This is a genomic window from Bacteroides galacturonicus (genome assembly GCF_003096855.1).
GTDB lineage: Bacteria > Bacillota > Clostridia > Lachnospirales > Lachnospiraceae > Lachnospira > Lachnospira rogosae.
In genome coordinates, this window is record NZ_QEOA01000003.1 from 288,356 (window position 1) to 346,026 (window position 57,671).

The 57,671-nt window shown below is 35.3% G+C and carries 55 protein-coding genes and 1 tRNA gene (2 of these 56 running past the window's edge); 48 read left to right on the forward strand and 8 right to left on the reverse strand.

Translation table 11 applies throughout. The features are described from left to right. From C7390_RS04130 to C7390_RS04165, 8 genes are all read left to right on the forward strand, one after another. Positions 1-1,037, forward strand: partial view of a sulfate adenylyltransferase subunit 1 gene (locus C7390_RS04130; protein WP_318295553.1) — the 3' portion only. 730 nt of this gene lie to the left of the window's left edge; only the last 1,037 of its 1,767 coding nucleotides appear in the window; its start codon lies beyond the left edge, outside the window; its stop codon occupies positions 1,035-1,037. A 428-nt stretch (positions 1,038-1,465) separates the two neighbouring features. Beyond that, a complete protein-coding gene (locus C7390_RS04135; protein ID WP_055306448.1) occupies positions 1,466-2,188 on the forward strand; it encodes a LytR/AlgR family response regulator transcription factor in 723 nt (240 codons plus the stop codon). A 120-nt stretch (positions 2,189-2,308) separates the two neighbouring features. After that, positions 2,309-3,631 (forward strand): sensor histidine kinase, encoded by a 1,323-nt coding sequence (locus C7390_RS04140; RefSeq protein ID WP_055175486.1) that lies wholly within the window; start codon positions 2,309-2,311, stop codon positions 3,629-3,631. 192 nt (positions 3,632-3,823) lie between these two features. Beyond that, positions 3,824-3,967: a cyclic lactone autoinducer peptide gene (locus C7390_RS04145; protein WP_116443655.1), complete on the forward strand. Its 144-nt coding sequence runs from the start codon at positions 3,824-3,826 to the stop codon at positions 3,965-3,967. Between the two features lie 37 nt (positions 3,968-4,004). Continuing rightward, positions 4,005-4,610, forward strand: a complete 606-nt coding sequence (locus C7390_RS04150) for an accessory gene regulator ArgB-like protein (protein ID WP_055175483.1) — start codon at positions 4,005-4,007, stop codon at positions 4,608-4,610. Between the two features lie 199 nt (positions 4,611-4,809). Beyond that, on the forward strand, positions 4,810-5,829 hold the full coding sequence (locus tag C7390_RS04155) for a hypothetical protein (protein WP_116443656.1): 1,020 nt from the start codon (positions 4,810-4,812) through the stop codon (positions 5,827-5,829). Positions 5,830-5,930: 101 nt separating this feature from the next. Then, positions 5,931-6,464: an HD domain-containing protein gene (locus C7390_RS04160; protein ID WP_318255707.1), complete on the forward strand. Its 534-nt coding sequence runs from the start codon at positions 5,931-5,933 to the stop codon at positions 6,462-6,464. 174 nt (positions 6,465-6,638) lie between these two features. Then, positions 6,639-7,097: a ferritin-like domain-containing protein gene (locus C7390_RS04165; RefSeq protein ID WP_022502843.1), complete on the forward strand. Its 459-nt coding sequence runs from the start codon at positions 6,639-6,641 to the stop codon at positions 7,095-7,097. A 120-nt stretch (positions 7,098-7,217) separates the two neighbouring features. On the opposite strand, the gene C7390_RS13590 is transcribed toward C7390_RS04165, so the two are convergent. From C7390_RS13590 to C7390_RS04170, 3 genes are all read right to left on the reverse strand, one after another. Next, complete coding sequence (locus C7390_RS13590) at positions 7,218-7,343, reverse strand: hypothetical protein (protein ID WP_022502842.1); 126 nt, start codon at positions 7,341-7,343, stop codon at positions 7,218-7,220. A 125-nt stretch (positions 7,344-7,468) separates the two neighbouring features. Then, positions 7,469-7,612, reverse strand: a complete 144-nt coding sequence (locus C7390_RS13595) for a hypothetical protein (RefSeq protein WP_318255708.1) — start codon at positions 7,610-7,612, stop codon at positions 7,469-7,471. Positions 7,613-7,737: 125 nt separating this feature from the next. After that, the gene (locus C7390_RS04170) at positions 7,738-8,145 is read right to left on the reverse strand and encodes a hypothetical protein (protein WP_116443657.1); all 408 of its coding nucleotides are present in this window, start codon (positions 8,143-8,145) and stop codon (positions 7,738-7,740) included. A 224-nt stretch (positions 8,146-8,369) separates the two neighbouring features. Between C7390_RS04170 and C7390_RS04175 the strand changes: the two genes are divergently transcribed. Together C7390_RS04175 and C7390_RS04180 are read left to right on the forward strand one after the other, a co-directional pair. Continuing rightward, positions 8,370-8,454 (forward strand) — tRNA-Leu (locus C7390_RS04175). A 515-nt stretch (positions 8,455-8,969) separates the two neighbouring features. Further along, on the forward strand, positions 8,970-10,391 hold the full coding sequence (locus C7390_RS04180) for an InlB B-repeat-containing protein (protein WP_318295554.1): 1,422 nt from the start codon (positions 8,970-8,972) through the stop codon (positions 10,389-10,391). On the opposite strand, the gene C7390_RS04185 is transcribed toward C7390_RS04180, so the two are convergent. Then, a complete protein-coding gene (locus C7390_RS04185) occupies positions 10,392-11,150 on the reverse strand; it encodes an ABC transporter ATP-binding protein (RefSeq protein ID WP_022502838.1) in 759 nt (252 codons plus the stop codon). Beyond that, positions 11,143-12,171, reverse strand: a complete 1,029-nt coding sequence (locus tag C7390_RS04190) for a FecCD family ABC transporter permease (RefSeq protein ID WP_022502837.1) — start codon at positions 12,169-12,171, stop codon at positions 11,143-11,145. Before C7390_RS04190 ends, C7390_RS04185 begins: the two co-directional genes overlap by 8 nt. A gap of 183 nt (positions 12,172-12,354) precedes the next feature. On the opposite strand from C7390_RS04190, the gene C7390_RS04195 reads away from it, so the two are divergent. The 8 genes from C7390_RS04195 to C7390_RS04230 all read left to right on the forward strand — a co-directional run bounded on the left by C7390_RS04195 (position 12,355) and on the right by C7390_RS04230 (position 17,952). Continuing rightward, on the forward strand, positions 12,355-13,587 hold the full coding sequence (locus C7390_RS04195) for an O-acetylhomoserine aminocarboxypropyltransferase/cysteine synthase family protein (protein WP_116443659.1): 1,233 nt from the start codon (positions 12,355-12,357) through the stop codon (positions 13,585-13,587). A 44-nt stretch (positions 13,588-13,631) separates the two neighbouring features. Further along, a complete protein-coding gene (locus tag C7390_RS04200) occupies positions 13,632-14,498 on the forward strand; it encodes a 4Fe-4S binding protein (protein WP_116443660.1) in 867 nt (288 codons plus the stop codon). 89 nt (positions 14,499-14,587) lie between these two features. Beyond that, the gene (locus tag C7390_RS04205; RefSeq protein WP_022502834.1) at positions 14,588-14,839 is read left to right on the forward strand and encodes a sulfurtransferase TusA family protein; all 252 of its coding nucleotides are present in this window, start codon (positions 14,588-14,590) and stop codon (positions 14,837-14,839) included. Between the two features lie 11 nt (positions 14,840-14,850). Next, positions 14,851-15,168: a thioredoxin family protein gene (locus tag C7390_RS04210; RefSeq protein ID WP_022502833.1), complete on the forward strand. Its 318-nt coding sequence runs from the start codon at positions 14,851-14,853 to the stop codon at positions 15,166-15,168. 51 nt (positions 15,169-15,219) lie between these two features. Then, positions 15,220-15,435 (forward strand): sulfur carrier protein ThiS, encoded by a 216-nt coding sequence (gene thiS / locus C7390_RS04215; protein WP_022502832.1) that lies wholly within the window; start codon positions 15,220-15,222, stop codon positions 15,433-15,435. Between the two features lie 100 nt (positions 15,436-15,535). Then, positions 15,536-16,342, forward strand: a complete 807-nt coding sequence (gene thiF / locus C7390_RS04220; protein WP_022502831.1) for a thiazole biosynthesis adenylyltransferase ThiF — start codon at positions 15,536-15,538, stop codon at positions 16,340-16,342. A 43-nt stretch (positions 16,343-16,385) separates the two neighbouring features. After that, positions 16,386-16,796 carry a M67 family metallopeptidase gene (locus C7390_RS04225; protein WP_022502830.1) on the forward strand — a complete coding sequence of 137 codons (411 nt, stop codon included), beginning with the start codon at positions 16,386-16,388 and terminating at the stop codon, positions 16,794-16,796. Positions 16,797-17,040: 244 nt separating this feature from the next. Beyond that, entirely contained in the window at positions 17,041-17,952 is a 912-nt protein-coding gene (locus C7390_RS04230; RefSeq protein ID WP_116443661.1) for an NAD(P)/FAD-dependent oxidoreductase, read from the forward strand. 229 nt (positions 17,953-18,181) lie between these two features. Here C7390_RS04230 and C7390_RS04235 read toward each other — a convergent pair whose 3' ends face one another. Next, on the reverse strand, positions 18,182-19,090 hold the full coding sequence (locus C7390_RS04235; RefSeq protein ID WP_090139515.1) for an alpha/beta fold hydrolase: 909 nt from the start codon (positions 19,088-19,090) through the stop codon (positions 18,182-18,184). Positions 19,091-19,252: 162 nt separating this feature from the next. Here C7390_RS04235 and C7390_RS04240 point away from each other — a divergent pair, with 162 nt between their 5' ends. Both C7390_RS04240 and C7390_RS04245 read left to right on the forward strand, forming a co-directional pair. Beyond that, positions 19,253-20,647, forward strand: coding sequence for an MATE family efflux transporter (locus C7390_RS04240; protein WP_318295555.1), 1,395 nt, complete (start codon positions 19,253-19,255; stop codon positions 20,645-20,647). Between the two features lie 131 nt (positions 20,648-20,778). Continuing rightward, a complete protein-coding gene (locus tag C7390_RS04245; RefSeq protein WP_116443662.1) occupies positions 20,779-22,854 on the forward strand; it encodes a hypothetical protein in 2,076 nt (691 codons plus the stop codon). Between the two features lie 85 nt (positions 22,855-22,939). Here C7390_RS04245 and C7390_RS04250 read toward each other — a convergent pair whose 3' ends face one another. Both C7390_RS04250 and C7390_RS04255 read right to left on the reverse strand, forming a co-directional pair. Further along, entirely contained in the window at positions 22,940-24,103 is a 1,164-nt protein-coding gene (locus C7390_RS04250; RefSeq protein ID WP_055175433.1) for an FprA family A-type flavoprotein, read from the reverse strand. A gap of 43 nt (positions 24,104-24,146) precedes the next feature. Then, complete coding sequence (locus C7390_RS04255; RefSeq protein ID WP_116443663.1) at positions 24,147-25,022, reverse strand: diguanylate cyclase domain-containing protein; 876 nt, start codon at positions 25,020-25,022, stop codon at positions 24,147-24,149. A 407-nt stretch (positions 25,023-25,429) separates the two neighbouring features. On the opposite strand from C7390_RS04255, the gene C7390_RS04260 reads away from it, so the two are divergent. The 28 genes from C7390_RS04260 to C7390_RS04390 all read left to right on the forward strand — a co-directional run. After that, positions 25,430-27,106 carry a bifunctional diguanylate cyclase/phosphodiesterase gene (locus C7390_RS04260; protein ID WP_090139523.1) on the forward strand — a complete coding sequence of 559 codons (1,677 nt, stop codon included), beginning with the start codon at positions 25,430-25,432 and terminating at the stop codon, positions 27,104-27,106. A 166-nt stretch (positions 27,107-27,272) separates the two neighbouring features. Further along, positions 27,273-28,553 carry a methyl-accepting chemotaxis protein gene (locus C7390_RS04265; RefSeq protein WP_116443664.1) on the forward strand — a complete coding sequence of 427 codons (1,281 nt, stop codon included), beginning with the start codon at positions 27,273-27,275 and terminating at the stop codon, positions 28,551-28,553. A gap of 182 nt (positions 28,554-28,735) precedes the next feature. Then, entirely contained in the window at positions 28,736-29,185 is a 450-nt protein-coding gene (gene nifU / locus C7390_RS04270; RefSeq protein WP_022502820.1) for a Fe-S cluster assembly scaffold protein NifU, read from the forward strand. Continuing rightward, positions 29,175-29,744: a DUF3877 family protein gene (locus C7390_RS04275; protein WP_055175417.1), complete on the forward strand. Its 570-nt coding sequence runs from the start codon at positions 29,175-29,177 to the stop codon at positions 29,742-29,744. The genes nifU and C7390_RS04275 overlap by 11 nt, the downstream gene beginning before the upstream one ends. A 330-nt stretch (positions 29,745-30,074) precedes the next feature. Next, a complete protein-coding gene (locus tag C7390_RS04280) occupies positions 30,075-30,293 on the forward strand; it encodes a cation transporter (protein ID WP_055306460.1) in 219 nt (72 codons plus the stop codon). Positions 30,294-30,347: 54 nt separating this feature from the next. Beyond that, positions 30,348-32,240 carry a heavy metal translocating P-type ATPase gene (locus C7390_RS04285; RefSeq protein ID WP_116443665.1) on the forward strand — a complete coding sequence of 631 codons (1,893 nt, stop codon included), beginning with the start codon at positions 30,348-30,350 and terminating at the stop codon, positions 32,238-32,240. Positions 32,241-32,291: 51 nt separating this feature from the next. After that, on the forward strand, positions 32,292-32,654 hold the full coding sequence (locus tag C7390_RS04290; RefSeq protein ID WP_022502816.1) for an ArsR/SmtB family transcription factor: 363 nt from the start codon (positions 32,292-32,294) through the stop codon (positions 32,652-32,654). A 481-nt stretch (positions 32,655-33,135) separates the two neighbouring features. Next, on the forward strand, positions 33,136-34,449 hold the full coding sequence (locus tag C7390_RS04295; protein WP_116443666.1) for an O-acetylhomoserine aminocarboxypropyltransferase/cysteine synthase family protein: 1,314 nt from the start codon (positions 33,136-33,138) through the stop codon (positions 34,447-34,449). A 206-nt stretch (positions 34,450-34,655) separates the two neighbouring features. Then, positions 34,656-35,120: a YhcH/YjgK/YiaL family protein gene (locus tag C7390_RS04300; protein ID WP_116443667.1), complete on the forward strand. Its 465-nt coding sequence runs from the start codon at positions 34,656-34,658 to the stop codon at positions 35,118-35,120. Between the two features lie 167 nt (positions 35,121-35,287). Beyond that, the gene (locus C7390_RS04305; RefSeq protein ID WP_082421590.1) at positions 35,288-36,589 is read left to right on the forward strand and encodes a response regulator; all 1,302 of its coding nucleotides are present in this window, start codon (positions 35,288-35,290) and stop codon (positions 36,587-36,589) included. Positions 36,590-36,720: 131 nt separating this feature from the next. Then, complete coding sequence (locus C7390_RS04310; RefSeq protein WP_022502812.1) at positions 36,721-38,118, forward strand: NCS2 family permease; 1,398 nt, start codon at positions 36,721-36,723, stop codon at positions 38,116-38,118. A 258-nt stretch (positions 38,119-38,376) separates the two neighbouring features. Continuing rightward, a complete protein-coding gene (locus tag C7390_RS04315) occupies positions 38,377-39,570 on the forward strand; it encodes a homocysteine S-methyltransferase family protein (protein ID WP_116443668.1) in 1,194 nt (397 codons plus the stop codon). Between the two features lie 29 nt (positions 39,571-39,599). Then, the gene (locus C7390_RS13600; RefSeq protein WP_156331052.1) at positions 39,600-39,767 is read left to right on the forward strand and encodes a hypothetical protein; all 168 of its coding nucleotides are present in this window, start codon (positions 39,600-39,602) and stop codon (positions 39,765-39,767) included. Positions 39,768-39,848: 81 nt separating this feature from the next. Further along, positions 39,849-40,259 (forward strand): hypothetical protein, encoded by a 411-nt coding sequence (locus tag C7390_RS04320; protein WP_090139536.1) that lies wholly within the window; start codon positions 39,849-39,851, stop codon positions 40,257-40,259. Positions 40,260-40,332: 73 nt separating this feature from the next. Next, complete coding sequence (locus tag C7390_RS04325; RefSeq protein WP_022502795.1) at positions 40,333-41,886, forward strand: ABC-F family ATP-binding cassette domain-containing protein; 1,554 nt, start codon at positions 40,333-40,335, stop codon at positions 41,884-41,886. A gap of 24 nt (positions 41,887-41,910) precedes the next feature. Beyond that, complete coding sequence (gene murI, locus C7390_RS04330) at positions 41,911-42,699, forward strand: glutamate racemase (RefSeq protein WP_022502794.1); 789 nt, start codon at positions 41,911-41,913, stop codon at positions 42,697-42,699. 16 nt (positions 42,700-42,715) lie between these two features. Continuing rightward, positions 42,716-44,242: a Y-family DNA polymerase gene (locus C7390_RS04335; protein ID WP_116443669.1), complete on the forward strand. Its 1,527-nt coding sequence runs from the start codon at positions 42,716-42,718 to the stop codon at positions 44,240-44,242. Positions 44,243-44,270: 28 nt separating this feature from the next. Further along, positions 44,271-44,690, forward strand: coding sequence for a YolD-like family protein (locus C7390_RS04340; RefSeq protein WP_242854129.1), 420 nt, complete (start codon positions 44,271-44,273; stop codon positions 44,688-44,690). Positions 44,691-44,712: 22 nt separating this feature from the next. Continuing rightward, positions 44,713-45,900, forward strand: coding sequence for a flagellin lysine-N-methylase (fliB, locus tag C7390_RS04345; RefSeq protein WP_022502791.1), 1,188 nt, complete (start codon positions 44,713-44,715; stop codon positions 45,898-45,900). A 43-nt stretch (positions 45,901-45,943) separates the two neighbouring features. Further along, positions 45,944-46,951, forward strand: a complete 1,008-nt coding sequence (trpD, locus tag C7390_RS04350) for an anthranilate phosphoribosyltransferase (protein WP_022502790.1) — start codon at positions 45,944-45,946, stop codon at positions 46,949-46,951. A 241-nt stretch (positions 46,952-47,192) separates the two neighbouring features. Beyond that, positions 47,193-48,728, forward strand: a complete 1,536-nt coding sequence (locus C7390_RS04355; protein WP_055175392.1) for a response regulator transcription factor — start codon at positions 47,193-47,195, stop codon at positions 48,726-48,728. Further along, positions 48,725-50,464, forward strand: coding sequence for a sensor histidine kinase (locus tag C7390_RS04360; RefSeq protein ID WP_116443670.1), 1,740 nt, complete (start codon positions 48,725-48,727; stop codon positions 50,462-50,464). The genes C7390_RS04355 and C7390_RS04360 overlap by 4 nt, the downstream gene beginning before the upstream one ends. Positions 50,465-50,819: 355 nt before the next feature. Beyond that, entirely contained in the window at positions 50,820-52,070 is a 1,251-nt protein-coding gene (locus C7390_RS04365) for an extracellular solute-binding protein (RefSeq protein WP_116443671.1), read from the forward strand. Between the two features lie 86 nt (positions 52,071-52,156). Then, positions 52,157-53,497 (forward strand): carbohydrate ABC transporter permease, encoded by a 1,341-nt coding sequence (locus C7390_RS04370; protein WP_055175386.1) that lies wholly within the window; start codon positions 52,157-52,159, stop codon positions 53,495-53,497. Further along, positions 53,494-54,342 (forward strand): sugar ABC transporter permease, encoded by an 849-nt coding sequence (locus C7390_RS04375; RefSeq protein ID WP_022502785.1) that lies wholly within the window; start codon positions 53,494-53,496, stop codon positions 54,340-54,342. Before C7390_RS04370 ends, C7390_RS04375 begins: the two co-directional genes overlap by 4 nt. Before the next feature lie 22 nt (positions 54,343-54,364). Beyond that, on the forward strand, positions 54,365-56,188 hold the full coding sequence (locus tag C7390_RS04380; RefSeq protein ID WP_242854128.1) for a type 2 periplasmic-binding domain-containing protein: 1,824 nt from the start codon (positions 54,365-54,367) through the stop codon (positions 56,186-56,188). Positions 56,189-56,300: 112 nt separating this feature from the next. After that, a complete protein-coding gene (locus C7390_RS04385) occupies positions 56,301-57,440 on the forward strand; it encodes an aldo/keto reductase (protein ID WP_116443672.1) in 1,140 nt (379 codons plus the stop codon). 146 nt (positions 57,441-57,586) lie between these two features. Further along, a protein-coding gene (locus C7390_RS04390; RefSeq protein WP_116443673.1) for a tyrosine-type recombinase/integrase crosses the window boundary here: on the forward strand, positions 57,587-57,671 show its 5' portion. 995 nt of this gene lie beyond the right edge of the window; only the first 85 of its 1,080 coding nucleotides appear in the window; it begins with the start codon at positions 57,587-57,589; the stop codon falls past the right edge of the window.

The window sequence follows — 57,671 nt, forward strand, 5'->3', positions numbered from 1 at the left end:
GAGTATGCCGTCCAGACCATACTTTCAGAGGATTTCAGGGTCAGATTGAATCAGGCGTTGTATCAGTTGGTGATGATATAATCACACTTCCTAGTGGTGAGTCAGCTAAGGTTAAGAGTATTCTTATTGGTGATAAGGATAGTCAGTCAGCACAGGAAGGACAGCCAGTTACAATCCAGCTTGACAAAGAAGTTGACGTATCAAGAGGATGTGTACTTTCAAGCGGAACAACACTTCCAGTAAGCAAGTCACTTACAGCAACAATACTCTGGATGGACGATGCAGAACTTACAGTTGGTAAGGATTACATTGTTAAGATTGGCACTAAGCAGGTTCTTGGTGTATTAAAGAACATTCAGTACAAGATAGACGTCAATACAGGAAATTTCCTTCCAGCTAATGGACTTAGCAAGAATGAGATAGCAGTGTGCGATATTGGACTTCAGGAAGCAGTTGTTATTGATGAATTTGCAAAACATAAGACGCTTGGCGAACTTATTCTTATAGATAGAATAAGCAATATGACATCTGCCTGCGGTGTTGTCACAGATTCGAGTGCATATGATAACAAAGAAGTAAAATGTGCATTTGTAAATGGAAGCCTTAAAGGAAATGCAGATATATTTGAAGAATATTATTATAACCTTGAAAGTGCCACAGTTACAAAGGTAAGCCCATCAGGCAAGACATACAAGGTCGGAGATGTAATTAACGTAAGCGGTGAGACATACAGCTATCCAGATAACATTGATGTAATCGTTCTTCGTGATAAAGTAGCAGTTACAGTAAGAGATAAGAAGATAGAAGCAATCACAAAGTTAGAAGAATATACATACACAGGAACACCAGTAATCAACAGCCGTGGCTTTGAAATCAGGCTCAATGGTGAGGATGACTACAACAACCTTATAAATGACTTAAATGCCATCGAAACGGCTAACAAACCACTCAATGATGAATTCTTCAACAAGTGGACAAAATTCGATACTTACAGAAAAATCATCTTCAAGGATGAAGTATGGGAATATGTAATATAATGAGCCGTGCCTGACTTAACAGCAAAGTGATGCTTGTGCTTGCACAAAGCAGCACTTTGAAGCTAAGTCAGATAGGGCGAAGCCCGACAGTTCCAGAAGCCAGAGGCTTCTGGAACTTGCACGGTGTAAGCATCTTCTCCCACCCACCAGCCTATGAACAGTGCGTTAGCACGCCTTCATAGGAACAAATATTAAATATAAACATATATACTAACAATATCCTCTCGTCCAGAGAGAAAAAACTACCATATATGCCACGGTAAGTCATTATCAGACTATCATTGCAATTATTACAATATTCTTCACCCCACATTATTGCGAACCAACCTAAGATTATGTATAATATTATCTATTATGATATGCATGCAGAAAGTAATTTTGCTACTCACATCATTATATTATTAATGTACGAAAGCAGGCGGATAATTATGGAGTTTGTTATATGTGATGATGATAGATTGTACGCATCCCAGTTTATTGAACAGCTTAAAGTGTTGGAAAGCCAATACGATGAGCTGTTCAATTGCGTTTATTATGACCATTATGAGAACTTTATGGAGAGCCTTAGAAATAAGGAATGTGATAAAGCCGATATATATTTTTTAGACATAGAATTTGGCGAAGTGTATGGTATGGACGTGGCAAAGATTATAACAAGAATGAACAGGAATGCCGGTATTGTGTACATTACGAATTATGAAGAATATGCAATCAAGGCATTTGTGTGCAGACCATTAGGATTTATAAGAAAAAAGCACGATGCAGAGGATATAAAAGTTACAATGGATAAGATAATATCATATATGAATGATAAAAATGTGTTGTATACCTTTAAGAATAACAGGAATACGCTTGTGTTAAATCTTTCGACAGTATTATACATAGAAATGTCCAATCATGATATGAACATATATATGACAGATGACTGCCGGGTTGTAAGGGATAAGATTTCAAGAGTAGAGAAGGAATTGGCGGCTAAAGGCTTCGTTAAGATTAACAGGTCAAGTCTTGTTAATATGGAGCATATTGTAAATATTAAAGATGATGAGGTAATAATTGATAATGGTACAAAGCTGTATATAACTGGCAATAAGCAGGAAATGATTATACGTGACTGGCAGGCGTATATTATGGGATATAGTGAGCAGTAAGAGTAAGTGATAGAAAAAGCTGAAAGAATATGCAGATATAGTAAGCGTTACGGGTATATACAGTTTAGCGAATGCTGGATAGAATATACATAGTAAATGATAAAAAAGATTGGAGAAAATATGGATAAAGTTTCGTTTATAGTTGAAACACTTGCAAATATTAATCAGAGCATTTTGCTTATATATTTTTTATGCGGTACATTGAACGTTAATAAAAAGATTAATTCCAAGATTGCAGTAATATCAGGTGTTTCGATAATATTTGCATATCTGGAAATCCAGTATATGGTTGTTCCGTTTGAGGGACTTGGTGTTGGCATATTGTGGGCAATGCTTGTCATATATGCGTGCCTTTTTATGGATGGCAATATATTTCAGAAAATGTATGCTTCAATGTTTATTATAGCAACTATAATATTTGTTACGGTACTTTTGGGCAGTATAATGGGAGCATTGTATAATGTGCATTTTATAGAATTCACAGGAACAGCTTCTATGGAAAAGTGCCTGCTGGTTATTCTTATACAGATAACAATATGGATTGTTGCGGTAATACTTGTAAGAATATTAAGAAGATACAGCTATGGAGTGAATATTAAGGACACGGTAATAATTATGGCGGCTATGATAATGTCAGTTATTATCACCAATGAAGTGCAGATGATGTCAACAGATAGTGATGCTGAGAAAATGATAGTGCGCTCAATTATAATAATGATATGTGTAACAATAATGTTTATCCTGTGTGTGGCATTGTATGAGATTATACAACGCAGTACATACGCTCTTATGGAGCAGACAATAATGGAACAGGCATATAAAAGCAGATTAGAAAATGTCGAGGATATAGAAACGAATGTCGAGCGTATATCAAGAATAAAACACGAACTTAATAAGACACTGATTGCTGCTAATCTTATGCTTAAGGATGGACGTACTGAGGAGGCAAGAGAATTCTTAAGCCAGTTTGATGGAGATCTGGATAAAATAATTGTTGAGAAAATGTATACTAATAATATAATTATCAACGAGTTCCTTACAAAGAAATCTAAAGATTGCAGACAGAAAAACATAGATTTTGTGGCTGTTGTCAACGGAGAGTTAAAGCTCATTAAAAATGTAGATATATTCTGTGTGCTTTCTAATCTGCTTGATAATGCAATTGAGGCTCAGACATTTGTTGATAATAAGAGAGTTGAGGTATTTATAGATGAGAATGAGGATGTATGTTCCTTAAAAATATATAACAGCATATCAGATGATATGGTAAAAGCCTTCAAAGAAGATACTTTATTTAAGACACACAAAAAGGATAAATTAATGCATGGATATGGTCTTAAAAATGTAAATGATGTTGTAAAGAAATATAATGGCAGAATTAATTATTCAATAATAGGTACTTGTGTTCTTTGCTGTAGTGTAATTCTTTACAGGGAAAAATAAATTCACGACATATAAGATATAATTCACGACACGCTTATTGAAATGATGGAAATAAATGTTAATATTAAATCAGCTTTTGTGCTAACTCGAATAAGGGATGAGAGTTGAGGATAGAATGAGAGCTGATTTATCAGCATCAGATATATTAATACTTGTAACGTCAGACGTCAGGTAGGAAAGGAGTTGGAAGATATGAAGAAGAGCAATGTATTATTAAATTGTGTTGCTAAGGCGGCACAGCATTCTGCTAAGAAGGCTGTAAACAGTGCTTCAATATGGAGCTGCTATCAGCCAAAAGAACCACAGGCAGCAGATAAGTTAAAGAAGAACAGATAATACCAATGTATTACTGAGAGGTAAGGGGATAGGGATAATGCTAGGAAGAATAGCAGATAGTATTGCAGTTCTTTTTTTGAAGAAGAACATAATTAATGAAGATGAGCTCCCTGTATACCAATATGGTATGCAGGTGCTTATCTGCAATATAGCAGGAATGTTGACAGTCCTTATTGTCGGCATATTAATATCAAGACTGGTTGAAAGCATAATATTTATTACAATCTATGCTACATTAAGAATATATACAGGAGGGTATCATGCAAGAACTCCATTAGTATGTAATATAGTATTTCTTGGGACATATTTAGTTACAGTTATGCTTGAAGCTTTAAAAGTCAATAATTCGGTTGTATGGATAATGTATTTATTATCCTGCCTTATAATATTAAGATTTTCACCAATAGAGAATGTTAATAAAGAATTAGATGAGAAAGACAAAGAAATATATCGTAATAAAAGTTTGATAATTAGTACATTATTATTGATGATATTATTAGCGGGTGACATTACAGACAGATATAGTAATGGTGCAGTTAATAATATTATGATGAATATGTATAGTGATATAAGCCTTTATATGAAGCTTGTTATAATAAGCATAGCAGTGCTTATGTTATATGCACTTTTTAAAGATAAATAGTTAATATAATAATATCTATATATAATTCCCATAGGTTATATGCTTAAAAGAGTACAAACCTATGGGATTTTTGCGTGTATAATAGATATGTGAAATTTAAGCAGAAAATGTGAGCGGAAAAGTGGTATAATATTGACAATAAATGGCTGATGATACAGAATAAATTGTCTTGTTAATAATCAGGGAGAAGCATATTAATATGAATATTGAAAGCGATTTTAATAATAATATAGATAAGACTGATAGATGGATAGTACATTATCACCTTCCCGGTCTGTTTGAATTCTATGAGTTTTATAAAGTATTCTTGTCATTGTTTTATGAGCACAGGGAGTATTTTTATGACTGGTGTGATATAGGTTCTATATATGGTGCACCAGCGGATTGCATATGGGGCGGCGGGCGTGCCGGCTTTGGAGATAGTGAGGCAGAAAAAGTATTTTCACTTATGGCACAATATGGAATATCGGCAAGACTTACATTCAGCAATTCGCTTATCAGGAAGGAACATCTGGCAGATGTGAAATGTAATAAGTTGTGTGAATTATTAAAGGCGGCTTCGAAATTGCATAGTGATTATAAGGTTACATCTGAATATGCGTCTAAAGATTATTCTATAGATAATTCGATAAGAGATACTGCATTTAAAAATGGAATTATAGTTCACTCAGATATTCTGCTTGACTATTTAAAAAATAAATATCCAGAGTTTTGTTTCGTTTCATCTACAACCAAGGTACTAACAGATTATAATGATTTGCTGAACGAGGTAAACAGAGATGATTTTAGTTATGTTGTGCCAGATTTCAGGTTGAATAAATGCTTTGATAAGCTGGGGACGATGACACAGGAACAGAAAGATAAGATTGAATTTTTATGTAACGAGTGCTGCTGGATTGACTGTTATGACCGTAAAGCCTGTTATGAGACTGTAAGCCGTATGAATCTGGGCGAAAATTGCAACGGGCATATATGTGTGTCGCCTGAGGCAGGCGAGGGATATAGATTTTCCAAGGCAATGCACAACCCGGCATTTATAAGTGTAGATGATATCAGGAATATATATATGCCTATGGGATTTACCAATTTTAAAATAGAGGGCAGAAGCCTTGGAAGTGCACTGGTGCTGGAATTTCTTCTTTATTATATGACTAAGCCGGAATACCAGATAAATGTAAGAGAAGAGATATATCTTGATAATATGCTTGATATATTTTAATACGAATATTGCGAGTATAATTTTAATAATATTTAGGATATTAAAAATATTGAAAATAAATAATAATATACAATATTTATCAAAAAAAGGAGAATAATACTATGAAAAACTCAGCTGTTCAAAGTGCTGTTACACAGAATATTAATATGTTAAATAAGTTACATATGGCTATGATTGAATTATATAAGGGGGATTCCAGGAGAATACAGCATTTCTGTAAAGTTCACAGTTATGCCAGGTTGATTGCCCAGATGGAAAATGTAGATTACAAGACTTTGTTTATTATTGAAACAGCGGCACTGACACACGACATAGGGATTCATACATGTGAAGAAAAATATGGAGAGTGTGGCGGCAGATTGCAGGAAAAGGAAGGACCTGCACTTGCTAAAGAGCTTCTTGAAAGACTTGGATTTGAAACAGACATTTCAGAAAGAGTGCAGTATCTGATTGCACATCATCATACATATAGTAATATTGACGGGATTGATTACCAGATACTTGTTGAGGCTGATTTTCTTGTAAATATGTATGAAGATGGTGTATCAAAAGATGCAGTGTTAAAAGCTTACAATAATATTTTTAAGACAAAATATGGGAAATATATATGTAAGGATATGTTCTTAATTGATTGAAAAAATATTGATAAAAATATAAGTATGTAAGGTATATGATTATGAGAATCAACACATAATACATATGTATAAGAGATTGCAATGTAAATTAACAATCCTAATTCATAGTGGTGGCAGAATTGATTTCTGATATGCACATCGCAAAATAACCAGATTAAGAAAAGAGGCATATGTATGTTGTTGACTGAAAAAGAAATGTCGGTATTAAAGGATCTTCAGACACAGGAAAAGAATTGTATTGATAAGTACGAGAAGTATGCAGGACTTGCAAAGGACGATGAGTTAAAACAGCTTTTTGAAGAGCTTAAGAAAAAGGAGCAGGAACATTATAAGACGATAGGTCAGATTTTAAATGGTGAAGTGCCATCCTGCGATTGTAATGATACAGCAGGAAAGGACTATCAGCCAAAGGGCAGTTATTCAAAGAGTGAAGAGTCAGAGGATAAAAAGAATGACTGTTTTCTTGCAACAGACAGCATAGGAACAGAAAAGCTTGTATCAGGTGAATATAATTCCAATGTATTTGCGTGTACTTTAACATCTATAAGAAAAGTGCTTGCAGATATAGAGATAGAAGAACAAAATCACGCTGAAATGCTTTATAAGTATAAAATGGCGAATGGTATGCAGTAGATAGTTTGATAACTACATTAAAAACAAAGAAAATAAGTAAATACTCAGAAAAAAATAATCAAAATATAAAACGCTATGTTATCATTGTGTGATTTCATAGCGTTTTATTAAATACCACGGTTATTTAACGGCTGAATTATTTTTCTCATCAGCTTCTTTAGTAGCCTGATGGTCTATTCGGCATCCGAATATAATACCGCCAACAATTAATAAAACAACAATTCCTACAGTTATATTTCCAACCATATAATACTCCTTTTCTGATTTAATTAAGTTAATATTTCAATTCGTTAAATTTAATGTTTAGCCAAATTATATTGTACTGTCAGCTAACTGTATATTTAGCTGACTGCACAGTTAGTCTGTTCAGATTAGTCAAATAAAGAGATTTTATATTTAACTGCTCTGAATATTTTATAGATTATGGTTACTACAATGCCTAAAGTTATGCCTAAAGTAGAACCAACAGCTATAAGACCGCCTATAGCTATGCCTATATATGTTAAAATGTTCATAATATCTCCACTTCTTATAAAATGTATTAAATTGTTGTAATATACATTGAGGCTGGTTTATTACAAATATATACATTTTATACATAATTATTTATTGCATATTATATGAATTCACTTTGAGATAATTATTTTGAACCGTCCTTTTTATGGATATAATCAACAATAATCGTTGAATAAGATGGATTGATATCCAAAGAATAATTAAATGAATATATGTGATAGAAATTGTCAATATTAAAGTTATTATGTAAAATAACAGCGACAATTGAGCGTATTAATAGACGTGTTCCCGTTCTTGGCAACACATTTTCTGAAGTAATAGCTGTCTGATTACCAAGCATCTCTGATGTACATGGTCTGTAATCATTTATAGAAGATTTTGGCGTAGTAATAAGCTGGAAATCGTGGAAATCAGCTTCTGTTTCATACGATATCTCAGTGAGAGCAGTCTGCACATTGTAGAAACACAGTCCGCCAAAGAACATTGCTATTATAAATATGCAGCTTAATAAGCGTAAACATCGTTTCTTCATAACAATACCGCCAATCCTTTCTATAGTCTGTTAATATGAAGATAATAGCATATTAAGAAAATTTTGTTAATAGTCAATTAGCAGGATAATAGATTAATTGCTGTTAGTTTATATCAAAAAATATGTCATACAATACGGTATATAAAATATAGTAAAAAAATGCTGGACAAATGTCATACAATAATGTAATATTAATCAAGTCGGGTGACCGATATAACAAATAAGCAGTCGTGGCGGAATTGGCATACGCGCTAGACTAAGGATCTAGTCCATATTGCTTGGGTGCGGGTTCAAGTCCCGCCGACTGCACTTGATTAAGGAACTCAGCGAGAGTTCCTTTTTTGTTGCATAATAGTATATGTTCCATATTGGATAAAGCTATGAATAAAACATTTAAAGTAGTATTCTTTTAATATATTAATTATAAAAACACTTGCATATTATAAATTTATATGATATTCTTTATATAAAGTATACTTAATGAATTGATTCTATACACCAATACAATATATGTCCCAGTTAATCCCAATATTTAATAATAATAATCCCGATATATTAATTATATAATAAATATTATAACAATGTGAAAATTGAGAAGAAACACTGTTATCCTAATAATATAAGAAATAACATAGTTATAATGTAAGAATAATAAAAAATAGCGTAACAGCCATAATTAATTACAGTAATGATATTTGCTGTTACAATAAATGTTTAACTATAGTTTAGTGAATGATGCGGAAAGGAAATAGAATTTGCAAAAAAGAACGAAAAGATATAATTATAGGATTTTTTTACTTAATACATATATGAATAATAATAAATTGCGTTTAATAATATTAAAATGTAAGCCGTTAAAGACTGCATTTATAAGAATTACAGCAATACTGCTGTTTATTATATGCGGCGTAACAGAGTGTATGGCGGACGTTAATACATCAGCATTTTTACATAAAAAAGATGTTATTGATTTGAATAATAATAGTATTGAATTTACATACTGGGACGGCTACGATCACAAGATTAAGACAAAGAATTATACAATATCATCAGACTGGCGCAATGCTATGCTTATATGGAGTGAGGATTTAACAGGGACAATAGGCACTAATACGACAATATATGGACCATATACATGGCTTCCGGCGGGAGATTACAGAGTAAGCTTTAAGCTTACTGCATATGGGTGGAATACTTTGAAATATTGGGATATAGGAGTTAATTTTGGACAGCAGAATACGGGATACCGCAACAAGTATGACAGGTCAAATTGTCAGATTAATGCTGACACAACAGTGAGCGACATAGTGTGTGGAGGTAATGATACAGGAGGTAATTTAGATTATACTATTCATACTAATGGTGACAGTGCAGATTATGAGTTAAGGACATATTTTAACAGGGATGTTGATTTTGGGATTGGTGCACCTGAACACGAACTTGGTAAGATAGGACAATTTATAAGAGAGATTACGATATGTTCTCTGGATAGTAATACCATATATTATGATGCAGATGGTGGATTGCTTGATAAGGAGGAAGCAGGGACACTTACTGATACGAACTGGGGAGCTGACAGAGGAGATGTATCAATTCCGGCTAAGGAAGGATATATATTTGAGGGGTGGTATGGTTATAGTAAAGCATCTAATATAACTTCTAACAGGGACGAGCTTACATTTGATACAGATAGTGAATATGTTATGCTGTGGGATAGCAAGGGCAAGGCTTGCAGTAATGTATTAAAAGAAGCCAGCTACAGTGATTATACGGTATATGCCAGGTGGAAGCCGAAGGATAAAGTTATAAAATATATATCTAATACATCGTCAGTGGTAAGCAATATGCCACAGGATATTAATACGGTGTACGGTTCGGAGGTTTCATTATCGGGGCAGAGTCCGTCAAGAAAGCTGTTTAAGTTTGATGGGTGGAATACTGAGGCTGATGGGAGTGGTGATATGTATTATCCTCTGGAAGCTGTAACTGAACTTACAAAGCTTTCAGAGGACACAGTTAATCTATATGCACAGTGGCAGCAGCAAAGATTTATGTATATTAAAGCTTCATCAACGACCTATTGTGATACTCTTATTAAGAGGACACCTAATGATGAACTCTGGTATACAGGCATAGGCAGTAATACAATCCGCAGTCTGCCAGATAGTATGAATAGCTGGCAGGTGCAGAAATGGTACATTGATAAGAATGGCAGTATATATAAGGATAATTATATAAATGTATAATTACATAAAAATATAATAGTCACCCTCATCATCAGAGAATTTTTTATAGGTTGTGTGGAATACATCTTCAATAATATGTGTTTTAAGGCAGTTGGCGGGTGTGTCACTTATTGCAATCTTACGGTCGTTCATTATAACAAGATTATCAGATATTCTTATTGCATCAGATAAATCGTGTAGTACAAGAATGATTGTTTTGCCTGATTTTTTAAGTTTATTAACCATAGAGAAGAAAGTCCTCTTGCCCTCAAGGTCAAGATAAGTGACAGGTTCGTCCATAATTATAATCCGGCTGTCCTGTGCGAGTATCATAGAGAAGAATACACGCTGCCTTATTCCGCCAGAAAGTGTGTCGGTATTATCTTCAGAATAAGGCATTACATTAGTGAATTCCATTGAATTATTGACTATTTCATTATCTTTATCTGTTTTACGTCTTGTAAAGCCAAGATAAGGAAATCTGCCGTGTTCTACTAATGTTCTTACAGGAAGTACAGGGATAACGGTTCTTATTTGCGGAAGAAATGCTATTCTTTTGGCTCTTTCTTTTAATGGCAGTGACAGGATATTTTCATTATCTACTGTAATAGTGCCTGCTGTAACTTTAGAACAGCCATTAAGGCACTGAAGAAGGGTTGTTTTGCCGCATCCATTAGGACCGATTATCGTTGTTATCTGTCCTTTTGGAAATGTTATATTAATATCATTTAATATATTGGTTCTGGATACGGCTACATTAACGTGTTCATATTTAAGCATTTATTCGTCTGCCTCCTTTTTTCTTTAATAAAAGGTACATAAAGAATGGACCTCCGATAAAAGCCATAATTATTCCAGCAGGAAGTTCATATGGAGCAGCTATAAGACGACCAATGATATCACATATAAGTACAAATGAAGCACCAAGCAAAGCACTTGTTGGCAGGAGGTATCTTGCATCACTTCCGAATAAAGTCCTGCATATATGAGGAACAATAAGACCTATGAAGCTTAATAGGCCAGCAAAGCTTACAACAAGACCTGCCATTATGCTTGATAATACAAGAAGAAAGAATCTTGTAAGTGGAACATTCAATCCTAAAGAGCGGGCATAGTCATCACCTAATGAAAGTATATTAAGCGGCTTGGCCAGAATGAAGGATACAAGTACAGCAGCTATAATTCCAATTGCTGGCAGTGCTATTTTGTTAAATGTAAGTCCGGATAAAGTACCCATAAGAAAAGAAGTGATATTAAGGGTTATATCTGTATTTATTAATTTGATAGTGTTAATACCTGCATTAAGAAAGGAAGATACAGTTATTCCGGCAAGTATAATGGTTGTTCGTGAGCTGTCAGCCATATATGCAAGTGCATATATGGCAAGTGTTGTTAAAAGTGCACCTACAAATGAAGCTATAGATGTGGCATATCCTGAATGAGGGAATAACATCATAGCAAGCATTACAAAGAAGCCTGCACCGGAATTGACACCTATTGTATTAGGACTTGCAAGTGCATTATTCATAACGCCCTGAAGGATAACACCAGCAACAGAAAGTCCCATACCGGCAATAATGGCACCAAGCATACGAGGAAGACGTATGTTCATTATTAATATGTAAGTCACAGAAGTCTTGTCGGGGGTAAAGAAGCATTTTAGTATATCTGCTGGATTGATATATACGCTTCCTAGCATAACGCTTAGAAAAGAAGCTGTTATTAAAAGTCCAAAGAGCAATATATATATGTATATATGTCTTGAACGGCTGTTTGATTTTGAGTTGGTTTTATTGGTCATAGTTGTTATTTTCCTTATAATAAATATATGTGAATAGAGTATCATAAACCGCTAATTTATTCAATTCATATTTACATACCGAATTTATATGAAATAACTATTGACAAATATTAACATAAGGGTTAAAATTCAATTCATATTAAACAAGTAGGTTTGTAGTTTATACGAAATGGAGATAATGATATGAGATTTAATACAGCTTTACTTCATGGCGATTTCAGAGGAGATAAGAATACTGGTGCGACACAGACACCTATATATCAGTCAAGTGCATTTGAGCATGCGAGTGCTGAGACACTCGAGAAGATATTTAATAATATGGCACCTGGATTTTCATACAGTAGAATTAGCAATCCAACAATAGAAGCATTTGAGAAAAGAATGACAGTTCTTGAGGGCGGTGTTGCGAGTGTTGCCTGTTCATCAGGTATGGCAGCAATAACGAATGCCTTTACTAATATATTACAAAGTGGTGACGAGATTGTATGCAGTGCAAGCTTATATGGCGGAAGCATTGATTTATTCAGGGATTTAGAAAGCTTTGGAATTAAGACACATTATGTTAATAATAATGATGTGGAACAGTTCAGAGCAGCTACGAATGAGAATACTAGGCTTTATTTTGCAGAGACAATTGGTAACCCAAGACTTGATGTAACAGATATCAGATTAATAGCTGATGAAGCTCATAGGGCAGGCGTTCCATTTATCGTTGATAACACAGTTGCTACAGCATATCTTATTAAGCCAATAGAGTATGGTGCGGATATAGTTGTTAATTCAACATCGAAGTATGTTAATGGCAATAGTAATTCAATCAGTGGTGTCATAACTGATTCTGGTAATTTTAAATGGGATATTATAAAATATCCTGGTATGAAAGATTTTAAGAAATATGGTCCATATGCGTATACAGCCAAGTTAAGAAATGGAATATACCGTAACACAGGAGCTTGTTTATCACCACAGAATGCATTTTATAACATTCTTGGAATTGAGACACTTGGAATAAGAATGGAGCGTGTCTGTAGCAATGCAATGATATTAGCTAAGTATCTTAATGATAATTATGGTAATCTTAGTGTTAATTATCCAGGGCTTGAGAATAGCGAATTCTATGATATTGCTAAGAAAGAACTTAACAACGGATTTGGTGGCATAATAACAATCCGTACAGGAAGCAAAGAGAAAGCATTTAAGTTTATTAACGCATTAAAGATTCCGCTTAATGTATCTAACATAGGTGATACTAAGACATTGGTTATACATCCAAGCTCAACAATCAGTGCTCACAGCACAGAGGAAGAGAAGAAGATTGCTGGTGTATATGATGATCTGGTGAGAATAAGCGTAGGAATAGAAGATGTGCAGGACCTTATAGAAGATTTCACACAGGCGTTAAAAGCAGCTAATTAAATATCAAAAAACGACTAAGAAAAGAATAGAAATGAGGTAGAATTATGGCTAAGATTGATTATGCAGCACTTAAAAAGGGCGGATTTATGAGACAGAAGCAGAAAGGATATTTTTCATTAAGAATACAGGTAGTTGGTGGTAATCTTACATCTGAGAATATCAGAGCTGTAGCTGACGTAGCTGATAAATATGGAAAAGGTTATGTACATATGACATCAAGACAGGGTGTTGAAATTCCATTTATTAATTTTGAAAATATTGAAGAAGTTAGAGCAGCTTTAGCAGATGGTGGTGTTAAGCCGGGTGTATGTGGACCAAGAGTTCGTACAGTTACTGCTTGTCAGGGTAATGAAGTCTGTCCAAGCGGCTGTATTAATACATATGAACTTGCTAAGAAGCTTGATGAACATTACTTCGGAAGAGAACTTCCACATAAGTTCAAGTTTGGCGTAACAGGTTGTCAGAATAACTGTCTTAAGGCAGAGGAGAACGATATCGGTGTTAAAGGTGGTATGGACGTAACCTGGGTAGAAGATAAATGTATCAATTGTGGCGTGTGTGAGAAAGCTTGTAGAATGGGTGCTATAAGCTGTGCTAATAATACAGTTACTATTGATAGAACTAAGTGTAATAACTGTGGACGTTGTGTAAAGGCTTGTCCTACAGAAGCTTGGGAAGGCCAGAACGGTTATATTGTATCATTTGGTGGATTATTTGGTAACCAGATATACAAAGGCGAACAGCTTCTTCCACTTATTAAAGATGAAGAGACACTTTTCAGAGTAACAGATGCAGCAATCGGCTTCTTTGAAAAGAATGCTAACCCAGGAGAGAGATTCAGACTTACATTACAAAGAGTAGGTGAGGATGAATTTAGAAAAGCTATTAAAGCTGCTTACGAGGGTAAATAATAAAATTTATAGTCAAAAATTATAAATTCATATATGTTTACACTATAAGGTTTTTGAACTTATACGGTTTAAGAAAAAGGAGGACTAATATGGAGATTGAAGGAATTAAGATTGACGATACAGTAGATATTACAGATAAGGTTTGCCCACTTACATTTGTAAAGGCAAAGGTTGCTATCGATGAATTAGATGATGGTGAAGTTATTGCAATCCGTATGAATGACGGAGAGCCGGTAGCTAATGTTCCAAGAAGTATTAAAGATGAGGGACATCAAATCCTTAAACTTGTTAATAATAATGATGAGACATATACACTCATTGTTAAAAAAGTTGAAGAATAAGGAGAAGATTTATGGCTGAGAGAATAAAGTTATCAGATTTTGAAGAGAAGGTATTAAATAGTTCAGTTCCAGTTCTTATTGATTTTTATTCAGACAGTTGTGTTCCTTGCAAAAGGCTTGCACCTGTTGTAGGAACAGTGGAAGATGAGAGAGCAGGAAGCCTTTTGGTATACAAGGTTAATATTAACTTTGATGCAGATGCAGCTTCTGAATATGAAGTAACAGCAGCACCTACACTTGTTCTTTTTAAAGATGGAAAGGAAACTGCAAGACATACAGGCGTATTCAGAAAAGATGAACTTACAAGCTGGATAGATGCTAATATTTAATTAATTCTAATAAATAATATTTATGCCTAAGAGGCAGGAAAGAGGTTTAATATGCAGTTAACAGTATCAGGAGTAAAGAAAGAATATGAAGAGGGAATTACACTTCCAAAGCTTTTTGAAATTGAAAATGTAGAAACACCAGAATATGTTACGGTTTCAATTAACGAAGAATTCATTCCAGGAGACCAGAAAGAAACATACCAGTTAAAAGATGGTGATAATGTTGAATTCTTATACTTTATGGGTGGCGGACAGAGACAATTATAATAGTGTAATTAACTATAATGTCACAAGATAGTATTAAAATATCAGATTCAAGTAAGAATTACTTTAAAAGGAGTAAGATCTACTTTAAAAGGAGGTATATATGGCTTTAACAGATGAGCAGATAGAACGTTATTCACGTCATATCATTTTAAAAGAAGTTGGTGCTAAGGGACAGAAGAAGCTTCTTAATGCCAAAGTGCTTATAATAGGTGCAGGTGGACTTGGAGCACCAGCAGCTATGTATTTAGCAGCAGCAGGTGTTGGAACAATAGGAATTGCAGATGCGGATGAGGTAGATCTTAGTAATCTTCAGAGACAGATAATACATCAGACAGCAGATGTAGGCAAAGCAAAGGTTCAGTCAGCTAAAGAGACAATTAATGCTATGAATCCAGATGTAACAGTTAACACATATAGAGAATTCATTACAAGTGATAACATAATGGATATTATCAAGGACTATGATTTCGTAATCGATGGAACAGATAATTTCCCAGCTAAGTTCCTTATTAATGATGCCTGTGTAATGGCTAAGAAGCCATTCTCTCACGCAGGAATAATCAGATTTAAGGGTCAGCTTATGACTTATGTTCCGGGAGAAGGACCTTGCTACAGATGTGTATTTAAAAATCCACCACCAAAGGATGCAGTACCTACATGCAAGCAGGCTGGTGTTATCGGAGCTATGGGTGGTGTTATCGGAAGCCTTCAGGCTATGGAAGCAATCAAGTATATACTTGGTGTAGGGGATTTACTTACAGGTCATCTCCTTACATATGATGCTATAACACAGGAATTCCATAAGATTAAGTTACCATCTGATACTGATGGCTGTGCTGTATGTGGAAAGCATCCAACTATCACAGAACTTATTGATTATGAGCAGGTAGTTTGTGAAGACCACTAATAATTATATCCAATCATAAGGACAATTAAGGAGGCGTCACAAAGTGATTACATTTAATAAGAGTGATTTTGATACAATACTTGAATATGCTAAGAAGAATCTTCCAGAGGAGGCTTGTGGTCTTATTGGAGGAACAATAGAAAATGGAGATAAGCACATAAAAAAGATATATCTTCTTACTAATATTGACCATTCCAATGAGCATTTTTCAATGGATCCTAAGGAACAGTTAGCGGCAGTTAAAGATATGAGAGCTAATGGTTTAGTTCCTCTTGGCAACTGGCATTCACATCCAGAGTCACCATCAAGACCATCTGATGAGGATAAGAGACTTGCATATGACAGCAAAGCAAGTTATATGATACTTTCACTTATGAATATAGATGAACCAGTGCTTAATTCATTCCATATTGAAGGCAATGTATCAAATAAAGAAGATCTGAGAATAATATGATAAAGCATTGAGCCGTGCCGTAATAAACTATTAACCATTGCTGTGCTTGCACAAAGCGATGGTTAATAGTTTATTACGATAGGGCGAAAGCCCGGCAGTTCCATAAAGCTTTGCTTTATGGAACGTGCACGGCGAAAAAGGCGTTGTGCACGGCGAAAAGCCGGCGTGCATGGCGAAGAAGGCATTGTGCACGGCGAAGAAGCGAATAAATAGTAGTTCAGTGCGATAGGAATGGAGATTTATTATGAGTAATCTAACGGATATTTCAGATGTTATCATTATAGGAAGTGGTCCGGCAGGACTATCTGCTGCTATATATGTTGTCAGGGCTGGATTATCAGTTACTGTTATAGAGAAAGAATTTATGGGAACAGGACAGATAGCTGACAGCAGTAAAGTAGACAATTATCTTGGTATTCCAGCAATAAGCGGTTATGACCTGGGCGAAAGTTTCAGGGAACACGCACTTTCGCTTGGAGTAACAATAGAAGATAATAATGTTACCAGACTTACCCCTGTTGATGACATATGGGAATTAGAGTTATCAGACGGAAGCACTAAGAAAGCCCGATGCGTAATATATGCGGCTGGCTGTAGCCATAAAAAGTTACAGGCAGAGAATGAAGAACAGTATACAGGCAAAGGAATATCATATTGTGCCGTATGTGACGGAGCATTTTATAAGGATAAAGATGTCGCAGTAGTAGGTGGCGGTGACACAGCACTTTCTGATGCACTTTATCTTTCAGATATATGTGCCAACGTATATATTATACACAGAAGGGAAGAATTCCGTGGAGCGGCTTCACTTCTTGCAAAGTTAAAGGAACGTACGAATGTGCACATATGCACTAACAGAACAGTAAAGAAAGTGGAAGGCAGTAATAATCTTGAGAGGATAATACTTGATAATGATACAGGCATTGACGTTAATGGATTATTTGTTGCCGTTGGAATGAGCCCACAGACAGAGCTTCTTAAGGGTATTGCAGAACTTGATAATTCAGGATATGTAATAGCAGGTGAAGATTGTGTTACATCAGCCAGAGGTTTATTCGTGGCAGGTGATGTCAGAACGAAAATATTAAGACAAGTAATAACAGCCGCAGCAGATGGTGCTATGGCAGCAACACAGGCAGTACAGTACCTTAGATAAAAGGTATGTACTGCCTGCTGGCATTTATATATGTATAGCCTGGCTGTGTATATTTATATAATATGTATTTATTGTATACTTATTATGTGTTTGCTATAAATATTACTAAATATATTTAACACAATATACATTTATTATATATCTAATATATTGCTATAGATATTACTGCGTATATTTATACAATATGTATTTATTATATATATTTATTGTATCTATTATATCTAGTTATTTAGTGCGTTATAGCTTCATATATATAATCAAGAACCTTGATGTTATCTTTTTCGTGTAAAATATCGTGGCGCATATTATTAAATATCACGATATCTTTTATATTAAATCCCTGTTTAGTCATTAAATTTACGGTAGTTTTAATATTTTTTCCATATTCACTTACAGCATCATCACTGCCGCTAAGAATATATACAGGTGCCAAGCTTGCTGTCTTAGCCTTTTTAGATACACAGTTAATCATTCCTGATAATAGTTCATACATAAGGCTTGCTGTAATCTGTGCTGGAATATGAGGGTCGTTAAGATATTTATCACGTTCTTCTTCATTATAGAGAAGCCAGTCTGCACGCGATGTAGCATTTTTAATCTTATTATTGTACATTCCAAATGCAATGAACTGTATAAGCGGACTGCAATTCTGTCCGTTAGCCTGCATACAGGCGTGGTCGATATAACTTCTTATTGCTTTGAGAATAAAACGTGGCTGAGAACCAGTTCCGATAAGGAAACATCCGTCAATCTTAGTCCTTAAGTGAGGAGATAAAAGCATATCCCTTACGATGAATGAGCCCATAGAGAAACCAACAATATAATAAGGAAGTTTAGGGTAGCGTTTCTTCATTTCGGTGTAGCAGGTATGAACGTCTTTAACCACATATTCCCAGCTTCCTTTCTTGCCAAGATATGCTTTCCTGCTGCCATTCTGTAGTGAGTGGCCGTGTCCTATAATGTCAATACCGCATACAACGTATCCTTTGCTTGTAAAATACTGGGCAACTTTGTCATATCTTCCCATATATTCTGTTATTCCGTGTACAAGCTGTATTACGCCGATTGGTTTGCTTTCAGCTTTCCATACAGCTGCCTGTATTGTTGTCTTATTATCAGATGATTTAAAATTAAACATATATAACCTCAATTCTTAGCCAGTAGGCCTTTGGTACTAAAAAGCATTATACGACAAAATATTTAATAAAACTACATAAAAATTACTAATTAAAGCATATAATTATTTATTGAAAAAGAATTATAAATGTGTTATAGTCAGTATCCGTCTGAAGGGCTTGATTTGCTTAATAAAATAAAGAATATCGAGGTATATATGGGTAACGATAATACAAAAGCACTAAGCGGTATGGATATGACTACAGGTTCGATACCGGTTAAAATACTAAAGTTCAGTATTCCACTTATGCTGGCACAGATTTTGGAAGTTCTGTTTAATATGTCAGATGTGGCAGTTGTTGGTAAATTTTCAAGTTACGAGGCACTTGGAGCAGTTGGCTCTACATCATTGCTTGTAACATTATTTACAGGATTTCTTATAGGTATGGGCTGTGGTGTGAATGTAAGAGTTGCACAGCAGCTTGGTGCAGGTCAGAAAGAAAATGTACGAAAGACTATTCATACATCATTTCTTCTCTGTCTTATTGTAGGACTTACAGCGCTGGTTCTTTGTATATTGGGTGCTGAATTCTTCCTGTCACTTATGAATACTAAGACAGAGCTTATAGATGGGGCGGTACTTTATTTTAGAATATACGCACTTGGTATGCCGGCGATGGCTATATATAACTTTGGTAATGCGGTTATGAGTGCGAGCGGAGATACTAAGAAGCCTCTTATATATCTTACGTTTGCAGGCGTTGTGAATGTATGCCTTAACCTTATACTTGTTATAGGGATAGGTATGGCTGAGGATGGTGTCGCATTTGCTAGTATAACAGCCCAGTACATATCAGCAATATTTGTAGTGGTTAATCTGTTAAGAAGAAGTGACACAGACAGATGCCGGTTAAGAGTAAGAGAATTAAAGCTTTATCCAGGTGTGTCAAAGGTAATACTTATGCTTGGAATTCCAGCAGGTATCCAGAATGCTATATTTGCTATGGCTAATCTATTTATCCAGACAGGTGTTAATTCATTCAGTGCGGTTATGGTGTCAGGAAATGCCGCCGCCGCTAATGCAGATATGCTTATATATAATGTTATGATGGCTTTTTATACTGCATGCTCAAGCTTTATGGGACAGAATATGGGAGCGTGTAACAAGAAACGAATGTTAAAAAGCTACCTTATAAGTATGGCTTATGCTTTCTTAGCGGCGGCGATACTTGGAGGACTTCTTATAATATTTGGAAGACAGTTCCTGTCATTATTTACAAGTGAGCCAGAAGTTATAGATGCAGGTATGCAGAGGATTATGATTATGGGCTTATCGTATGCTGTATCCTCATTTATGGATTGTACGATAGCGGCATCAAGAGGACTTGGCAAGACTATAGTTCCAACAATAGTGGTTATTATAGGTTCGTGTGTGTTCAGAGTAGCATGGGTGTATACAATATTTGCACATTTCCACACTATACCATCATTGTTCTTGTTATATCCATGTTCGTGGATAATTACAGCTGCCGCAGAGATAACATATTTCGTGCATATATTTAAGAAAGTGACATTTTAAGGATAGTTACATTATGATTGCCACATAATATGTGTTAATAATATCTATATTCAGGTTCATCATCTGTAAGTTATAGCAATAACAATGCAGGACAGATTCGTTTCTTTGTTGCTGACAGCAAGGATTCGTTAATGGATACTGAAAAAGTAACTAACAAGTATGGCAGCTATACAGATTATGACTGCTATAATGTATTCAATGATGATGTAGTAAATGGTATTATTTCAAATAATAATGGTTATACATATTATAGCAGTGCATACTATGCAGGTGATAAGATTAGCTTATCAAAAGAAGCAGCAGAAAAGCTTATATCAGCAAGACGTAGAATTTCTGTGACAGCTTTTGATAAAGCTAGTAAGATATCTGGAATGACTGTTGAATTCGATGGCTATTTCCTTAATAATGAAGCTGTTTCTGTAGATATACCTAAGATTACATTAAGTAAAGATGCAAGCACATTATCAACTACATTTGCAGGCGGAACACCTGAATATGTATATAAGGTAGGAACTATACCATCAATTAAGGGCGTAAGCTTTAGAAGCACATTTTACAATTCAGGTGATGGAAGATTTAACGTATATGCTGTAGATGATGGAAGCTGTATTCCAGTGGTACAGAGAACATACGGATATACAAAGAGCTTTACAGAAAGTGATTCTAATAGTGAATACTTCACAATATCTTTAGATAATGATAACTTTATAAAGACTGCAACAGTATCAGGTGGAGATTATGATGGTACAAAATATTCATATATTGCTAATCCTGATGTTCAGACAATAAAGAATATCGTTAAATACAATGCTAAGAAAAATATATCATCATCAATTAATGTATGCACAGATAAGGTTACATTTGATGCTGAGACAATTAATATGATTAAGAATGCTGAGGATGCAGGCATAACAGTTAACTTCTATGATTCTAACATCGGAAGAAGTGTAGGTTCAGCTACAACTTCAACATACAAGCTTGAAAATGTTGAAGCTAAGGATGTTACTATAGAAAGACCAGCAGTTGAAATTACATCAAACAATGCTGATTTTGAAAAGGTTATGGATCCAACATTAGCAGTAAGATATGTATCAGCAAGCAGTGCATTAGCAGATGGATTTACATATAGATTTACTGATCCAACTGTATTAAATGCTAAGTTTGATAATGAACAGACTTATGTAAAGCTTTCATTAGTAGATGGTAAATTAGTGAGAAGCGGATCTTTAGTTCCAAGCAGAACTATCGTTGTAGAAAAGAATACATATGCTTTAGTTCGCTCGGCAGATTACTCAACACCAGGTGATACACCAAGTACACCTAGTGACACACCAAGCGAACCAGAACAGCCAAGTGAGCCAGAGCAGCCAAGCCAGCCAGAACAGCCAGAACAGCCTGCTCAGCCAGAGCAGCCATCTGATAATGGCGATACAACAGGCAAGAATGTTGAAGCAGAAGTTATCTCTGAGGATAAGCTTACTAATGTAGAAAATGTAAACAACGAACTTACAGAGCGTTTAACTAATTCATCTCTTTCAGAGGTAAGCATTGTAAGTGCCAAAGCAGCTCCTACACTCAGCTCTAATGTATTCTCTAAGATGAAGGAAAACCAGAAAGACATTACAGTTGGTGTAACAGATGAGAATAACAGACTCCAGTATCAGTGGAAGTTCAACAGTGATACAATTACACAGCCAGATATGGATATTGATTTAACAATTTCATTCGATACAGATAGAGAAAATGAGGTTAAGGAAATTACAGGACGTGATGATCTTATGTATCTTTCATTCAGTCATCACGGAGCATTACCTGGCCCAGCTACAATCAAGACATATGTTGGTAACAAATATAAGGACGGAGATATAGTATACCTCTACTACTTCAATGAAGAACAGAACAGAGTTGAATCAGTAGGCGGTGTTAATAAGGGGCTCGTTGTTAAGGACGGATATGTTGAGTATACAATTACCTACTGCTCATTATACTTCTTATCACAGGATACAGCAGAAATAATAAAGGCTGTTGACCCGGATACAGCAGATAATAATGGACAGGTAGCAGATGTGGCTGATACAGCAAAGGATTCAGCTGCAACAGGAGATACAACAAGAGTATTCTTATATGTTCTTGAAACATTAATGGCTGCAGTATTAGTTGCAGGACTTGTAGTTGCTGATGTGAAGAAGAACAGAATTAACAGGTAATTAAACAGCTATAATATAAAACAGCCGGTATAATGATAGATTAAATAGCTATCATTAACCGGCTGTTTTATATTAGCATCATATATTACTTAATGGCTTCTGCCAGATTGTACATATTGGCAATATCTTCATCTTTCATAGTAGACTTGATAGTTACTGTATCGCCACATATAGTTATGTTCTTCATTCCTTCAAATGCTGTCTTAATACATTTGCCGGCAGTAGGTGCCCACGAACCATTTTCGATGATTCCGACTTTACGGTTCTGGTAAGCTTTGTGGGAAAGACGGTTAAGGAAGTCCTCCATAGGTGGGAATACACCACCATCATAAGATGCTGCAGCAACAATAAGCCTGCTGTATCTGAAAGCATCTTCAATGGCTTCTGCCATATCATCCCTTGTAAGGTCGGTAAATGCAACTTTGTTATATCCCTGTTCTTTAAGGATATTAACCATCTTTTCAGCGGCTGTCTTAGTATTGCCGTGGATAGAAGCACAGGCTACAAGTACTCCATCATCTTCAGGTTCGTAACTGCTCCATGTAAGATATTTTCCAATGTAGAATTCAAGGTTCTCTTTAAGTACAGGGCCATGCAGAGGGCATATAGTCCTTATATCAAGTGCGGCGGCTTTCTTGAGTAAAGTCTGTACAGGTGCACCATATTTTCCTACTATATTAAAATAGTATCTTCTTGCTTCGCAAGTCCAGTCCTCAGAAGCACTTAATGCACCAAATTTGCCGAAAGCATCAGCAGAGAAGAGTACTTTTTCAGTTGTTTCATATTCAAGCATAACCTCTGGCCAGTGAACCATAGGAGCCATAATGAATTTCAGGTTGTGAGTTCCTAATGATAATTCCTGTCCCTCTGCAGCTATAATGCATTTGTCATCAAGATTATCCATAGCAAAGAACTGAGGAAGCATAGCTTTGGCTTTAGCGCTAAGTACAAGCTTAGCATCTGGATATTTGTCTGAAAGTGCTTTGATATTAGCGGCGTGGTCAGGTTCAAGATGTGAGATTACAATGTAATCAACATTTCTTCCGGCAAGAACATTAGAAAGGTTATTAAACCATTCCTCTGACTTTCTTGCATCTATTGTATCCATAACGGCTACCTTTTCATCAAGAATTACATATGAATTATAGGAAATGCCGTTAGGAATGATATATTGGCTTTCAAATAAATCCAAAGTAGTATCATCAGCTCCTATATATTTAATTGATTCAGAAATTGTAACATTACTCATAATTAAATCCTCCTTATTAATGTTTAGTAATACTTGTTAGTTGTTAATTATTTAATCTATTATTTAGTGTATTAATTAATTCATCTTGAGTATTAATATTTTCATCAGCAAGATTAATACAGGCTGTTGAAATCTCAAAAGGTATCTTATTACTTTTGAATAGAATATGTTCTGGAATGGCTGCGGCTATAAGATTATTAATTCTATTTTCAAAATCTGTGTACTTAAGATTAGTGTCTAATATAAAGAATAAATCTTTGTCGTAGCGAACAAGCATCAATTCGCCGTCAGATATGTCTTTAAAAGTATGTGTAATTAAATTGAACAGACAGCATACAATTCCATTAGAAGCGATATCACCATATTCGGCTATTGTGTCAGCAAGATTGGTAATCTTTACAAATGCTGCATTAGACTGGTGGTTCATCTCTGCCTTATATAATTCATAAGGAAGATGTTCTGAAAGATAAGAACGGTTGTAAGCACCAGTTTCCTCGTCAAGCAGAAGGCTCCTGTTGGCATTTTGTATCAGAGATATTAAAGCGTTGTTAGTATTGTCGGTTTCAAGCTGTCGGTAAGTGTATGAGAAATGCTGGACGGTTTCAAGAACAAGCAGGGAGTTATTGACTCTTACTGGCCGCGAAGTGACATGGTATACAGTATCATCGCTTACATCAAGTTTGGATTGTATATTACCGGTAAGAAGTGTTCTTGCAGAAGTGCAGTTAATACATTGAAATATACATTTCCAAGAGTCATAACAGGAAATCGGTGTATCAGATGGTGTAAGACAAGTATCATTAATATCAATAATCTCACATTTGAATGGATTGACAAGTCGCACTACATCATATAGTGGTGATAGCAGCTCCATTTCTTTCTTTAATTCTTCAAAAGTATATTCAACAATTTCGCTCATACTTAAACCTCGTTTCCTATGTTAAAGTACATAAAGTAATATATATCATGGTGTGTTATATATATTATTCTGCATAACTTTATCTATGATATAGTGATATGAACAATGTTTTATATAGTTATATTCATATAATATGGCTGTACATATATAATTATAATAATTGATATGTGATGCAGCAATATAATAATATTAATAATATAACTCCATATGTATAATTGTGTTAATATATCCGTATTCATACATAACATAGATTGTATAAATTCTAACACATTTAATTAAACTTGCCAATTGAAAATTTGCATAAATAATAGATGATTAAACAAATTATTCGGCTTTATAGATACATTTATTGACATTTAATTATCAAAAATGTACTATCAATGTAATAAGTGAAAGGACGTAGGTATATGATTGATAATGTGTTGCAGATATCAAGAGAACAGATAGAAAAAGCAATTGCGATATTAAATCCATGTATGAACGATTATATTTATGTGTATGATTTGATAGATGATTATTATGTGATTTCGGAACATGCAGTGGAAAGGTTTATTCTTCCAGAAGACAAATTCTACGATGCAGCGGCAAAGCATAAAGAGTTCGTATATGAAGATGATTACGAAATGCTTAGTAAGGAACTTCAGGATATAAAGGATGGCAAGAAAGTATTTCATAATATGAAATACCGCTGGTTAGATAAGAACCACAATCCAATATGGATTAATTGCAGGGGAAGCGTGCTGTTTAAAGATGGAAGACCACATTATCTTATGGGCTGTATTAATGAGATTGGTGTTAAGCCTGAGGCAGATAACGTCAGTGGTCTGTTAGGGGATGTGGGACTTGCTGATTATATCAGGGAAGCATATGCGGCTTTAACACCTAAAGGTTTTATAATAAGGATAGGAATAGATAATTTCAGTGCCATTAATACCAATTATGGTATGGCTTACGGAGACTACATATTAAAGAAGACGGCAGATTGCATAGCAAATACCCTTAATTCTAATCAGAAACTTTTTAAGCTTGTATCAGATGAGTTTATGATTGTTGATTTTAGCGGCAGCAATATAACAGAAGCAATTAAAATCTATATGAATTGTAAAAAGAATGTCAATAAATTTATAGAGGACAATAATTACAAAATAATGTATACATTATCTGCGGGAGTTATTGATGCATCACACATAAAAGATGAGGACGATTCATATATAAAATTATCTGAATTCGCCTTAAAGCAGGCGAAGGACAGTGGAAAGAATACATATTATATATATAGGAATGAAGATTTTGAGCATTACAATAGAAGAAGGGTTATTAATACAGCACTTCATAATGCCGTAGATGATGATTTTGCAGGTTTTGAAGTATATTACCAGCCTATAGTTGATACAAAGACTTACAGGCTTATAGGTGCAGAAGCACTTATGAGATTTTTCATGCCTGACCCAGATGGTGGAAGCCCACAATTTATATCACCGGTTGAGTTCATTCCGCTGTTAGAAGAAAGCGGACTTATTATACCGGTAGGCAAATGGATATTAGAACAGTCAGCCAGACAATGTGCTATATGGACAAAGCAGATAGAAAGTTTCCGTATAAATGTCAATGTATCGTATATTCAGGTCATTAAAAGTGATGTGTTCACAGATATTATGGCAGCTATCAATGACAACGGAATAAAGCCATATAATATAGGAATAGAGCTTACAGAGAGTGGTTATTTAGACTCCAATCCACATTTTAATGAATTGTGGTCAAAGCTTAAGGATAATGGTGTTGTGGTTGTTCTTGATGACTTTGGTACAGGATATTCTAATCTGCACTGCCTTAGTGATTTAAAGCCGGATTACATTAAGATTGACCGTTCATTTACAGTAAAAGCTCTTAAGAACCATTATGATTATGAATTGCTTACATATATAATTCAGATGACACACAGTCTGTCACTTTCATTATGTATAGAAGGTGTAGAGACACCGGAGGAGCTTGATGAGTTAAGAAGAATAAATCCCGACTATATACAGGGATATTTATTTGGAAAGCCTTATCCGGCAAATGAATTCGATGAAAGATTTATGTAGTGTATCACGGGTCTTAATGAGATGTGAATATTTATGCAACGTAAAGAAAATGGTTGATTTTAGAGGTTGATATAGTGCATTTTGTCAAAAATCAGTGTATAATATCTAAAATATAGTGATACAGGGTTAGGAGAGGCTCTGCATTAGAAAAGGAGGCACTAATATAATGAAAGATAATAATTTTATAAAAAAGCTTATACTTGCGGCAGCAGCTTTTATAGCACAAATATTAATCGTTATGATTATAATATTTATATTGCTTAATAAGAATATTATTAATGTATTGACTGCTTTTGTATTAATTACAGTTGTATTTGCGATATTTGTTGTGTTAATTCTTAATATTTTAAGAAGCATAGTTGTTCTATTAAGGGGAGCAATAGCAGGTACTGCATCAAGTGATGATAAGACTGCTGAAAAGATTAAGAAGGTTTCAGCAAGAAATGATGAAGTTGGAGAAATCGTCCGCAATGTAACAGTTGCATTTGAGGGTATTACAGGAACAGTTGCTGCAATAAGAAATGCTACAGTTGAACTTGAACAGGTTTCAGAAGAATTTGTTGCAATGTTTGATACAATGCACACAGTTGCCGACAGCACCAATGCAGCGGTAACAACAATTACAGATAATACTACAGTACAGGCTGATAAGGTAGCCGATATTAAGGTAAAGACTGACTCAATAAGCAAGGCTGTTGATAATATACAGACTAATATTGAAGGGCTTAAGGAAAGCATAGATACACTTAATGAGTGTAACAACAGAGCTGCTGATATTATGAAAGAGCTTATTACAATAAGTGAAGAAAGCGGACACGCTATGGACGAGGTAAGTAATGAAACAGAGCGTACTAATGCCTCAGCCCAGGAGATTAGAAAGGTAACTGAGATTATTGCCGGTATATCTAACCAGACTAACCTTCTGGCTCTTAACGCAAGTATTGAGGCGGCAAGAGCAGGTGAGAATGGCAAGGGCTTCGCAGTTGTAGCAGAGCAGATAAGAGAGCTTGCAGATCAGTCAAGAGAGTCTACAGAGCATATTAACCAGATTGTCAATGGACTTATTGAGAATTCTAATATCAGTGTGGAAACAGCTAAGAAGGTATCGGAAGCATTTGAAAAGCAGGATGCCAAGATTAAAGATACAGAAGCTATATTTGCAACTCTTAATTCAGAGATTAACAGAGTTGGAAGTGCTGTAAGCGGCATAGCGGCAGAAGCCTCTGACTTAGAGCTGCATAAGAACACAATAGCTTATGGTGTTGATAATCTTGCACAGTTTGCAGAAGAAAATGCAAGCAGTGGACAGATTACCAAGGAGAATATGAATAATCTTGAGCAGGTTATGGAACAGTGTAAAGGTTCTACAGATAAGATTGCTAATGTATCCGCAGAGCTTGTTACACAGATAAAGAAATTCAGCGGTAACGGGTTAAAGAAGAGATAATATAATTAATATTATTTGATGAATAGGTTAAATATGCAGGTGAAATATGTTTTCGCCTGCGTATTCATTTGTATGGTTGACATATTGTACGAAAAATGGTAAAACATACAATAATGATATGAATTTTAAAATGCCTTATTTTGTCGTTAAGGTACAAAGGTTAGTAAAGGAGATATTAGAATATGCAGTATTCAGATAAAGTTATAGAGCATTTCAGCAATCCTCATAATGTAGGTGAGATAGAGAATGCAAGTGGTGTCGGTACAGTTGGTAACGCTAAGTGCGGAGATATTATGAGAATATATCTTGATATAGATGAGGATACTAAGATAATCAAGGATTGCAAGTTCAAGACATTTGGCTGTGGTGCAGCTATTGCAACAAGCAGTATGGCTACAGATATGGTTATTGGCAAGACAATATACGAAGCTATGGAAGTAACTAACAAGGCAGTTATGGAAGCACTTGATGGACTTCCACCAGTAAAGGTACACTGTTCGCTTCTTGCTGAGGAATCAATCCACGCAGCTCTCTGGGATTATTGCAAGAAGCATAATGTTGATATTCCTGGTCTTAAAGAGCCTAAGAAAGATGTTCACGATGGCGAGGAAGAAATAGAGGATGAAGAATAATATTATCAATGGATATGATAATTTACAGCACAATCTTATTGATTTAATCAGGGAAGAAGAAGCTAAGCTTGGTTACAGAAAAGAGAATATAAGATTATATTATCCTTTAAGCTCATTATGTCATATGTTTGGGTGTGATATTAGGGATACAAGCTATAGTGATATGGTAAAGCTTCTTGAAGGCAATGATGAGGATTTCAAGCAATATACTTATATTCTTGGCGGTGTCACATTCAGTAATAAAAAAGACAGGTTCTGCTTTGAGATTAATGAAAATGGAGTGGAATATATTCACAATAATACTGACGAGAATGAGTTTATAAGAAAGCTTGTTGATCTTATTAGAAGCCATAGTACATCTATGAAAGATATAATTGAATTTTTTAATGACAGTTATGATGGAATTACTATTGAGTATATCAAAGATGGTGAGTTTGATGTTCTTATAAAGTTTGCAGATAAAGCAGATGACAGATATTATTACTGCTTTAAGGATGAAGGATGTCATATTATATATCATAGATTTCTTCCAGAAGATTACGAAGATTTACAGTTATAATTAACTATCAATATAATGATTCAGAATTATGAGAGATATCAGAAGCCTGACAGGATTACATTGGATAATCTTGTCAGGCTTTTTTTGTAGATAAATTTGGAGTAAAATAGCTGATTGAGAAAAATTAAACAATAACTTATTGAGAAAATTGTAACAATAACTTATTGGAAAATAAGTAAAAGCTATTGACAAACAATTAAACATTTGTTTAAATGTTTATATGAAGTAAAGCATAATATATAAGTGCTTCACATAATATTAAATTTATAAGCAAAGCGGGCTGGATAACAGGTCTGCAGTGTCGGTTAAGACACAGAAAGGTGGTTTGTTATGAAGAAAACATATGGTATTGAGGTTGATTGTGCTAACTGTGCATTAAAGATGGAAGATGCAGCTAAGAAGACAGCAGGTGTTAAAGATGCAACAGTTTCTTTTATGACACAGAAGATGAAGGTTGAATTCGATGAGGGAGCAGATGTGGCTTCTGTAATGCAGGACGTATTAAAGAACTGTAAGAAGGTTGAATCTGATTGCGAGATATTTCTTTAATTAATAATTAGTTAATGTTAATTAGGAGAATGCTTCGCAGGAATGGAGGATAATATGACTAAGAAGCAGAAAAAAGTATTAATAAGAATTATTATATCAGCCGTTCTTTTAGTAGCATTTAAGCTTATATGCTATCTTGCTCCGGTTAATAAATATGTGGAACTGGTGCTTTTCCTTATTCCATATCTTGTAATAGGATATGACATTTTAAAGAAGGCTGTTCACGGAATATTCCATGGTGAAGTATTTGATGAGAATTTTCTTATGGCAATAGCTACTGTCGGTGCAATAGCACTTGGTGAATATGTAGAAGGTGCAGCAGTTATGCTTTTCTACCAGATAGGTGAGCTTTTTCAGAGTTACGCTGTCGGCAAGAGCAGAAAGAATATCACAGCGCTTATGGATATAAGGCCTGACTATGCAAATATCGAGCAGGAAGGTGGGTTAGAACAGGTTGATCCGGATGATGTGGAAATCGGAACAATAATAATAGTAAAACCTGGTGAGAAAATCCCAATTGATGGCATTGTTATAAGTGGAGAGTCTACACTTAATACAAGTGCACTTACAGGTGAGAGCCTTCCAAGAAGTGTAAAAGCGAAAGATGAGGTAATAAGCGGCTGTGTCAATCTGACAGGTCTTTTAAAGATAGAGACAACTAAAGAATTTGGCGAGTCTACAGTGTCTAAGATATTAGATCTTGTTGAGAATTCAAGCATGAAGAAATCACGTTCAGAGAATTTTATCACAAGATTTTCAAAGGTGTATACACCAGCGGTATGTATAGGAGCTTTGGTGCTTGCGGTTATTCCACCAGTAGTAAGTCTTATTATGGGCAATCCTGCTGAATGGTCAAAATGGCTTATAAGAGCTCTTACAACACTTGTTATAAGTTGCCCTTGTGCCCTTGTAATATCTATTCCTCTCAGCTTCTTTGGTGGAATAGGCGGAGCTTCTTCTAGAGGTATCCTTATCAAAGGTTCTAACTATCTTGAGAATTTATCTAAAGCCAAATATGTTGTATGCGATAAGACAGGAACACTTACTAAAGGTGTATTTGAAGTTACAGATGTTATAACTGCCAATGGATTTACTAAGGAAGATATTATTAAATCGGCAGCATATGCAGAAAGCTATTCAAGCCACCCAATCAGTAAGAGTATACGTGATGCTTATGGTATGGAAGTTGAAACCGGACAGGTTACAGATATAGAGGAGATAAGCGGACACGGCGTAAAAGCTGATATAGGCGGTAAAGAAGTATTAGCTGGTAACTTAAAGCTTATGAATAAGTACAACATTGACAGCAGTGCCGGGAAAGATAGCATAGAAAATGCTCTTGGCACACTTGTATATGTAGCTATCGGTGGCATATATGCTGGTTGTATTGTAATATCAGATGTTATCAAGCCTACATCACAACAGGCGATTGCAGCACTTAAGAAAGCGGGCGTTAAAAAGGTTATTATGCTTACAGGCGATGCTAAGAAAGTTGCAGAACAGGTTGCAGGAAAGCTTGGTGTTGATGAAGTTAAGAGTGAGCTTTTGCCGGCAGATAAAGTTATTGAGGTTGAGAAGCTTCTTAACAGCAAGGGTAAAGATGAAATGCTTGCGTTTGTCGGTGATGGAATTAATGATGCACCAGTACTTTCAAGAGCAGATATTGGTATAGCAATGGGTGCACTTGGTTCAGATGCGGCAATTGAGGCGGCTGATATTGTTCTTATGGATGACGACCCTGCAAAGATTGCTACAGCAATGAATATTTCGAGAAAGACATTAAGAATAGTTCACCAGAATATAGTATTTGCACTTGCAATAAAGATAGCCTGCCTTGCACTTGGAGCAGCAGGTGTTGCTAATATGTGGATGGCTATATTTGCAGATGTAGGTGTTATGGTGCTTGCAGTTCTTAATGCAACAAGATGTCTTTCATATAAAGATTAGCCTGCGAATAAGACAGACAGATTACAGTATGCAGATTAGGAGGAATGGGAAATGTCAGAAGTAAATCTTCCACACGACCACGGACAGAATATTGAAAAAGTTCTTGAAAGAATGCCAGACACAGATGAATGTGTAGTAGTGGCAGAAGTATTCAAGCAGATAAGTGATGGAAGCAGAATCAGGATATTATGGCTTTTATGTCATTGCGAGGAATGTGTAAGTAATATCGCGGCAGCTATGAATATGAGTGACCCTGCGGTTTCACATCATCTTAAGCTGTTGAAAAAGAGCGGGCTTATAACAAGCAGAAGAGAAGGTAAAGAGATATATTATAAGCTTGCGGATAGTGAGACGGCACAGCTGCTTCATCATATAATAGAGGAGATGTTCAGGATTACTTGTCCGTTGAATTGATAATCTTCCATGGTGCTGCCGTAGGTGTGGGGTGGCAGACGGACGTTGCGAAGGCTGTTTATTGCCGCTGGACACGTTCGCACTGCTTGCAGCCGTAGCGGACACGTAAGCGGCTAAAGGACAGCCGCTAAGTGCCGACGGCTGCAAAAGCACCCAGCTTGTAATATAACACGCCTGCACAACTGGGGTGCGACAGACGGCGGGATGCGATCGGGAGATTATTAATTTAACGAGGGGGGGGGCGGTGTTTGGCTGGAGTAGTGTAATGAGAGATGGTTGTAATAATTAGCGGTGGCTTTTTGGCTGCCGCTTTTTTGTGTGTTTGGTTATAGGTAAAAACTATAATGTGTTATATTTATTAGGAATAATATCTACTATTGACTTGGTAGGTTAATGGCTGTAATATAATGACAACGATAACAAACACATATATGAATTATATGCTAAGACTTATTAGACAATAGATATGGAGGATATTATTATGGCAAAGAAACATTACGAAGACAGAAATCTTAAGTTTGAAACATTACAGTTACATGTAGGACAGGAACAGCCTGATCCAGTTACAGATGCAAGAGCAGTTCCAATCTACCTTACATCATCATATGTATTCCATAACAGCCAGCACGCTGCTGACAGATTTGGTCTTAAAGATGCAGGTAACATTTACGGACGTCTTACTAACCCAACAGAAGATGTATTTGAAAAGAGAATTGCAGCACTTGAAGGTGGTGTAGCAGCACTTGCAGTTGGTTCAGGAGCAGCAGCACTTGCATATGCTTTCCAGGCACTTGCACACGCAGGTGACCATATCGTAGCAGCTAAGAATATTTATGGTGGTACATATAACCTTTTGGCACATACACTTCCAGATTATGGAATTGAAGCTACATTCGTAGATCCATTTGATTATGATGCTATCGAAGCAGCTATCAGACCTAACACAAAGGCAGTACAGATTGAAACACTTGGCAATCCTAACTCAGAAGTAGTAGATATTGAAAGAATAGCTAAGATTGCACACGCACACAACATTCCGCTTGTAGTTGATAATACATTTGCAACACCTTACCTTGTAAGACCTATCGAATATGGTGCTGATATCGTAGTTCATTCAGCAACTAAGTTCATCGGTGGACACGGTACAACACTTGGTGGTGTAATTATAGACAGTGGTAAGTTTGACTGGGTTTCAGCAGCAGATAAGTTCCCTTGGTTAGTAGAGCCAAATGTATCATATCACGGCGTAAGCTTTGCAAAGGATACAGCTCCAGCAGCATTTGTTACATACATCAGAGCTATCCTTCTTCGTGATACAGGTGCTACAATTTCACCTATACATTCATTCATTTTCCTTCAGGGACTTGAAACATTATCACTTCGTGTAGAAAGACACGTTGAGAATGCATTAAAGGTAGTTCAGTACTTAAAGAATCAGCCATTAGTAGAAAAGGTTAACCATCCATCTATCTCAACTAATGCTGAGCAGCAGGAACTTTACAAGAAGTACTTCCCTAACGGTGGTGGTTCTATCTTCACATTTGAAATCAAGGGTGGAGCAGCAGAAGCACAGAAGTTCATCGATAACCTTGAGTTATTCTCACTTCTTGCAAATGTAGCTGATGTTAAGTCACTTGCTATACATCCAGCAAGCACAACTCATTCAGAGTGCAACGAAGCAGAACTTCTCGACCAGGGAATTAAGCCTAACACAATCAGACTTTCAATCGGTACAGAGAATATTGATGATATTATCGAAGACCTTGATGAGGCATTTAATGCTATTCAGGAATAATAATTAATAATAAAATCTTCTGATTAGATAAGTAGAATAGGACACGGGTATTATGCTGTAGTTCAATCTCAGGATTGGATATGGCGGATATCCGTGTTTTGTTGTGTAAGGTTGGAAAGTTGTTAGAAAAGTGTTGAAACTTGTATCATATAGTGCTACAGTTTATATAAGAAATTTTTTAAAAGACACGAAAGGGGTTTTTAACAATGATTTATGCATCACTTAATGCCAAGAAAGGCAATTATCAGTATCCAGCAGCTATTGCTACAGCTTTAGAGTTTCTTGCTAAGCCAGAAACAGCAGAGCTTCCAGTGGGAAGATATGAGCTTGACGGAGATAATATTTTTGTACTTATTCAGGACCAGACAACAGCTCCAGTTGAGAATAAGAGAGCAGAAAGCCATAGAAATTATATCGATATCCAGTATCTTTTCACAGGAAAGGAAGTACAGGGCTATTCACCACTTCTTCCAGGTGTTACAGGTGAAGAACCAGCAGGTAAGGATAATATTTTCTATGATACTGTAGAGAATGAGCAGTTTGTTACATTACATCCGGGTGAATTCACAGTATTCTTTACTAATGATATTCATCGTCCTAACTGCACAATGGATGAACCAGTTAACATTCATAAGGCAGTTGTTAAGATTAAAGAAAGCCTCATTAAGTAATTGACAGATTATATACAGAATATATAGCTTTTTATATGAGTATTGTGACCTTTTGGTTGCAGTACTCATTTTTTGTACTTTTCTTAATAAATAATTGAAATTTTATTAAGAATGAATTAGAATATATTAAAATTAGAATAGTGATAATATAGTAAGGAGAGATATGTATGTTTAGTCAGTTATTTGGAAAATATCTTGTGGACAATAAAGTTATTACTAAGGAACAGTTGGATGAAGTTATTAGCAAGATGGAAAATGTAAGGGCAAAGCTTGGCTTTATTGCTGTATCAGAAGGTATTCTTACTAAGGAAAAGGCTGAGGAGATTAATATTCTCCAGACACAAAAGGATGCTAAGTTCGGTGATATAGCGGTTGAAGAAGGCTATATAACTAAGGAACAGCTAGAGGATATGCTTAATAAGCAGGGAAGCACTTATATCAAATTTATGCAGGTGCTTGAAGAGGTAAGTGGCCTTTCACAGAACGATATTGAAACACACATTGAAGAATTCAGAAAGAGCATTGGTTTTGCACCTGAAGAACTTGAGGCTTTAAAGAATGATGATATTGATAAGATTGTGCCTATGTTTGCATATGCTTCAAAGCCATATATAACAGATATTGCGGCACTTGCATTAAGAAATATTACAAGATTTGTTACAAGCAATTATTATATTGGAAAGATTGAGCATGTAAATAATTTTGAATATAGGGCATTTGCTGGACAGAGATGTGAAGGTGATGTTAATTCAGTGATAGGTTTTGCTGTAAAGAATGACCCACAGGCATTTATTGATATTGCAAAGGGATATTCTAAGTCAGATGATTTCCAATTCGGACTTGAAAGCTACGATGCAGTAGGTGAATTCATTAATTGTATAGATGGACTTTTCTCATCAGCATTATCTAATGAGAATATTGATATCGAAATTCTTCCTCAGTTCGCATATGAGAATCAGATTGCCAAGGGTAATGCTTATGTTCTGCCTATATATATCAATGGCTGTGAAGTATCATTATATATTGCTGTAGATAGTGATGTTACTATAGGGCAGATGCCTGTAACAAGAAAGCTTGCTGTTAAGGCTGGTTCGGTAGACGAGGGTGATAAGCACACAGTTCTTATTGTAGATGATTCAGGTATGTCAAGAATGATGTTAAGAAATATTCTTGAAGATGCTGGATATTGTATAGTTGCAGAAGCCTCTGATGGTCTTGAAGGTGAGCTTGCTTATAAGCAGTATGCTCCGGATGTTGTTACGCTTGATATTACAATGCCTAATATGGATGGTATAGAGTGCCTTGAGAAGATTATGGACTATGATCCGGATGCTAATGTTATTATGATAACAGCCGCAGGACAGCAGAATAAGGTTATTAAGGCACTTAAAGAAGGTGCTAAGAAGTTCATTACTAAGCCTTATAATGTTGAAGATGTATTAAAGAACATTGGAGATATGGTTGAATAATATTAAACTTTCTATTAAAGTCTGTTAAATAATTATAAAAATAGACTGGTCAAAGTTAATAAATGTATGTTATAATCGAGTGTAAACGCTATATAAGCATACGTAATAATTTAAGAAACGGAGACTTAATAATGGAAAAGTTTTTTAAGGTAAAAGAACACGGCTCAACAGTAAGGGTTGAAGTTCTTGCCGGTATCACAACGTTTATGGCAATGTCGTATATCCTTATGGTTAATGCAGGTATGTTTTCTGCACTTCCAGAAGTATCCTACAATGCTATATACATTGCTACAGCTCTTTCAGCAGTTGTTGGAACATTTGCAATGGCATTTCTTGCTAACCTTCCGCTAGGTCTGGCATCAGGTATGGGACTTAATGCTTTTTTCGTGTATACAGCCTGCTTTAATTTTGGGTTAAGCTATGCTAACGCACTTGTATTAGTTCTTTTAGATGGTATTGTATTTATTATTCTTACAATAACAGGAATAAGAGCAAAGCTTTTTGCTGCTATACCTGACGCAGTAAGAATGGCTATACCAGCTGGTATCGGTCTTTTTATTGCATTTCTTGGTTTACAGAATGCAGGACTTATTGTTAATGATGAGTCAACACTTGTAAATCTTGCTTCATTTAATGTACTTAATGGTAATGCAAGCTGGGCAACAATTATGCCAAAGATTGTAACTATAGCTGCTCTTGTTATAATAGCAGTTCTTTCAGTAAGAAAGATTAAAGGTTCAGTACTCTGGGGTATTCTTGGTGGAACAGTTATTTACTATGTATTAGGATTTACTATACCAGGCTTTTATGATGGATTTTTTGAGGGAATGACTCTTAATCCATTTGCTGCATTTGGTGACTGGGCTTCAATGTCATTTGGCAAGGTATTTACACAGGGATTTGATTTCTCACATTATCTTGCTAATCATACAACAGCAGACCTTGTACTTATAATTGCTACAACAGCTCTTGCTTTCTGTATGGTAGATATGTTTGATACTCTTGGAACACTTTATGGTGCATGCTCAAGAGGTGATATGCTTGATGAGAATGGACAGGTTCCTAATTTTGAGAAGGCTATGTTATCAGATGCCCTTGCAACTTGTGTAGGTGCTGTATGTGGTACATCTACAGTTACAACATTCGTTGAGTCATCATCAGGTGTTGCAGAAGGTGGAAGGACAGGTTTATCATCATTCACAACAGGATGTTTGTTCTTTGTGGCAATGTTCTTAAGCCCTATAGCAGCATTAATTCCAGGTAGTGCTACAGCAGCAGCTCTTATATACGTTGGTGTACTTATGATGGGTGGTGTAGCTAAGATTGACTGGAATGATATATCAGTTGCAGTTCCAGCATTCCTTACAATTGCATTTATGTCATTTGCATATAATATAAGTTATGGTATTGCATTTGGTCTTATATCATATATTCTTATAAAAGTATTTTCTGGCAAGTCTAAGGAAGTTAAAGCATTTACATGGGTAATAGCTATATTATTTACCCTAATGTTCTTCCTTACACATTAATCAGATGTAGAATATAAAAAATATATTAATATATGCCAGATTGGTGTCGGTTATTCACTTAAAGTGTGACCGGCACCAATGTAGCAATATGGGATTTACTAATTAACAATATTATATATGAATAAGATGTGATTTTAATTGAAATATATTAATAACAGAAGTATCGGTTGATTAATTAAGGTTTAATTGAAATGGTATTTATAAGGAATACCGATTGATTAAGAATTGAAAAGAACGTAGAGAGGAATAGAGAGTTGTATGGAAAAGCTTAAAACCTATTTAGAAGCACATAAGTTAATAACGGACGGAGCATTTGGTACATATTACTCAAGAGTTTATGATACTAATGAACTGCCAGAGTCTGTTAATATTACTATGGGCAGACGTGTCACAGATATTCACAAAGAATATATTAATGCAGGGGCAAAGCTTATAAGAACCAATACATTTGCGGCTAATACTGTTAATCTTGAATGCAATTTTGATGAGGTTAAAGCTAATATAAAAGCAGCTGTTGCCAATGCAAGACAGGCAGTTAAGGAATGTGGCAGGGAAGTATATATTGCCGCAGATATAGGTCCTATACCTAATGATAATCTTTTTGACAAGCAGACAGTAGTAGATGAATATGTAGATATTGCGAAGGTATTTCTTGAAGAAGGAATTAATGTATTCGTGTTCGAGACATTTGCAGATTTATCTAATATATCTGATGCCATAGATTATATAGGAAGTGCTGCGACTGGTGGAATTAATATAGCAGATAGTGTTGTGACAGACAGACCATTTGTTATAACACAGTTTGCAATCAACCAGTTTGGATATAGTAATTGTGGACTTAGTTCGTCTAAGCTAGTTAAGCTTGCAGATGATAATCCGTATATCGATGCTCTAGGATTTAACTGCGGAATTGGACCGGGACATATGGAACAGTTCATATTAAAGGAACGCCGTCATACTGACAAGTATTTAAGTGCACTTCCTAATGCAGGTTATCCTCAGGCAGTCAGCGGACGTATGATATTCTCTGACAAGAATATGGATTATTATTCTGATAAAATGTGTGAATTGTTAAATGCAGGTGCTGATATAATCGGCGGCTGCTTTATGACACAGCCAGCATTCTGTGATGAGGATATAGAAAGAATTGCCACAATAAAAAAAGAAACAGGTGCAAGAATTCTATGTGGAATAATGCCGTTAGTGAGCTTTAAGAATGCTTCATTTATGAAGAATGAGATGACAGGCATTAATGTAACTGATGAGGTTCTGTTAAGATACAGACCGGATATGACTAAAGAAGAAGGAGAACAGGCAGGAATTGATTTGGCTGTTGAAATTATTAATAAATCCATCGATATAGTTGATGGATATTATTTCTCTTTCCCATTTATAAGAGTACATATGCTTGATAAAATAATTAAACAGTCAGAACTATATGTTAATAACTAGATATATAAGACATATGGAGGCGGGGAATTATGAATGAGACACAAGTTAAACATTTTATAGTTATGGAAAGACAAAAAGGTACAACAATAGAAGAATTAATATTCATTCTTCACGATAATGGTGTGCCAGAATATGAGATATCTAATTATCTTGAAATTTCAATTAAATATGTTGAGGAAATCTTAAGTGATTATTAATAAATGAAGCGGTATTAATGGTTGCAAATAAGGCATTTTGGGGATATAATCTATTAAAAGCACAGTTAATGGAGGAGTCTTATGGAAGTATATGAGATGCCTATTACGGTTGAAGAGTCAAGGAATTATCACAAGCTGTTATATCAGTTAAAAGCACTTAATCTTGTTGAATGGATTAAGACTTACATATTTACGGTTATATTTAATATGATATTTGCATTTGTTATATTTACATTTTCAACAAATTTAGCATTATATATCTGGAATAATGTACCAATGGGTATTAAGCTTCTATTATTTGTTGTTGTATTCTTTCTTGTAGCATTGCAGAGATCTAAGAATATGCAGTTAAAAGCTATGTTACAGAAGTATTTTATTAATAATATTCCTCAGGAATTCTTATCAGGTGGAATACAGTTAAAGAAGATTAAAGTATCAAAGAATTCTTTAAAGGTGTATTATAGAAGATTTCACACACAGGATTTCCAATGATATTTCAGAATTGTAAAAGCTCCTTTTTGAATAAGAAAGGGGCTTTTAATATGCACAAGAATGGAGATAATATATGAGTTTATTAAATGTTGAACATCTTACACACGGATTTGGTGACAGAGCGATATTTGATGATGTATCGTTTAGATTATTAAAGGGTGAACATATCGGACTTGTTGGAGCTAATGGTGAGGGAAAGTCCACATTTATGAATATAATTACAGGAAAGCTTATGCCTGATGAGGGCAGGATTGAATGGGCTAAGAATATTAAGGTGGGATATCTTGACCAGCATTCTGTACTTGAAAAAGGAATGACTATAGGTTCTGTAATGCGGCAGGCATTTGATGATTTATTTGTTATGGAAGAACGAATGAATGAAATCTGTGACAAGATGATGGATGCAGATGACGAGCAGATGACTGAATATATGGAAGAATTAGGTACAATTCAGGATATGCTTACTAATCACGATTTCTATATGATAGATGCTAAGGTTGAAGAAGTTGCAAGGGCATTGGGGCTTTTGGAGCTGGGACTTGATAAAGATGTAACAGATCTTAGTGGTGGACAGAGAACTAAGGTTTTATTAGGAAAGCTGCTTCTTGAAAAGCCTGATATTCTGCTTCTGGATGAGCCTACTAACTATCTTGACAAGGAGCATATTGACTGGCTTAAAAGATACCTTTTAGATTATGAGAACGCGTTTATATTAATATCACACGATATTCCATTTCTTAACAGCGTTATTAATATAATATACCATATGGATAATCAGCAGCTTAACAGATATGTTGGTGATTATTATAAGTTCCAGGAAGTGTATGAGATGAAGCAGGCACAGATGAAAGCAGCCTACGACAAACAGCAGAAAGAGATTGCTGATTTGAAGGATTTTGTTGCAAGAAATAAGGCCAGGGTTGCAACAAGAAATATGGCTATGTCAAGACAGAAAAAGCTTGATAATATGGAGATGATTGAGTTAGCCAAGGATAAACCAAAGCCAGAATTCAATTTTAAAGTTGCTAGAACTTCCGGCAAATATGTATTTACAACTAAAGATCTTGTAATCGGATATGATGAGCCTTTATCAAAGCCTCTTAATTTCGAGATGGAAAGAGGTAAGAAAATAGTACTTACAGGTGCTAACGGAATTGGTAAATCTACATTGTTAAAGAGCCTTTTAGGTTTAATTAAGCCTTTATCAGGTGAGGCAGTAATGGGTGATTATCTTGAGATAGGATATTTTGAACAGGAGATGCCACCTGATATTAACACAACCTGTCTTGAAGAGATATGGCAGGAATTTCCTGGTTTTACACAGTATGAGGTAAGGTCAGCATTAGCCAAATGCGGACTTACAACTAAGCATATTGAAAGCAAGGTAAGAGTGTTAAGTGGTGGTGAACAGGCAAAGGTAAGATTATGCAAGCTTGTAAATAGGGAGTCTAATATTCTTGTGTTAGATGAGCCTACTAACCACTTAGATGTAGATGCCAAGGAAGAACTAAAAAGAGCACTTATAGAATACAAAGGAAGTATACTTATGGTATGCCACGAGCCAGAGTTCTATGACGGACTTGCAACAGACGTGTGGGATTGCAGTGAGTGGACGACAAGACTTTAAGTATAAGGAAATGAGGTGTGGACCGTGAAGATAGGTATATTTGATTCAGGAATTGGCGGCTTATCACTGCTTCATCAGGCAATGATAACATTGCCTGAAGTTGATTATGTATTTTATGCAGATGTTGATAATGTGCCATATGGAGAAAAGACTACAGAACAGATAAGAGAGTATGTAGACAGGGCAGTTGATTTTCTTGTATCAAAGGGCTGTAAGGCAATAGTGTTAGCGTGCAACACAGCTACTAGTGCAGCCATTACATTTTTAAGAAATAAATACCAGATTCCAATAATCGGCATTGAACCTGCAGTTAAGCCAGCCTGTGCACATAACAGGGGTAAGAGGATAATGGTTGTTGCAACTCCGGTTACGGCTAAGGGAGTGAAACTTAAAAATCTTATTATGAAGTATGATATAGACTCAAAGGTAGATGTTATTGCACTTCCTAAGCTAGTAAGATTTGCACAGCAGGATGAATTTAATTCAGCAGAGGTTATGAATTATCTTAACAATCAGTTTGCAGGACATAACTTTAATGATTATTCAGAACTTGTGCTTGGCTGTACACATTTTAATTATTTCAAAGATTCATTTGCGAAGCTGTTTCCGGATGATATTGAGATAATAGATGGTAATATCGGAGTATCTAATTACTTAAAAAATATACTTATAAAGAATGGGGTTCTTGATAATAATAATGATAAACTGTGTGGAACGGTGGAATACTATTATTCTGGAAGAGCAGTTGACGATAAGGAACTGGAACATATTAAAATGCTGCACCGCAGACTTGAGGTTATGCGTAAGATTTAATTGTGGGGAATGATTAATGCAGAATAACCATATGTATATAGCAATAGATTTAAAGACATTTTATGCATCTGTGGAGTGTGTCGAAAGAAATTTAGACCCACTTGATACCAATCTTGTAGTTGCTGATCCCCAAAGAACCGAAAAGACGATATGCCTTGCCGTGTCACCATCATTAAAGGCTTTCGGAATATCAGGGAGGGCAAGGCTTTTTGAGGTTGTACAGAAAGTCAAGGAGGTCAATGCACTAAGAAAGAGCAGGTTAAGAAACAGGCAGTTTACAGGAAGTTCATATAGTGCAGAAGAACTTAAGAATAATGAGTCTTACGAGCTTTCTTATATAATTGCACCTCCAAGAATGTCTTTATATATGAAATACAGTACACAGATATATAACATTTACCTTAAATATGTTGCACCTGAGGATATTCATATATATTCCGTTGATGAAGTATTTATTGATGCCGGAGCTTATCTTAATACTTATAAGATGACACCGCACCAGCTGGCTATGACTATGATTAAAGATGTGCTTGAGTCGACAGGAATTACAGCAACGGCAGGCATAGGAACGAATCTATATCTATGTAAGATTGCTATGGATATAGTTGCCAAGCATATTCCAGCAGATAAAGATGGTGTGAGAATAGCTGAGTTAGACGAACGAAGCTATAGGGAAAAGTTATGGGGACATAAGCCTATTACAGATTTCTGGAGAGTGGGTACGGGATATGCTTCCAGACTAAAAGAGTATGGTATGTATACAATGGGCGATGTTGCGAGATGTTCGCTTGGCGGTGAGCAGGATTTCTATAATGAGGAACTGCTATATAAGCTGTTTGGGGTAAATGCAGAGCTCCTTATTGACCACGCATGGGGTTATGAGCCGTGTACAATAGCTGACATTAAGCAGTATAAGCCGGAAAGCAACAGCATATCATCGGGACAGGTACTTCACTGTGCATATGATTATGAAAAGACAAGACTAGTTGTATGTGAGATGGTAGATCTGCTTATGCTTGACCTTATAGATAAAGGACTTGTGACAGACCAGCTTGTGCTTACAGTTGGATATGATATAGATAATATATCCACCGGAAGAAGTGTAGGTGAGTATAAAGGCGAGGTTGTAAAAGACAGATATGGCAGGAAGATACCAAAGCACGCTCACGGAACGGCTAATCTTTCTCGTTATACAGCTTCAGTTGCACTTGCTACGCAGGCAGTTACCAGACTGTATGATGATATAGTAGATAAAAGGCTTTTATCAAGACGAATTAATATAACGGCTAATCATGTCATAACAGAAAAAGAAGCAGTTAATAAGAATTCTTCTTATCATCAGATGGATTTATTCACAGATTTTATTAATAAAGATGATAATGAGGAAGAAAGTGCTAAGCTTGAAAAAGAGAAGAAAGTCTTAAAGGCTATGGTTGATATTAAGAAAAAATATGGTAAAAATGCAATTGTCAGAGGAATGAATCTTAAAGAAGGTGCGACAGCTATGGACAGAAACAGGCAGATTGGCGGTCATCACGAATAAAGCTGATAATTGGGAGATGAGAAATATTGTGAATGGATATGAAGATATAATTAATAAATCCCGTCCTGTAAATAACAGGCATAAAAGAATGTCTAATTATGAGCGTGCTGCTCAGTTTTCTCCATTTGCTGCACTTACCGGACTTGGAGCAGCTATATCAGAAACAGCAAGGCTTACAGATGAGAAAATAGAACAGGACGAGGAACAACTTAATATTCTTAATAATAAATTCGCCATATTACGAGCAAATATAGCCAGCCAGCCGGTTGTAACCATAACTTATTTTGTTAAAGATTTAAGAAAAGATGGCGGAGAATATGTTACAATAAGCGGCGTAATTAAAAAGATTGATGATTATCAGAAAATTATAGTTATGCAGGATAACATAATTATTAGTATTGATGATATCGCAGACATAAAATCAGATATATTTAACAGAATTATATAGAATATACTTTGAGGTAAAGATAATGAAACAGAGAGTACCATTTTATTATAACGAATTTGGATGTATAACAAGCAAATGTAAGGATAACTGCTGTATAGGCGGCTGGGAGATAGACATAGATGATGAAACCTATGAGCGTTATAATAATATGACAGGTGAGCTTAAACACAAGATTCTTGACAGCATAACACAGAATGAAGATGAGGAGTATTGCTTCAAATTATGTGACGGCAAATGTCCTATGCTTGATGATAATGGCTTATGTGAAATACATAAAAATCTTGGAGAAGATTATCTTGGTGTTGTATGTAAGCAGTTTCCAAGATATTCGGAATATTATGGTACAATAAAGGAATCAGGAATTGGTCTTGCCTGTGAAGAAGCAGCAAGGATTATATTGTCTGAAAATCGTCCTTTTAGTATGGAAACTGCTGCCTGTGATGAAGAATATGAACCGAGTTCAGAATATGACAGTTCATTTGCGTTGCAGATATTCGCGGCAAGAGAGGCTGTATTTAAGATATTAGCCAAGGAAAGCCTGTCAATACACGAAAAGCTGATTGTCATACTTGATATGGGAAGTAAAATCCAGCAGTGTATTAACACTGATGAGTATGATAATATTAAATCTGTTGTTAATGATTACCTCAAAGAAGGAATTGCCCATACTTTAGATGAAACAAGAAATCTAAGCGACAGCGGACAATTTGAGGATATATCATTACAACAGGGTATAAGACAGATTTTGTATCCTTATGAAGAAATGGAAGTGCTTAATCCTGAGTGGGAGGTCATACTTAAGGATATTATTGACAGCCTTTTTGAGCAGATGAGTGATGAAGAATACAATATACTCAATGAGGAATTTGGAACTTATATGGTTTCAAGGGCATATGAATACAGACAGCTTTTGGAGTATTTTGTGTTCAGATATTTTGCAAAGTCAATATATGATTATGATTTCCTTGGCAAATGCCAGATGTTAGTAACTAATTTTTTTGTTATAAGACAGATGGATATTATAAGGTGGTTGGATAACCACAGAGAGTATTCTTTCAAGGATAGAATGGATGTAGTGCACATTTTCTCAAGACAGGTTGAATATTCAGAAGATAATATAGAGAACCTTTATGAAGACTTTATTTTTGATGATATTTTCAAAACTGACAGTTTAATTGCTATTTTATGGATTGACAGCGAAAACATATAGGACTAATATGTAAATATATTTTTGAAAGGTTAGGGTTTTGGCGATGATTAAAGAAGCAATAGCTCAGTTAGTTAAAAGAGAAGATCTCACATCAGAAGTTATGGAACAGGTTATGGAAGAGATAATGACAGGAGAGGCTACAGATGCACAGAAGGCTTCATTCCTTACAGCATTATCAATGAAAGGTGAGACAATTGACGAGATTACATCAGCAGCTAAGGTATTACGTTCACACTGCGAGCGTTTCCTTAATGATATGGATGTGCTTGAGATCGTAGGAACAGGTGGAGATGGTTCTAATACTATCAATATATCTACACTCTCATCAGTTGTTGTATCTGCCGCAGGAATACCTGTTGCAAAGCATGGTAACAGAGCTGCTTCAAGTAAGTGTGGAACAGCCGATTGTCTTGAAGCACTTGGTGTAAAGATTGATTGTGCTCCAGCAAGAAGTGCCCAGATATTAAAAGATATTAATCTTTGTTTCTTATTTGCACAGAAGTATCACCCAGCAATGAGATTTGTTGGTGCTGTAAGAAAAGAGATGGGTATAAGAACATTATTTAATGTACTTGGACCATTAGCTAATCCAGCAGGTGCTACTATGCAGTTATTCGGTGTATATAGCGAAGAACTTGTTGAACCACTTGCACATGTATTAAGAAATCTTGGTGTTAAGAGAGCTATGGTTGTATATGGCAGAGATTCTATGGACGAGATTTCTCTTAGTGCAGAGACTAAGGTATGTGAATTCAAGAACGATGAATTCAAGTCATATGTTATTAAGCCAGAAGATTTAGGACTTACAAGATGCAATAAGGAAGATCTTGTTGGTGGAACACCACAGGAGAATGCAGCTATCGTTAATGATATATTAGGTGGTGCTAAAGGACCTAAGACAGATGTTGTATTACTTAACGCTGGTGCAGCTATATATCTTGCTTCAGACGGAATTACATTAAAGGATGGTATTGAGAAGGCAAGAGAGATTATTGTGTCAGGCAAGGCTAAGAAACAGCTCAAGGAGTTCATTGAAGAAACTAACAAATAATATTAAGTATTAATAAACAGACAGCCTCTTAAAGGATTGAAAATATCTTTTAAGAGGCTTTTTTAGTGATAATCAAGGCTGGCATAATATATAATTAGAAAAATGGGTTACAAAATATAGAAAATATAGTAAAATAATATAAAATAAAACCTGCAATATTCGGATAACAAACAGGGGCAGAATATATAAGCTGGTATATTTATTAAGGTATGTTAAATACAGGAAAAAGATTGGAGAATAAATGTATAATATATTAATTGTTGATGATGAGAGAATAGAGCGTAATGGAATAATAATGCTGTTAAAAAGGCTTTCAATTAATGCGGGCATAGTTGAGGCTGCAAATGGAAAGGAAGCATATGAATATTTATGCAGTGATGAAGCAGAGCATATTGATATTCTTCTCACAGATGTGAAGATGCCATTTATGGACGGAATAACACTTATTAAAAAGCTCAATGAAGATAATATAAAACTTAAAACAATAATATTTTCTGGATATAATGAATTTGAATATGCCAAGCTTGCGGTAAAGCTGGGAGTTAAAGATTACATTTTAAAGCCTGTTGACCCTGTGGAGTTTGAGAACACAATTAAGAAAGTGTGTGCAGAGCTTGATGAGGAACGTATTCATACAAGTAATTATAATAAACAGGCGGATTTTGTTAAGCAGTTCTATCTGTATTCGCTTCTTAATAAGGCTGATACCAAGGGAATATTAGAAAGCGATGATTTTCTTAGAAGCTATAACAGGCTTATTCTTATAGAATTCAATACCGATTTCTTTGGTAAATATGATGGTGGAGATGCCAATATATTAACCCTTGCGGATTGTATGGGAGATATTGAATATCAGTATCTTAATCTTAATACACAGCAGTCAGTTATTCTTATTAAAGATGAAGCTAAGGCGTTAAGTATGGATTTGTTAAAGAATATGCTTGAAAAGCTGCATAATTATATATTCGGTAAGACGGGACAGTTTATGTATGCAGCTGTGTCTGATATTATAGATGATTATCACAGGATATCTGATATGATGGACGAATTAGAAAACCTTATGAGCAATAAGTTCTACCAGACAAATAACTATATATTTACCAACGATATAAGTGATAAAATGCCTGTTTTCGTACAGATAGATGATGATGTTCTTATGAAGCAGATGAAGCAGGACATTAAGATGAAAGATGTAACATTTTTAAGAATACATTTTGATGCTTTATGCAAGAAATACAGAAGCCAGTCGAATTTTTCACATATATATATTAAGTTCGTATTCTCTAACCTGCTTAAAGATTTCTATGATGCACTTCCAGGGACCAATGAAGATGAATTTGCATCACAGATTGATAAGTTGTATACATCAGAGGATTTTAACTGCATAATGGATATTGTTAATCATAATATTGATATATTAGAGAAGAGTTTTATCAGTAATCCATTGACAATGCACAGAGAGATTGAAACGGTTAAGGAGTATATACATAATCATTATAGTGAGGAGTTAGGTGCACAGCAGCTAGCGGATATGGTATATCTTGCACCAAGTTATCTAAGTTCGCTTTTTAAGAAAGAGACAGGGCAGAACTTGAGCAAATATATAAAACAGTACAGAATGGAAAAGGCTAAGGAGCTGCTCACGGACACTAATATGAAGATTGTTAATATAAGTGAGAAGACAGGTTATCCGAATGTGTCATATTTCTGCCAGAGTTTCAGGGAATATTTCGGTGTAAGCCCTCAGAAGTTCAGGGATAAAGGTGAAGTGTTATGAGTGAACCATTAAAATTAAAGCAATGGGTGAATAATATAAAGCTTCAGAATAAGCTTGTTATAATATATGTCGTCACAGGTCTTCTGCCACTTATAATACTTTTTGTATTTGCGTATGGACAGATGCGCTCAATACTTATGGACAGGGATGTCCGTTCAATGGAAAGTGCATTAAGGCAGTCGGTTACAACAGTGGACGGACAGATAGAGGTATATGATAATCTGTCCAATTACATAACATTTAATGAAACTGTATCAGGAATACTTTCCTACAATTACAGCAACAAATATGAAATGTACAGCCAGATTGTTACGACATTTGACCCGCTTGTATCTTCATTGAAATATTTTCACAATGATATTAACAAGGTGACGATATACATTAATAACGGAATAAAGCACGACACTACACTTGCACCATTATCAGAGATTGAGAATGAAGCATTTTATAATTCAGCAGTTAATTCGACTAATATTAACTGGTATGTCGATAAAGATAAGAAAGAGCTTATATCAGCAAGGAAGATGTCTACGCTTGCCACTGCCGGCATTACTGGAATTATGTATATTAATGTAGATTATGACAGTATAATGGATATTTATGCAAAAGGACTTATAGATAACAGTGGCATTATAGTAACTGATGGCAATGGTAGTATTATAAGCAAAAAAGCAGCATTTTTGGATAATGCCGATAAATATATCCTTTCAGACAGCCGGTTTACTGAGTTTATAGAAAAAGCGGATTTTTCAGAAAATGTATGCAGTAATATAGCAGGTTATGTGCTTATTAAGCAGAACTCAGACGTTACAGGCTGGACAAGCTATGTGTATGCACCAAAGTCGCTTATGTTAAAATCAACTAATTCCATTATTACAATGATTGTGCTTGCATTAGTTGTTGCGTGTATTGGAATGGCTGCGGCTACAATATTTACATCTGATTTCATAACTAAGAGGATATATAAATTAAGAACAAGTATGGAAAAGGTTGAGAATGGAGATTTTGATGTTGTTATAAGGTCATCAGATAAGGATGAAATCGGTGCATTGATACACGGCTTTAATAGTATGACGGGTACGATTAATAATCTTATCAATGAGGTGTATGAGGGGAAATTAAGCCAGAAAGAGTCGGAGATGAGAGCATTAAGGGCACAGATTAACCCACATTTCCTCTATAATTCATTATCGCTTATAAACTGGAAGGCGATTGAGTACGGACAGGATGATATAAGCGGTATAACACTTGCCCTTTCTAACTATTACAGGACTTCACTTAATAAGGGTAAGAATACGCTGACTGTAAAGCAGGAATTAAGTAATATGGAGTCATATCTTAACATACAGCAGATAATGCACGATAATTCATTTGATGTTGTTATGGATATTGATGAAAATGTGCTTGAATATGAATCACTTAATCTTATATTACAGCCTCTTGTTGAAAATGCTATTGAGCATGGAATAGACCTTTTGACTGATAGAAGAGGAGTTATCACTGTTGTAGCAAAGCTTCATAACGGACTTATTCATATTGAGGTTAAGGATAATGGCATTGGTATGCCAAAAGAAACGGCTCATACATTCTTAACAAGTGAGTCTGGCGGATATGGAGCAAGAAATGTCAATGACCGTATAAGGCTGTTTTACGGTGAGCAGTATAATCTTAAAGTAAGCAGTGATGAGAATGGAACGGTTATAACAATAGAGTTCCCGGCAAGAAAGCCAGTCTGATATGCTGTATAGCAGATAAACTAAACATAATAATATACTAATTTAATTAACGGATATACTTAATGAAAAAGTATGATAAATAGTATGAGTATAAAAAAGAAATGTTGTCATTATTTGATAACATTTCTTTTTTGTTTATTTTTTATGTAAAAATTCCAATATGTTTCTAAAATTTCTTATATTTAATTTCTCATAAAATAAACATATAATTAAACTATCAAAAGAACTTGTAAATAAATTACAAAAAGATATGTACCGAATTAATTATATATAATATGTATTCCGGGTAATGGGTATTATATAAATAGATGGTACATATCAGCGGTTAAACGCATTAAGAAATGGAGGTATGTTTATGAGGTTTAAAAGATTAGCGGCTGCTGTTATGGCGGCAACAATGTGTGGCTCATTGCTTGTGGGCTGTGGAGGAAACGATAACAAATCAGCGGATAATAATGAGAATATCACAGCCACTATTAAGGTATGGGGCCCGGCAGAGGATCAGGCAGAAGAAAATGGCAAATGGCTTCAGACAATGTGCGAGCAGTTCAATTCAGAACATCCTGAATGGAATCTGACTTTTGAATACGGAGTATGTTCTGAGACAGATGCAGGTAAGACAGTTACACAGGATCCTGCGAATTCAGGCGATGTATATTTCTTCGCTAATGATCAGTTGCAGACACTTATTGATGCAAATGCTATAGCAAAGCTTGGTGGTGAAACAGCAGATTATGTTAAGAGTACTAATTCAAGTGCAATAGTTGATTCAGTATCAGTTGATGGCAGTGTATATGGTGTTCCATTTACTACTAATACATGGTTTATGTTCTATGATAAGAGCAAATTCTCAGAAAGCGATATAAAGAGTCTTGATACAATGCTTTCAAAGAACAAGGTAGCATTTAATATAACAGAAGGCTGGTATATGTCATCATTCTATCTTGCTAATGGCTGTACATATTTCGGAAAAGACGGCAAGGATAATTCAGCAGGCGTAGATATTAAGGGTGATAAAGGAACACAAGCAACCAAGGCTTTAGTTGCACTTGTTAATAATCCTAACTTTGTCAATGATTTACAGGGTGTAGGTATTGCTGGTTTAAGAGATGGAAGCGTTGGTGCTTACTTCTCAGGTTCATGGGATTATAAGAGTGTTAAGGAAATATTAGGAGATAACTTTGGTGCAGTATCATTACCAACTGTTAAGATTAACGGAACAGATAAGCAGCTTAAAGCATTTGCAGGTTCAAAGGCTATAGCAGTTAACCCTAATTGCAAGTATCAGCAGGTAGCAGTTGCACTTGCTAAATATCTTGGAGGCAAGGATGCACAGGCTAAGCATTATGAGTTAAGAAATGTTATTCCTTGTAATACAGAGTTACTTGCAACAGATGTAATTAAGAAAGATGCTCTTGTATCAGCACAGAATGATACATTTAATAAGACATCTGTAATTCAGCCTACAGTTACAGGTATGAATGATTACTGGACACCAGCTCAGAATTTTGCTAAAGCAATTGTTAACGGTGAGGTTACTGCTGATAATGCAGAAGCCAAGACATTAGATTTCTATAATCAGATTAATACATCAATTGTAAAATAGTAAATATCAATTCTAGCAATTCTGGGTCAGTATTAATTGACCCAGAATTTTACTTGACATCATATAATGGTCAGGAGGTGTGGTCAATGAAAGACATTACATTTCGTAATTCTATGAAATATGGCGATTTGACGACAAAACTCAGTTTATTAATACTCGGACTTGGTAATTTCAGGGGCAGACAGATAATAAAAGGAATATTATATATAGCTTTAGAGGCAGCATTTATAATATTTATGATAATAAAAGGAATCAGCTGTCTTGCAGGACTTCCTGGTCTTGGCAGCAGGGAACAGGAAGAGATATGGAATGAAAAGCTTGGAATATATGAGTATGTACAGGGTGATAATTCGCTGCTTATTCTGCTTTATGGAATAACTGTAATATTTATTATATGTGCCTATATTATTCTTGCAGTTAGTTCGTTAAAAAGTGCTTATAATGTAGAGTTAAGAATGAAACAGGGTAAGCATATTAATACATTTGTGGAAGATATTAAAGCATTGTTCAATGAAAATCTTCATAAGCTTTTACTTGTACTCCCAGTTACAGGAATACTTGTATTCACAATACTTCCGCTTGTATTTATGATTTCAATGGCATTTACAAGTTACAGCAAGGTAGACAGTCATCTTGTATTATTTGACTGGGTAGGGCTTGAGAACTTTAAGCTTATATTTAATTCAGGAAGTTCAATAGGACAGTCATTCTGGTCAGTGTTTGGCTGGACTATTATATGGGCAGTGTTAGCTACATTTCTTAATTATATACTTGGAATTCTTGTGGCACTGCTTATTAATAGAAAAGGAACTAAGTTTAAGTCATTCTGGAGATTTATATTCATATTATCAATTGCAATTCCGCAGTTCGTATCACTTCTTATAATAAGAAGTATGCTGGCACAGGATGGTATTATAAATGTTGTATTAAAAAATGCTGGCTGGATAAGCAAGTCACTTCCATTCTTTACTAATGCAACATGGGCAAGAATGACAGTTATAATAGTCAATCTATGGATTGGTATTCCATACACAATATTGCAGGTAACAGGAATATTGCAGAATATTCCAATGGAATTATATGAGGCGGCAGATGTGGACGGAGCTAATGGCTTTGTCAAATTCTTTAAAATAACTATGCCTTATATGTTATTTGTAACAACACCTTACCTGATAACTACATTTACTGCTAATGTTAATAACTTTAATATCGTGTATCTGCTTACAAAGGGCGACCCAGTGCTTGCGGGACATACAGCAGGAAAGACAGATCTGCTTGTAACGTGGCTTTATAAGATGACGGTAGATTACCAGTATTATAATCTTGGAGCTGTTATAGGTATTATGACATTCGTATTTCTTGCACTCGGTTCACTTCTTGTATACAGGAGAACCAAATCTTATAAAGATGAGGAGGGATTCCAATGAAAAAGAAGAAGACTATAAAAAATATACTTGCACATACAGTGCTTACATTGCTTGCGATTGTGTGGGTAAGTCCGCTTGTATGGATAATTCTTACAAGCTTCAGGGCACAGAAGGGAGCATATACAAGCTCATTCTTCCCTAAAAGCTATTCACTTGATAATTATATTAAGTTATTTACAGATACGGGAATACTTAATTTCCCACGAATGTTTACCAATACATTGATTGTGGCTGTATTTTCTTGTATTATATCTACATTTTTTGTATTATCAGTAGCTTATTGTATGTCACGACTTAAGTTCAAGATGAGAAAAGCTATGATGAATGTTGCAATGATACTTGGTTTATTTCCGGCATTTATGGCAATGATAGCTGTGTATTACATATTAAAGGCTATCGGTTTGTCAGAGGGAAGTATGATAAGAGTGGCATTGGTGCTTGTGTATTCGGCTTCGGCTGGTATTCAGTTCTATATTGCCAAAGGCTTCTTTGACACAATACCTAAGACTATTGATGAAGCCGCATTAATTGATGGTGCTACCAAATGGCAGGTATTTACCAAGATTACAATTCCATTAAGTAAACCTATTATTGTATACACGGTTCTGACATCATTTATAGCACCTTGGGTGGATTTTATATTTGCAAGAGTAATATGCCGTGCCAATGCAGATTATTACACAGTTGCCATTGGTCTTTGGCAGATGCTTGAGAAGGAATATGTTGATGTGTGGTATACAAGATTTGCTGCTGGTGCAGTACTTATATCAATTCCAATTGCCGCCTTGTTTATGATTATGCAAAAGTGCTATAATGAGTCTATGTCAGGAGCAGTTAAAGGCTGACAGGAATAGGTGGAAAAATATTATGTTTGTGCATCATCAGATAAATAATAATTCTGGTATTAATATAATATATAAGCAAAGCAGTACCATATGTATTGCAAAGCTTTTATATACCATTATGATGTTAACAGTAATAACGCTTTTAGCCGGGTGTAACAGCCCGGCTAAAGGTGTTTATAATGACAGTGATTATAATGAAGCAGTTAGTACTGCTAAGACAACGCCATTTGGGGCTTATCCTGATACGATTGAATATACTCTTGGAAAGATGACAAGTGTCAATAATTCGAATATGCCAGCTATGGATACATATACTGATAATGCGTATACGAGATATATAAAGTCGGTTCTTAATGTGCAGAATGTAGATGTATTTGAGGCTAATGACAGTCAGTATAATACTAATGTATCAATGGCTGTTTCAATGAATAGGCTTCCTGATATTATGGTTGTGTCAAGCCAGAGTGAGCTGGAACAGCTTATAGAAAATGGAATGATAGAGGATTTGACAGACAGCTACAATAATTGTCTTACAGATAGAATAAAGAGTATGTATGCAAGTTATGGCAGTGCACTTATGGATATGGTAACATATGATGGAAAGATAATGGCACTTCCTGAGACTAATATTACTGACGGACCTAATCTTGTATGGCTCCGCAAAGACTGGATGGATATATTAGGACTTTCAGAACCGCGTACTGTAGACGATGTTGTTAATATTGTAAGGCATTTCATAACCTATGATCCTGGCAATAATGGTGTGGCAGAGGATGGCAGCAGTAATACAGTTGGACTTGTTGTAGATACATCGGTGGCAGGAGAATGTGGATATAGCAGTGAGTTCCTGCTTGATATAATATTTGCCAGCTTCAATGCTTATCCTAAGCAATGGATAGAGAATGATGACGGACAGATTGTATATGGTTCTGTAACTGATGAAGCTAAAAATGCACTTGAATATATCAACCAGTTATATAATGAGAAGATAATAGATAATGATTTCTTATTAAGGACATCAACTAATATATGTGAACTTATAGAAAATGGCTTGTGTGGCTCATTTTTTGGACCTTGGTGGGCACCTAACAATCCACTTGCCAATGCTGTCAGCATTAATCCTGATTCTAACTGGCAGCCATATCTGATATCAACAGGCGATAATGTAACAGAATATCATAGTCAAAATCCCTGCTACAAATATGTAGTTGTCAGAAAAGGCTATGAATATCCAGAGATTGCGGCTAAGATGATAAGTGTTATGTTTGATAAGATAAGATTTGATTGTGCAGACTCAGAAGAATTTGATAATTATTATCAGTTAAATGTTGAGCCAACAGCCAGACCATTATCAATTAATGTTGACTATAATAATGCTTTATCAATATGCTATAGAAATATATCAGATGCAATTGAGGGACGAAAAGATAGTGATAATCTGGAATTGCTGGAACGCTCATATTATAATGCCTGCAAATCATACCTTAACAATACAGGTCTTGCCAATACATCTTATGAATATAATACAGATGATTCATATAAGGAATATTCACAGTCAGGAAGAAAAGGTGCAACAAGCACGCAGTGGGCGGCGTATATGTCGCGAATTAAAGCCTGCCGGCTTTTAGACGAAGGCAATATAGTGATTAAGCAGTCGTTATATTTTAAGACGACAGACACTATGAAGAATAGATGGTGGAAGCTTAAAAGTCTTGAAAAAGAAGCATACCTTAAGATTATAAGTGGGGAAGCAGACATTGATTATTTTGATACATTTGTTAGCGAATGGAACGCACAAGGTGGTATAATAATTACGGAAGAAGTTCGGGAGAATATTGTAAGGTGAATTTTGTAAGAATTATAATATTGTAAATTTAGATTAGTTATTTCATATATAATATTATGGTTCCAGTAAGGCAATATTATATATAATATGTAATAAACAGGAGGTAAAAGTTATGGAAGACATATTTAATGGAAGCAAGAAGTTAGGATTTGGTCTTATGAGACTTCCACTTCTTAATCAGAATGAAGCTTCTAGCATTGACATTGAATTAACTAAGAAAATGGTTGATACATTTATTGAAAAAGGTTTTACTTATTTTGATACAGCGTGGATGTATTGTGGCTTTAAGAGTGAAAATGCAGCTAAAGAGGCACTTGTAGACAGACATAACAGAGATGAATATACACTTGCAACTAAGCTGCACGCAGGTTTTATAAAGACATTTGAAGATAGAGATAAAGTGTTTAACGAACAGCTGAGTAAAACAGGTGTTACATATTTTGATTATTATTTACTGCACGATGTTGGAGTTGACCATTATGAAGTGTATAAAAAGCTTGACTGTTTTAACTGGCTTGTTGATAAGAAGGAAAAAGGCTTAGTTAAGCATATTGGATTTTCTTTCCATGATAATGCAGATTTGCTTGATAAGGTACTTACAGAGCATCCAGAGATGGAATTCGTGCAGTTACAGATTAATTATCTTGACTGGGAAAGTGAGGCTATTCAGTCAAGAAAATGCTATGAGGTTGCAACAAAGCATAACAAACCAGTAATAGTTATGGAGCCAGTTAAAGGTGGCACACTTGCCAAAGTACCAGAAAAGGTTGAAAATAAATTCAAAGGATATAATAAAGATATGTCAGTACCATCCTGGGCTATCAGATTTGTTGCGAGTCTGCCAAATGTAAGAATGGTTCTTAGCGGTATGAGTAATATGGAACAGCTTCTTGACAATACAAGTTATATGCAGGATTTTGTACCTCTTAATGATGAAGAAATCAGGCTTGTACATAATGCGGCGGATATGATAAATGAAAGTATTGCAATACCTTGTACAGGATGTTCATATTGTACAGATGGATGTCCAATGCACATAGCAATTCCTAAATATTTCTCATTATATAATGCTGATAAACAGGAAATTGAGGATAAGGGCTGGACACCTCAGGGTGAATATTATGACAGACTTACTAATAATTTCGGTAAAGCAAGTGATTGTATTGAGTGTGGCCAGTGCGAAGGAGTCTGTCCACAGCATTTGCCAATTATTAATAATCTTAAAGAGGTTGCAAAGCATTTTGGCAAATAATCAGGTTGCTAAGCTGCAGAAAAAGTGGTAGTATAAAGATATGATAACATAACGCCGATAAATCCTGCTTTATCGGCGTTATACTATATTAAATGTATTATGTTGAATAAATTAATTATGACCACAAAGCTAAGGAAATATAAAGTATGGGAATTGATTCAGATTATTATAAAGAAAAGAATAAAAAACAGCTTACAAAGCTTCGTATACTTGAGGCTAAACTGCCGCCAT

Excerpts from the sequence above, each read along its gene's own strand:
- C7390_RS04140 (WP_055175486.1), top strand. The coding sequence starts at position 2,309 with ATGGATAAAGTTTCGTTTATAGTTGAAACACTTGCAAATATTAATCAG.
- C7390_RS04320 (WP_090139536.1), top strand. The coding sequence starts at position 39,849 with ATGGAAGTATATGAGATGCCTATTACGGTTGAAGAGTCAAGGAATTAT.
- C7390_RS04185 (WP_022502838.1), bottom strand. The coding sequence starts at position 11,150 with ATGCTTAAATATGAACACGTTAATGTAGCCGTATCCAGAACCAATATA.
- C7390_RS13595 (WP_318255708.1), bottom strand. The coding sequence starts at position 7,612 with ATGAACATTTTAACATATATAGGCATAGCTATAGGCGGTCTTATAGCT.
- C7390_RS04145 (WP_116443655.1), top strand. The coding sequence starts at position 3,824 with ATGAAGAAGAGCAATGTATTATTAAATTGTGTTGCTAAGGCGGCACAG.
- C7390_RS04300 (WP_116443667.1), top strand. The coding sequence starts at position 34,656 with ATGATTTATGCATCACTTAATGCCAAGAAAGGCAATTATCAGTATCCA.
- nifU (WP_022502820.1), top strand. The coding sequence starts at position 28,736 with ATGCAGTATTCAGATAAAGTTATAGAGCATTTCAGCAATCCTCATAAT.
- thiF (WP_022502831.1), top strand. The coding sequence starts at position 15,536 with ATGGCTTTAACAGATGAGCAGATAGAACGTTATTCACGTCATATCATT.
- C7390_RS04255 (WP_116443663.1), bottom strand. The coding sequence starts at position 25,022 with ATGAGCGAAATTGTTGAATATACTTTTGAAGAATTAAAGAAAGAAATG.
- trpD (WP_022502790.1), top strand. The coding sequence starts at position 45,944 with ATGATTAAAGAAGCAATAGCTCAGTTAGTTAAAAGAGAAGATCTCACA.
- C7390_RS04335 (WP_116443669.1), top strand. The coding sequence starts at position 42,716 with ATGCAGAATAACCATATGTATATAGCAATAGATTTAAAGACATTTTAT.
- C7390_RS04290 (WP_022502816.1), top strand. The coding sequence starts at position 32,292 with ATGTCAGAAGTAAATCTTCCACACGACCACGGACAGAATATTGAAAAA.
- C7390_RS04295 (WP_116443666.1), top strand. The coding sequence starts at position 33,136 with ATGGCAAAGAAACATTACGAAGACAGAAATCTTAAGTTTGAAACATTA.
- C7390_RS04280 (WP_055306460.1), top strand. The coding sequence starts at position 30,075 with ATGAAGAAAACATATGGTATTGAGGTTGATTGTGCTAACTGTGCATTA.
- thiS (WP_022502832.1), top strand. The coding sequence starts at position 15,220 with ATGCAGTTAACAGTATCAGGAGTAAAGAAAGAATATGAAGAGGGAATT.
- C7390_RS04370 (WP_055175386.1), top strand. The coding sequence starts at position 52,157 with ATGAAAGACATTACATTTCGTAATTCTATGAAATATGGCGATTTGACG.
- C7390_RS04375 (WP_022502785.1), top strand. The coding sequence starts at position 53,494 with ATGAAAAAGAAGAAGACTATAAAAAATATACTTGCACATACAGTGCTT.
- C7390_RS04250 (WP_055175433.1), bottom strand. The coding sequence starts at position 24,103 with ATGAGTAATGTTACAATTTCTGAATCAATTAAATATATAGGAGCTGAT.
- C7390_RS04135 (WP_055306448.1), top strand. The coding sequence starts at position 1,466 with ATGGAGTTTGTTATATGTGATGATGATAGATTGTACGCATCCCAGTTT.
- C7390_RS04355 (WP_055175392.1), top strand. The coding sequence starts at position 47,193 with ATGTATAATATATTAATTGTTGATGATGAGAGAATAGAGCGTAATGGA.
- C7390_RS04200 (WP_116443660.1), top strand. The coding sequence starts at position 13,632 with ATGGCTAAGATTGATTATGCAGCACTTAAAAAGGGCGGATTTATGAGA.
- C7390_RS04205 (WP_022502834.1), top strand. The coding sequence starts at position 14,588 with ATGGAGATTGAAGGAATTAAGATTGACGATACAGTAGATATTACAGAT.
- C7390_RS04265 (WP_116443664.1), top strand. The coding sequence starts at position 27,273 with ATGAAAGATAATAATTTTATAAAAAAGCTTATACTTGCGGCAGCAGCT.
- C7390_RS04210 (WP_022502833.1), top strand. The coding sequence starts at position 14,851 with ATGGCTGAGAGAATAAAGTTATCAGATTTTGAAGAGAAGGTATTAAAT.
- C7390_RS13600 (WP_156331052.1), top strand. The coding sequence starts at position 39,600 with ATGAATGAGACACAAGTTAAACATTTTATAGTTATGGAAAGACAAAAA.
- C7390_RS04195 (WP_116443659.1), top strand. The coding sequence starts at position 12,355 with ATGAGATTTAATACAGCTTTACTTCATGGCGATTTCAGAGGAGATAAG.
- C7390_RS04170 (WP_116443657.1), bottom strand. The coding sequence starts at position 8,145 with ATGAAGAAACGATGTTTACGCTTATTAAGCTGCATATTTATAATAGCA.
- C7390_RS04150 (WP_055175483.1), top strand. The coding sequence starts at position 4,005 with ATGCTAGGAAGAATAGCAGATAGTATTGCAGTTCTTTTTTTGAAGAAG.
- C7390_RS04160 (WP_318255707.1), top strand. The coding sequence starts at position 5,931 with ATGAAAAACTCAGCTGTTCAAAGTGCTGTTACACAGAATATTAATATG.
- C7390_RS04275 (WP_055175417.1), top strand. The coding sequence starts at position 29,175 with ATGAAGAATAATATTATCAATGGATATGATAATTTACAGCACAATCTT.
- C7390_RS04260 (WP_090139523.1), top strand. The coding sequence starts at position 25,430 with ATGATTGATAATGTGTTGCAGATATCAAGAGAACAGATAGAAAAAGCA.
- C7390_RS04315 (WP_116443668.1), top strand. The coding sequence starts at position 38,377 with ATGGAAAAGCTTAAAACCTATTTAGAAGCACATAAGTTAATAACGGAC.
- C7390_RS04155 (WP_116443656.1), top strand. The coding sequence starts at position 4,810 with ATGAATATTGAAAGCGATTTTAATAATAATATAGATAAGACTGATAGA.
- C7390_RS04385 (WP_116443672.1), top strand. The coding sequence starts at position 56,301 with ATGGAAGACATATTTAATGGAAGCAAGAAGTTAGGATTTGGTCTTATG.
- C7390_RS04380 (WP_242854128.1), top strand. The coding sequence starts at position 54,365 with ATGTTTGTGCATCATCAGATAAATAATAATTCTGGTATTAATATAATA.
- C7390_RS04305 (WP_082421590.1), top strand. The coding sequence starts at position 35,288 with ATGTTTAGTCAGTTATTTGGAAAATATCTTGTGGACAATAAAGTTATT.
- C7390_RS04325 (WP_022502795.1), top strand. The coding sequence starts at position 40,333 with ATGAGTTTATTAAATGTTGAACATCTTACACACGGATTTGGTGACAGA.
- C7390_RS04285 (WP_116443665.1), top strand. The coding sequence starts at position 30,348 with ATGACTAAGAAGCAGAAAAAAGTATTAATAAGAATTATTATATCAGCC.
- C7390_RS04235 (WP_090139515.1), bottom strand. The coding sequence starts at position 19,090 with ATGTTTAATTTTAAATCATCTGATAATAAGACAACAATACAGGCAGCT.
- C7390_RS04245 (WP_116443662.1), top strand. The coding sequence starts at position 20,779 with ATGGATACTGAAAAAGTAACTAACAAGTATGGCAGCTATACAGATTAT.
- fliB (WP_022502791.1), top strand. The coding sequence starts at position 44,713 with ATGAAACAGAGAGTACCATTTTATTATAACGAATTTGGATGTATAACA.
- C7390_RS04310 (WP_022502812.1), top strand. The coding sequence starts at position 36,721 with ATGGAAAAGTTTTTTAAGGTAAAAGAACACGGCTCAACAGTAAGGGTT.
- C7390_RS13590 (WP_022502842.1), bottom strand. The coding sequence starts at position 7,343 with ATGGTTGGAAATATAACTGTAGGAATTGTTGTTTTATTAATTGTTGGC.
- C7390_RS04230 (WP_116443661.1), top strand. The coding sequence starts at position 17,041 with ATGAGTAATCTAACGGATATTTCAGATGTTATCATTATAGGAAGTGGT.
- C7390_RS04165 (WP_022502843.1), top strand. The coding sequence starts at position 6,639 with ATGTTGTTGACTGAAAAAGAAATGTCGGTATTAAAGGATCTTCAGACA.
- C7390_RS04360 (WP_116443670.1), top strand. The coding sequence starts at position 48,725 with ATGAGTGAACCATTAAAATTAAAGCAATGGGTGAATAATATAAAGCTT.
- C7390_RS04190 (WP_022502837.1), bottom strand. The coding sequence starts at position 12,171 with ATGACCAATAAAACCAACTCAAAATCAAACAGCCGTTCAAGACATATA.
- C7390_RS04365 (WP_116443671.1), top strand. The coding sequence starts at position 50,820 with ATGAGGTTTAAAAGATTAGCGGCTGCTGTTATGGCGGCAACAATGTGT.